The organism is Bradyrhizobium sp. CSA207, from assembly GCF_029051685.1.
In the GTDB taxonomy this organism is placed as follows: Bacteria; Pseudomonadota; Alphaproteobacteria; order Rhizobiales; family Xanthobacteraceae; genus Bradyrhizobium.
This window is the reverse complement of sequence record NZ_JAACFT010000005.1, coordinates 57,672-114,476: the sequence shown is the minus strand read 5'-3', so window position 1 is coordinate 114,476 and position 56,805 is coordinate 57,672. Positions and strand designations below refer to the sequence as shown.

The following is a 56,805-nucleotide window of genomic DNA, read 5'->3' as shown; positions in this document are numbered from 1 at the left end:
TAGCCTTCGCGCCGTAATCCTCCCCTTAGAATCGGTGCGCAATGGACGCGTGGCTACGATCCGCGGTCGACTACATCGGCTCCTGGATCGAATTCCAACTGACGACATCGCAGCAGCCGGGCGTCATCGTTGCGTTCGCCCATCGCGGCGAAGTCGTCGCCGAGCACGCGTTCGGCCTCGCCGATCTCGATACCGGCGAAAAACTCACCCCGCGCCACCGCTTCCGTATCGCCTCGCATTCAAAGAGCTTCACTTCGGCTGGCATCATGAAGCTGCGCGAACAGCGCAAGATCCGACTCGACGATCCCGTCGGCGACTATGTCGGTGGCCTGCATCCGCGCGTTGCCGAGACGACGATCGCACAGGTGCTCTCGCATAGCGCAGGGCTGACGCGGGACGGCGCCGATTCCGGCCAGTTCATCGACAGCCGCCCCTATCTGAACGAGAGCGAGCTGCGCGCAGAGCTGAAGCTGCCGACAGTCATCGAGCCGGGCACGCGCTTCAAATATTCCAATCACGGCTTTGGCCTGATCGGCCTCGTGATCGAAGCCGTGACGAGGGAGCCCTACCCGGTCTGGATCAAGCGCGAGATCATTGAGCCCGCGGGTTTACGCGAGACGGAGCCGGACGTGCCGCTTCCAAAGGGCGCATCGTTCGCGCGCGGCCACACGCGAAAAGTCCCGCTGGGAAAGCGCTGCGTGATCCCCGGCAATAATCCGACGCACGCCATGGCGTCCGCCACCGGCTTCGCCGCTACCGCCGCCGACACCGCCCGATTCTTCGCGCAGCTCGCGCCCAATGCGAAAAAGAGCCTGCTGTCGGCCGCAAGTCGGCGCGAGATGACGCGGCATCATTGGCGCATCCCGCAGAGCTTCGAGGGTTATTACGGCTTGGGTATCAGCGCCGGCCGGATCGAGGGTTGGGACTGGTTCGGTCATGGCGGCCACTTTCAGGGTTACATCTCCCGGACCTGCTGCATCCCTTCTTGCGAACTCGCGATCAGCATCTTGAGCAACTCCATCGACGGCGCAGCGCCGTTCTGGATGGACGGCGCGATGCAGATCCTGCGCGTCTTCCAGACCCGCGGCGCGCCCGACCGCCGCGTGCGCGACTGGACCGGCCGCTGGTGGACGATCTGGGGCGCGACCGATCTGGTACCCGCGGGTAACCGCGTGCTCGTCGCCAATCCGCAGTTCAACAATCCGTTCATGGATGCCGGCGAAATCGAGGTGACCGGCCGCGACATCGGCAAGTTCGCTTCGGCCGCCGGGACCTCCAGCCACGGCGAGCCGGTGCGCCGCGTCCGTGACAAGCATGGCAAGGTGAGCGAAATCTGGCTCGCAGGCGCCAACGTCAAGCCGGAGCGAATCGTGGCCCGCGAGATCGCGCGGAGATACAAACCGCGAAAACGCCGGCCTGTTTAAATTGGAGCATGATCTCCGCGCAAACGCGTTCCGCGTTTGTCGCGACGGAAAACCGCTACGCACTTTGCGCTCACGCCGCCCTTCGGGTCTGGACCATGCTCTACTCCCTGATCAGCGCCTCGACCTCACTGCGAAGCGCCTGCCGCGAGCCGTCGCGTGAATAGAACATGTGGCCCCCGGGATAGACGACGAACTTCACGCGTTGCGTCGCAAAGGCCGGCAATTGGTCGAGCACCCGCTTCGTTCCGAAATAGGGCGTGGCGAGATCAAACAGGCCATGCGCGACCAGCACGCTCAGCTTCGCATCGGTGGCGAGGATCTGGCGCAGCTCCGACACCGACTGAGGCGGGCTGATGCCGTTGCCAAAATCCCAATTGCGTTCGACGGCGCCGTTCAGAATTTCATAAGAGCCGTCCGGCCGCCAGTTGAGCTTGCGTGTCAGGACGTCGACCGCGGCACTCGTCAGCGGCGCCTGGAGCGCATCGCCTGAGGGATCGCCGAACCGGGAGTTGCCCGAATCCGGATAGGGATCGAAGCCGCGCACGGAAGCGTCGTAGCGTCCGGTCACCTTGCCGTTCTTGCGGTCCAGTTCGCGGCGGAATTCACCGACGTCGAAGCGGCCGGCGAGCCTGCGGCTTACGGTCTGGTCGATGCCGGTCAGGCTGGCGATCTTGTCGGCAAGACGGTTGGTCGCCTCCTTGTCCGCCTCGCCCTTGATGAGATCAGCCAGGAACTCGCCGCGCGCGTAAGCCTCGACGTCGGCAAGATCGGCGCGCGTGACCGGTCCCTTGGCTTGACGGGCCACCGCGGCGTAGCTGGGCAAGGTCGCGACATATTGCAGAAGGCTGGTGCCGGTGAACTCGCGGAAGTCGAGCAACGGCGACACCAGGACCAGCCCCCGGACGCCGACGCCGTGCTGGAGCTGCAACTGGCGCACGACCTTCGGTCCGCGAATGCCGCCATAGCTCTCGCCCGCGACGTATTTCGGCGAGACCAGCCGGTCATGCTTCTCGAGCCAGCGGCGGATCACGAGCGCGATCGAATTGACGTCGCCGTCGACCGAATAGAACCGTTTTCGCGCGTCGTCTCCACTTGCGGAGAAGCGGCTGTAGCCAGTGCCGACGGGATCGATGAAGACGAGATCGGTGAAGTCGAGCCAGGTTTCCGCATTTGGCTTCACCTCGGGCGACGCCGATGGCGATAGCGCTTCGCCGTCGAGCGGCAGCCGCCAAGGCCCGGCAGCACCGAGCTGGAGCCAGGCCGACGACGCACCAGGCCCGCCGTTGAACAGGAACGTGACCGGGCGCGTAGCGCGGTCGGCGCCGTCGAGCTCGTAGGAGGTGGTGGCGATGTCGGCGAGCGGCTCCCCCTTCTCGTTGAACACGCGGATCGAGCCGGCGGTTGCGACGAAGTTGAGCGTCCGCCCGGGCAGATCAAGCGTCTGCCTGGTGGTCGAATCCGCCGGGAGACGATGCGGCTCGGCGGCAGATGGCGCCACGTTCTGCGCGCCAGCGCCGCGCCCGCCCTTCTGGCCGGTTGGCGCCGTTGTCTCGGAGCGCGGCTGCGGCGGATCATCCGCGCGTGCGAAGCCTGCAAAGGCGAATGCAGATATTGCCAGCACCAGCCCCGTTCGGCACAGCGCCGACCAACGCATGACCATGACGATTCTCCCTGCCGGCCGTGCTTGCGCATCATCGCTTGCCGGCCAGCGCTGGCGAAAGTTGTAGCGGCCAATTGCGACGGTTTGGGGGATCCAAAGCGCCTGGTTGGCTTTGCGCATCGGGTCTGCCCGACCGATCTGGATCATGGCACGGCCCCCGCCCAATTCGAGCCGGTTTTTTACCCTGAATCAGCACGGGCGGCCGCCCGACCCGCCGCCGGTTTGCTTTGAGGGGCTGTTATCCTCGACAATACAGGCCGAGGTGTATAGACGAGCCCGGCGGAACCTTCTCGAGCCAGCTGCCCTGCCCGGAAGCCATGACCAAGCCCTCTCGATACGACCGGATTGCCTTCGTCGCCAGCCCGAGCAGCGAGGCGCAGGTCGCCTTCGGCCAGCTCACAAAAACCTACGGCAATTGCGAGCCGAAGGAGGCCGACGTCGTGGTGGCGCTCGGCGGCGACGGACTGATGCTGCAGACGCTGCATCAGCACATGCACACTGGAAAGCCGATCTACGGCATGCACCGCGGCACGGTCGGATTCCTGATGAACGAGTACGCGACGCACGATCTGCGCGCACGCCTCGAGGCAGCACAGGAGTCTTTGATCCATCCGCTGCTGATGCGCGCCACCGACGTCAATGATCGCGTCCACCTGCATCATGCCATCAACGAAGTCGCCCTGTTCCGACAGACCCACCAGGCGGCGCGGCTGCGGATCCTGATCGACGAGCGCGAGCGCATGACCGAGCTGATCGCCGACGGCATCATGGTGGCGACGCCGGCAGGCTCGACGGCCTACAATCTGTCCGCCCAGGGACCGATCCTGCCGATCAACGCCGCCCTGCTGGCGTTGACGCCGATCAGCGCGTTCCGCCCGCGCCGCTGGCGCGGCGCGCTGCTGCCCAACACGGCCTATGTCGTGATAGAGGTGCTGGAAGACGACAAGCGCCCCGTCGCGGCAGTCGCCGACCATGACGAGGTGCGCGACGTCCGCCGGGTCGAGGTCCTGTCCGACAAGACCATCTCGATGCGGATGCTGTTCGATCCCGGCCACAGCCTGGAAGAGCGCATTCTGCGCGAGCAGTTCGGCTCCTGAAGGATCTGCCCGGAGCTCGCCGGTCCCCGGTCGCAACGCTTCGTTAACCCTCGGCACGATATGGTTAATGAAAGTTGACCGCTTCGGCCCGGGCGCCATGTTCCGCATCGATTTCAACAAGCTGCGCTTCCTCGTCTGTGACGACAATCCGCACATGCGCCGCATCCTGCGGACGCTGTTGCATTCGTTTGGCGCGCGCGAAGTCTACGAGGCCGAGGACGGTGCGACCGCGCTGGAAATGTACAGCCACTACGTGCCCGACATCGTCATCACCGACTGGGCGATGCCCATCTTCGACGGGCTCGAGCTGGCGCAGATGATCCGGCAGCCGGACTCCAAGGGCAATCCCTACGCGCCGATCATCATGCTGACCGGTCATTCCGAGAAGCGGCGCGTCACGGTCGCGCGCGATGCCGGCGTCACCGAATTTCTGGCCAAGCCGATCTCGGCCAAGGGGCTCTACCAGCGCATCCTCAACGTGGTCGCCAGTCCCCGCCCCTTCATCAAGACCAAGACCTATTTCGGTCCGGACCGGCGCCGCAACACCAGCTCTGCCTATATGGGCCCCGAGCGCCGCGTCGGCGAAAAGCACGAGGTGCTCCAGCAACCTTCGCTGCTCGACAAGGCCCGTTCCTCCATCTAGCGCAACGTCTCACACGGCCAGGGCGGACATCATGGCGAACAACGGCGCAAGGGACATCGAGGTCAAGGCCTTCGCTACGCATCAATTGATCACGCAGCCCAACCCGCTGCGCAAGGTGCTGCGCCGGGTCGAAGACAAGGACATGGACGATCCGGTCGGCCGCGCCGAGCAGGCGCTGGCCAGCCTCTCCGGCGAGTTCAAGGACTGGATGGCGACTGAGGTCAACCGGCTTTCGGCCGCCTACGTCGCCATACGCAATGACGGCTTCACCAAGGACAGGCGCGACGAGCTGTTCCGCGCCGCGCATGACATCAAGGGCGACGCTGCGACGTTCGGCTATCCGTCGGCGGCGGCAATCGCCGAAAGCCTGTGCCGCGTCATCGAGCACGCGCCTGATTTCGAGAAGGTGCCGGCCGAGCTGTTCACGCACCACATCAACGCCATCCTGGCCATCGCGCACGAGAACACAAAGCTCGACAGCATCAGCGTCTCCGCCGAGCTCAGCCGCCGCCTGCGCAACGTCGCCGACGATTATCTCGCCCACGTCAACCGCGACCGTCCCGAGCATCTCGAAGCGATCCTCGCACCGAGCATCGTGCCGGCGGAGTAGCTCTCGTTTCGTCATTGCGAGCGCAGCGAAGCAATCCAGAGTCTTTCCGCGGAGGGATACTGGATTGCTTCGCTTCGCTCGCAATGACGGAGTTTGTGGGGCCGCGTCGCGCGCTTTGAGCTACGCCGCGATCAGATCGTCATAGGCCGGCACGATCGTCTCCTCCGCGACCAATTCGTCGCAGAACAGCCTCGCCTCTTCACGCGCCGATTCGGTGGCGAAGCGGCGCAGCAGGATCATCAGCGGCTCGGTGGCACCGCCGTCGGTCTCGCAATGGGTGAGCACGCGCTCGACCATGCGCCGGCGCAGCCGCACGGCACTCTCATCGGTATCGACGAAACCTTGCTCGTGGCAGGCATCGAGCGCGACCTGGAACGCCGCGAAAGTGGCCTCGGGAAGCCCGGCGCGGCGCAGCAGCGCGTGCAGGCCGGCGCCGCCACGATCATGCAGCAGCGCAGAGACGCGCGCCAACGGCAGATCGGCGAGCTCGGCCAGCGCCGCGTCGAACAGGTCGAGGTTGCTCGACAGCAGCGCGCGCAGGATCAGGCCCGCGGTAAGCTGGCCCGTGACACGCAGATGCCGCACCAGCCCCTGCATCTCCTCGCCGCGCGAGCGCGCCGCGATGTTCATGGTGGAGCGGTCGCGCGCCTCGATCATCATGCGGTCGGCACGGTCGGCGCTCAGCCAGTTCCGCGCCACGACGAATTGCGACAGCGTCTCCGAGAGTTTTGCCACCAGCGCGGCACGCGTGGCGGCAGGCAGGTCCTCGATCACCAGCATGGCTTCGCGGATTGCGGCAAGATGGCCGTGACGCTCGACGATGCGGTCCCAGGAGAACGGCGCGAGCTCGGCGTAGGGATTTTCGATCAGCTCCAGCGCGGCCGCGGCGCAACCGACCTCGGCGATCGCGGCGCAGACGGAGGCCGGCAGTACGATACGGCGGGCGACGGCGCACTGCACTTCGCTTGTGCCGGTCGCAACGATGTCGACCAGATCCGCATCGATCAGGAGCGGAGAATGTTCGAGCACGGGCAGTGCGACAGTCGGCTGGTCCGTCGACAGCGCCCGCACGATGGCGGCCGGCGCATCCGTGCTGCGCGAAAAGGCCTCGGCCATCGCCTGCCGCACCAGCGGCGAGGCATCGTCAAGCAGCATCAGCAGCGCCCCCTCTGCGGCGACGCGGTCGTCATGGGAAAGGTCGGAGATCAGCCAAGCCCGGGCCAATGCCCGCGTCGCCTCGGCCCGCTCGCCAGCGGACGCCGTCCTGATCCAATTGATGAACTGCCGAACGATCATGGTCCTTCCGGCCTACGCAACCCGACGAAGCGGTGACGGCTTGTCACCTGCAACGCAAAATAAACCACGACGCTTAACAAAGCGTTCACCATAACTGGCTGGTTTTATTGACGTTTTGTTAAGGGAACAAAGCCGCCTCGCTAACAGGTCCGGGACGCAGCGCAGCACGCAATGATGTGCGGCGCCTTGTCCGGGATACGCGAGTGGATGTCAGCTTGAGAAGGTGCCGCTGCGATCGCTGAAAAGATCGAGTGGCTGCGGCGGGCGTACGTCGGGCGTTGCTGACCTGATCGAAGTGAGCGAGGCATTGTTGCCCCACAATTTCTGCACTGTCGTCGAGACCGGCTGGGTGGTGTCGCCGGGCTGATAGATCGAGCGAAACGCCGGCGTGCTCGGCGCATTGTCCGCGACAATTGTTGGCGATGTCGTACTGACGGGCGTCACGGCGCGCGTATCCGGGAAGGTCTGAAGATAGGCGGCGTTGTTGATCACCGGCGCCGTCGCCTGCACGCCGTTTGCACTCGCCACCTGCGTGGTCGACGGCGTACCGCCGTACATCGCCATCGCACTGCGGGTCGATTTAGCATTCGCCGCGCTCGCATAGCGCGCGTCCAAAACCGAATAGACCTCGGAGACGCTGCGTGCGCGGCCGTCCCTGGCGTAGAAGATCGAACGGTTGGCGGCCGCCGCATTGGGAAACAGCCGCGCGCCGACGGCTTGCGGATTGTCCTCGGCATTGGCGATCAGCTTGGCGGCCCCGCCGACGCCCATGAAGTGCGCCATATACAGCTCGCTGTCCGACGGCCTGCGGCCGAGCATGCCGGTGAGCTTGAAACTGTTGGACTGCGTCAGCGCCGCGGCCATGCTGGATGCGGCCTCCGGATCGTCGCGCAGCTTCATGATCGACCGCTTCATCATGGGATCATCGACGGTGTAAGTGCCCGACGAGGTCTTCGTGATGGCATCGGAATAGCTGCCATAGCCGAGCTGGGCGCCCGCCTCCTTCACTGTCCCCAGCCAAGTCTGGTCGATGAACTGGTAGAGTCCGTGCGCGGATGATGTGGTCGCACCAGCGGCCGGGTTGAAATCCGACTCCATCTTGGCCGTTGTCAGCATGTATTCGAAGCTGACGCCGCTGATGTTCGAAGCCTGCTTGATCGCACCGGCGACGCGCGCCGGTGACGGATCGATACCGGCCGTCTGCGTGGCACTGAAATTGTCGACCGACATGATGACGTGCCCGCTCCGCGCGGCGTTGAGCGGCGCCGGCAATTCGGACGCCCCGTCGTCTCACCGTGGGACAGGCATGGTTAATGCGGGGTTAAATTGGCTCTCGCCGTCATTCCGGGGGCATCGCGCCAGCGATGAACCCCGGAATCCATTCCGTCGCACGTGATGCCTTGCGATGGATTCCGGGTTCGCGCTTCGCGCGCCCCGGAATCACGGCGGACTATTTCTGATAGACGTCGCCTGGATCGAACAGCCGCTCCGCATCGACGAAGACGAGCTTCGCAATCCCACCCTCGGGCTCGATCTTGCGATAGAAGCAGGACCGGCGGCCGGTGTGGCAGGCCGCGCCGATCTGCTCGACGCGGAGCCAGAGCGCATCCTGGTCGCAATCGGTGCGGATTTCGACCACACGCTGGGTCTGACCTGACGTCTCACCTTTTCGCCACAAGGCATTGCGCGAACGGCTGAAGTACCAGGCTTCGCCGGTCGCAATGGTCTTGCGCAGCGCTTCCTCGTTCATGTGCGCGACCATCAGCACGTCGCCGCTGGCGGCATCGGTCGCTACGCAGGTGACGAGGCCGGCCGCATCGAATTTGGGGAGGAAGGCAAGGCCTTCCTCGACGTCGTGAGAGTGAGCGGACACGGGCGTCCTCGCCAAAAGCGTTCGCGAGGTCAGCGCGTGCCTCGCACCAGGGACAGAAAGCGGGCCTGTTCCGCCGGATTGTCGCGGAACATGCCGGTGAAGCGGCTGGTGAACGTCGAGGCACCATGCTTGGCGACACCGCGCACCGACATGCAGGTATGCTCGGCTTCGATCAGCACGGCAACGCCGCGGGGTTTGAGGACCTCGTCGATCGCCGCCGCGATCTGCGCCGTCAGGTGCTCCTGGGTCTGGAGCCTGCGGGCGAAGATATCGGTGAGGCGCGCGAGCTTGGACAGACCGACGACGCGCTCCACCGGAGTATAGGCGATATGCGCCTTGCCGTAGAACGGCATCATGTGATGCTCGCACTGCGAGGTGAACTCGATGTCGCGCACCAGCACGAAGTCATCATAGCCGGCGGTCTCGCCGAACGTGCGGTCGAGCACCTCGGCCGGGCACTGATGGTAGCCCTGATAGAGCTCGTCGAAGGCCTCGACCACGCGGCGCGGCGTGTCCAAGAGCCCCTCGCGCTCGGTGTTCTCGCCGATATAGGCCAGCAGCGTCTTGACCGCACGCTCGGCCTCGGCGCGCGCGGGGCGCGGCTGGTCGGCGCGGACGGCGGCCGCGAGGAATTCGGCAGGATCGAGCTCGGCGGGGCGACCCTCGGCATGCTTGTCGGAAGGCTTGTTGGGGCGGATGGATTTGATCGTAGCGTCCATATCGACTCCGTTCGACGGCCTTGCGGCCGGAGTGTCACCGGCAGACGGGGCGGCAATCCGCCGGACGCCTGTAGAGAACAGTTTTAGCAAAAAACGTCTTGGGCTTTAACGCCGGTCTCGTGGTCCCGGACCAGCGCCGCCGGACCGCCAGACTGTTTTTCCGCAAGTTCCGCCCCTATATAGGACCGTGGACCGCGCCCGCCAAGGCCGATCCCGCCCGAAGTGCTGGACTCCATCACATGCTGAACGACATCTATAACAAGCGGATCATCGAACTGGCCGGGAATATTCCGCGCCTTGGACGCCTTTCGGATCCGGACGCCACCGCCACCGCCCACTCCAAGCTGTGCGGCTCGACCGTGAAAGTCGACCTCAAGATGGACGGCGACACCGTCACCGACTTCGCCCATGACGTGAAGGCGTGCGCACTCGGCCAGGCCTCTTCATCCATCATGGCAAGTCACGTCGTCGGCTCGACTGCGAGCGAACTCCGTGAGTTACGCGAAACCGTTCGCAAGATGCTGAAGGAGAATGGCGCTCCTCCCGAAGGCAAATGGGCCGAGATCAAGTTCCTCGAGCCGGTCCGCGACTACAAGGCGCGCCACGCCTCGACACTGCTGACCTTCGATGCCGTGGTCGATGCCATCGGCCAGATCGAGGTCAAGGCGAAGCAGCCGGCCACCGCGCAGGGCTGACGCAAATTCCTATTTCTGCGATGTCGTAGCCGGCGCCGTGCCGGTCGGCACCAGGGCTTCCGCCGTCTTCGTCGCGCTGGAGGACGCCTGCGGGTGCTCAGGTTGCTCGCTGACCCTGTCCTGCGCCTTCGGCGCCAGTTCGGCCATCGCAGGCGCCGAGACGTTCACGTCCGGCAGCACGTCGGCCACCAGGTCGGTCGTGACGAGATTGGTGAGCTTCAGTTCCGCCGCGTCCAGCTCATGCAGGTCTTCCCAAGGCGGCACGTTGAGCGCGAGCGACAGCAAATCGCCAGCGCCACCCATGTCGAACGTGTATTTGGCCAAGCGGCCGATGTCGCGCTCCACGATCATCAGATCCTGCGCGCTGTAACTCGCCGCCTTGGCATCGTCGGCGCGGTCGCCCATCCAGATCTGGTGGACGCGCACATGGGCGGCTTCCGGAACGTAGCGCTTCTTGCCGGCCAGCAGCAGGAACACGCACATCGATTCACAATAGGCTTCGGATGCGACCGCCGGGCGGGCGCCCTGCCCGCCTCGATTCTGCACGCTCATGCCGACCGTGGTCAAAAGGCCGAGGTTGCGGAACCGCCGGCCGAGCGTGATTGCGTCGTTGACGGAACCGCCGCTGGAGTCGAGCACGACGGTGGCACCGCCCAGTTGGCGACTGCGGGCGAATTCCTCGAAATTCTTTGGCGTATCAGCAGTGATGATGCCGACCGCGCTGACCCAGCCGCGGCAATTCGGTTCGCAGGCGACCCAGCTGAACTTCATCGGCAGCTTGCGCTCTTCGAGGGCAGCACCGGCTCGGGCCGACGACCCGAATGTCGCGACGGCGCCAGCCAGCACGACTCCACATACGGCGGTTCCTACCAGCAACCAGCCGCGAAGATTGAGCGACTTCAGAAGTGTCAAACTGGTCCCTTCCCCAAGCCCCATTCGCGCGATTATCCCCGCTCCGCGCTCGATGAGTCCATCATACAGACGTATGTTTCCACGAGTGTCACAAAAATGGTATCCGGGGGAATACAGATCGTCCATAGGTACTTGCTGCACTGCTCCCAAAAAGCATGCAAAATATGGCGCACAAACAACAGCTTGCTGTTCCCTGCGCCGGAACCGCGCAACACGTCGCCCACGATCGCAGCAAAGCGCCCATGAAGCATTCAGCCTGCGAGCATTGTTCCGATTCGGTCGAGGGTGCGCGCCGGCTTCCGCGCAGATTCGGTCGCGCGCTGATCTGGCTGTACCGGCACACGCTGTCGCCCCTGGTCGGCTACAATTGCCGACACCTGCCGACCTGCTCAGTCTACGCCGACGAAGCGATCGAACGGTTCGGACTCTGGGCCGGCGGCTGGATGACCCTCGCGCGCCTGTTGCGCTGCAATCCCTTCGGCACGTCGGGCATAGACAACGTGCCCCTCACCGCTCCGCAACGCGCGCGCTGGTATCTGCCCTGGCGCTACGGCCGCTGGCGCGGCGTGAATGCGTCCTAGTCTCGCAGCATAGCTGGAGGGAACCGGAACTTCCTGCTCGCGTTGATGTGATGCTCCCACGGGAGGAAACAACAATGCGCTGGAAAATCAGCCCTCATTTTCACTTCAGACTGAATCCAAATCCCAAGGTCAGTCCGAGGGGTCACGACCCCAGAACCATCGACATGCTCGCCATTATCGCCCTGCTGGCGCTCGTGCTTGGCTCTGGCTGGTATCTGGCGACGAGCCTTGCGACGCCGCCGAGCACCACGGCGTTCATCGTGCCGAGTCAAAGCGTGCATTGGTAGTGCGGCAGGTCAAAGGTCCAGGACCAGCCGATCCGCCTCTGATCCGGCGACGCAGACCATGAGATAGCGCTCGCGCTCATACGGCGACAGGATGCGGTCGCGATGCACCGGCTTTCCTTCAAGCCAGCCGACCTTGCAAGCGCCACAGATGCCGCCGCAGCAAGACGTCGATATGTCGATGCCGCCCTCCTGCAAAGCCGCAAGCATGGTCTGCCCGGCGCGAACCTGGATTTCGGTCCCCGTGCGCGCCAGTGACAGCATGAAGGGCTTTGCGTCGGGATCGATGACCGGTGGCGGTGCGACGAAACGCTCGATATGAACGTTGGCTGCGGGCCAAGTGGCGGTCACGCGCTCGAAATCATCGATCATGCTTTCCGGCCCGCAGCAGGCGACCAGCGTTTTCGATCCGCCTTCCCCGACCAGGGAGGCAAGATCCGGACGTCCGCCCCGGGACGTGTAATGCACGACGATGCGACCTGCATCGATCAGCGGCGCGAGGTAAGACGCCAGCGGCGCCTCCTGGCGCACGACCAGATGCAGCGTGAAGTCGGCGTCTCCGGTTCGTGCGAGGTGCCGCGCCATCGACAGAAACGGCGTCACGCCGATGCCGCCTGCGATGAACACGTGGCGCGCAATGCCGGCACCGGGCTCCAGTCCGCCGCGCGGCAGCGAGACTCCGATGACGTTGCCAATCCCGACCTCGTCGTGAAGCGCGCGCGAACCGCCACGCCCCTCCGCCTCGCGCTTCACCGCGATGACATAACGCGCGTTGTCCGCAGGCTCGTTGCATAGCGAATAGGTCCGCACGAGACCGCTCGGCAAATGCAGATCGATGTGTGCGCCCGGCTTGAACGGCGGCAGCTCCCAATGATCGGGGTCGGCCAACGTGAACAGCTTTATTCCTGTACCGGCCCCTTCGATGGCGGCGACGACCGTCTTGATCGTCGTGATCGGACGCACCCTCACGCCGCGCTCCGCACGGTGTCGCCGACCCTGACGATGCCGTCTCGCAAAATCCTGCAGTTGAGGCCCGAACGGTTGATCAGCGGATCGAAGATCGCCTTGCCGGTGATCTCCTCGATATGCCGGCATGGAATCGACAACCGGGTCGCTTCCAACAAGGTCTCGCCAAGCCAGAAGCGGCGTCCGACCAGGTGGTTCAGCGGCACGCCTTCAACCGTCACGTTGCGCCGATGCTCCTCGGGGCCAAGCTCGATCCCGGCGTCGCGCTTCAGCGCAATCAACGTCTCGAGTTCGAACAGGGTAACCTGCCGGCCCTCCTCGGGCTTGTGCGAGTAAAATCCTTCCTCGCGGCCGATCATGTAGCGGTCGCCTTCGATGCCTTTGCCGGCGACCAGTGTAAGCTGCTCCATCGCGCGCATCGGCAGGAAGGCCCGTGGGGCGAGATGGAGGAAGCGCACCACGCCGGTCCAGCCGAGGCGTGCAGTTCTCTGCGCCGAACCGGTGTCGATCTTATCAAGCATGACAGAATCCTTGTGAGAAGCGATGGCGCGCCGCAAGACGCGGCGCGCCGCGGGATCAGGTCAGTTCCTTGTTCGCCATTTCAGGCGCGAACGTCGTCGCGGTCGCGGTGATCGCGGCGCATGCGATCAGCAGCAGCGAGACCGGCCAAGTGGCGCCGCCGCTCCAGGCCATCAGAGAGGCCGCAATCAGCGGCGTCAACCCGCCGCTGAGCGCCGCACCGACCTGGAACCCTAGCGAAGCGCCGCTGTAGCGCAGCCGCGCGGAAAACAGCTCGGAGTACCAGGGCGCGCCGATGCCGAACATCACCATCTGTCCGAAGGTGATCGTGACCACGATGGTGCAGATGACGATGGTGGGATCGCGGGTATTGAGCAACCAGAACAGCGGGAAGGCAAACAGCGCCGAGAACAGGCAGCTAGCGTAGAACATCGTCTTGCGGCCGAGGAGATCGGACAGCCAGCCGAACAGCGGAATGGCGATCAGTGCGACCAGCGACGCCGCGAAGGCGCCGTTCAGCACCACCGCGCGTGACAGGCCGAGATTGGCCGTGGCGTAGGACATCACGAACACGCCGCCGATGCTGGCATACGCGATCTCGGAAATCTTCAATCCGACAGCGGTGAAAAAGGGCCTGCGATGATGCTTGAAGATCTCGACCACCGGCAGCTTCGCGACGTCCTTCTTCGCCTGAACCTGGCGGAAGGCAGACGTCTCCTCCATGTTGAGGCGGATGTAGAGGCCGACGCCGACCAGCAGGATCGAGACCAGGAACGGAATACGCCAGCCATAGGCCATGAACTCGCCTTCCGGCAGGCTCGCCACCAGCGCGAACATGCCGATCGCGGCGAGATTGCCGATGGGGTTGCCGACCTGCACCATGCTGCCGAGCAGGCCGCGGCGGTGTGTCGGGCAGTTCTCCACCACCATCAGCACGGCACCGCCCCATTCGCCGCCAAGGCCGATCCCCTGGAGGAAGCGCAAACCGATCAGCAGCAGCGGCGCGGCGATGCCGATCTGCTGGTAGGTCGGAAGCAGGCCGATCAGGAAGGTGCCGATGCCCATCACCATGATCGTGATCGCAAGCATCGCCTTGCGACCGACCTTGTCGCCGTAGTGACCGAAGATTGCAGCGCCGAGCGGCCGCGCCAGAAAGCCGACCGCATAGGTGCCGAAGGCCGCGATGGTGGCGAGCGTGGGATTGCCGGCGGCAAAGAAGACCTTGTTGAACACCAGCGCGGTCGCGGTGCCGTAGATGAGGAAGTCGTACCATTCGACCGCGGTGCCGATCACGCTCGACCACACGATGCGTCGCAAGTTCGCCGTCTCGTCCGGCGCTACGTTCAGGGCTACGTCGTCTGCTACGGTCATCGATCTCTCCAAAAAGTACCGGCGCCTGGGAAAAGCAGTTGTTCTGTTCGTGGAGCCCCATCGGCAGCCCGAACGGTAAAAATCGATCATGTTTACTGTTGGAAATCAACGGTGCGGAACGCGGCAGTTGCCGCCGAGAGTGGCAGAACGCGCGGATTGCCTTATTTATCGGCGAATAGTCATAGAATACCAGGGCGTCTGCTCAGAATATCCGCGGGAATGCTTGAAATTTCTGCGCATGAGTTTTCCCTTGGGATACAGCCGAGCCCCGGCCTGCGCGAGCTGTATTCAGCGCCGGGCTGGCGGTCGGGGCATATCTGTTGCAAAAGATGCTGCAGCAGTTCGGTCGTGATCTGGAGACACATGCGTGCTTGACGTCAGCAAGGCGGCAGCCGTCGGGGCCAACATCCGCCAAGCGCGGATCGCCAAGGGCCTTACGCTGGACCAACTCGCCAGGCAGAGCGATCTCACGCGCGGCTACATTTCCCTGGTCGAGCGCAACCTGAAGATCCCCTCGCTCGCAGCCCTGCTGCGGATGGCCGCCGCCCTCGAGGTAAACGTCGCGAATTTCTTCGACCCCAACGCCGAGCCCGCGCCGCGCTATACCCTGTTCCGCCGCGAAGGCGGCAACGCGCCGCTGTTCCAGGATACTTTTGGCGTGGTCCCGCTGGCAACGGGGCGCACCCGCAAGATGATGGAGCCGTTCCTGCTGAGCCCACCGCACAAATCGGCGACGCGCGCCTCGCATGCAGGCGAGGAACTGCTCTTCGTCATCAACGGCAGAATCGCGATCAAGCTCGACGGCGAAGAGCTCGTGCTTGGCAAGGGCGACTGCCTGTATTTTTCAGGCGAGACACCGCACGAGGTCAGGAGCCTCGGCCGCCAGAAAGCGGAGGTCCTGGTCGTTGTCGCGCAAACCGCGGCGGCGTGAGGGCGGACTTCAGCAAATAGCCTATCGAAACCAGAAGAAGCGTCCAGACTGCGGCGGAACAGATTCGGGCCGACGCGGCCGCTTCGGGCGAGGCGGTTTTGGCGACGGTTCGGCGGATGAGGTGGTCTCCGCTCCCGGCGCGGTCTCGCTCCCCGGCACCTTCACCGACAGCAGCAAATTCGATTCATGCATCCGCCAGCGATAACCGACGCCGAAATCGATCGGCTGGGCGCGCGTGAACAGTTCGGCGTAGCGCTCCTGGTAGCGGCCGGGGAATTCGTCGATCGGCCCGAGATAGCGGCCGAACGGGAAGAACCGCCACTGCCGTGCATTGTAGTTGGCGAGCGGAATGCCGGAATCGTCCTGGACGATGGTGGCGCTGTTGGCGAGCAGCCAGTCGCGAACGAAAGTGAAGTTGCCGGAGTGCAAAAGATAGGACGCGCTCTTGAGCAGGCTGTTGCCGGGCCCGAGCGTCTCGCAGAACTTCAGGAAGCCCGCGGCGCGTGCGCCGGCATTGGAGAGATCGGTCGAGAAATAATACAGCGTGCGCGCCTCGCCGTCGCTACCGGCGAAGGTGATGCGAACGCCGCGGGTTGCGTTCGGTCCGGGATTGTCGTTGCCAATGTGCATCCCGCCCTTGTTGTCGAGTGCGATCATCTCGACGTTGCGGATGGTCTTGTCGGAGCGCGCCAGGAAGACGTAGAGGATCGGCAAGGTGCCGTTGACCTGATTGGCGTGCAGGTCGACCTTCATCTGCTTGGTGATGAAGAAGGAAAAGCTCAGGATCGAGCCGAGCGAGCGCTCGACATTGTAGAGCGCGGCGCCGACCGAACCGCGCGGCAGCCGCGTCAGGTCGGGCACCGCTCCGACAGGCTCCAGCGCGCCGAGAACATAGGTGCTGGCCTTGGGGTAGAAGGCGTTGGCGTATAGAAAATCCGGACCGCTGAACATGTAGAACATGGTCGGCCTGGGCGCTGCCAGGTTGACGTCGGCCCAGTTGCGGATCTTCGAGAGCTGACGCTGCTCGAGCTGGGCGAAGGCGCCGTCGAAGAATTTTGCGTGGCGCTGCCAGCCCGGATCCTTCGTCAGTGGCACCAGCGGCGAGTCCGCCGAAGGCTGCATGCCGGCGAGGAAGCGCGCGGTATCGTCGATGGTCACGTCGGCTGCACGTGCGGACGAGATGGCCGCAGCCAGCAGAGCAAAAGCGACGGCCGCAATTCTCATGGATCGAAACATATCTATTCGCGATTTGATGAAGTGGCAGCGGCGGCCGGCCGTCTGCGGAAAACAGCATAAATCAACAGGCCCGAGAGCATGACGAGCATCCCCGCTAGCGACTGCACCGGCCGCTCGGTCAACAGGTAGTACATCATGAACGCGGTCACGAGCAGGAAAACGAGAGGCGTGAACGGGTATCCCCAGGCACGATAAGGGCGCGGCAGGTCGGGATCGCTGATGCGCAGCTTGATGACGCCGGCGACCGTGAAGAACGAGCAGAACAGCAGCGCGAACTGGATGAAGTCGAGCACCGCCTCGAAGCTGCGAGTGAACAGCAGCAGGTTCGCGACCGCGAGCTGGAACAGGATGGCATAGGCCGGCGCGCCGCTCACTGATCTCCGAGAGAACACACGCAGCGCCGGAATGTCCTCCCCCATCGTCATCATCACCCGCGGCCCGATCCACATCATCGCGCTGATCGAGGAGATCAGACCGACGCAGATCATCGCGCCGACGATCCTGCCGCCGAGGCTGCCGAAGATGGCGCTGCCGGCGACGCTTGCGACGTCGAGCTGGCCGGCAAGTGCGCCGACAGGCGTGGAGTAAAGGAAGACCGCATTGAGCGCGACGTAGAGAACCAGCACGATCAGCGTGCCGGCGAGCAGCGCGCGCGGCAGGTTCCGCTGCGGCATGTTCATCTCGCCGATGATGTAGGTCGCGGCGTTCCAGCCGGAGAAGGAGTACATGACGAAGACCAGCCCGATCGCAAAGGGCGCGCTGACGATATGGGCAAGATCGCCGCCTTGCGGCGCAAACGAGATCGGCTGCGGCACGCCGACGATGAAGCCGGCGACCAGGAAGGCGATGATCAGCACGACCTTCAAAATGGTCGAGATCAGCTGGAAGGTCGAGGAATGCCTGACGCCGGTCAGTTGCACCAGCGATACCAGCCACACCACGGCGATGGCGAGCGGGATCGGCGGCAGATCGGGGACGACCGACTTGGCATATTCGCCAAAGGCCATCGCGGCGAGCGCGACCGGCGCCGCAAAGCCCACCGTCGCCGAGACCCAACCGGCAAGAAAGCCGAAGGCAGGATGATAGGCGCGGCCGAGGAAATTGTACTCGCCGCTCGAGCGCGGAAACATCGCACCGAGTTCGCTGTAGGAGAATACGCCGCACAGCGCGACGATGCCGCCGATGGTCCACAGCAACAGGATCGAGAAACCCGAGGGGATGTCCTTGACCTGGAAGCCGAGGCTGGTGAAGACGCCGACTCCGATCATGTCGGCAACAACGATGGCGGTCGCGACCAGAACCGAGACCCCGGCCCCGCTCCCCGTCAGCCGGCCAGTCCAAGGCCCGGTTCCCGCATCTGATGCCGTCATCGGGGTCCTCAACCTCAGGCCTCTCGCCTCGTGGGAAGCATCGTGCAGATTGGTCCAGTCAATTCAAGCAGAGTTAACAAGGGTTAAATGAGGCGAGCCAAATAGGTATGGCGACACCTTCTGCGCGCGTCCTTGGGCAACAAAGCGACGCCAATGCTGCAAAATCCGTTCTTTGCCCCCACAATCACGACACGATTACATGGTCACTTTGAGCGTTCCGGATGTGGGGAAGTTTGTCCGGACACTTAACGTCGCCTAAACGCCAGTCGGCTCAATTACCTCAAACATTGCCGCTGGACTCGGGGTCATGGGTGGATGGTCGGGGCCGTTCCGAACGTGAGAGCTGACACTGCTGCCGATCGGACGACGTCCGCTGGCCGCAGTCGTGCGCTCCGGATCGTGCTGATCTCAGCCTTGGTGCCGGTGTCGCTGACGCTGGTTCAATGCGGCAAGGCGCCCAACCCGGCCGCGCTCGCCGCAAACTCGCAGGCCAACGTCCAGATCGTCAATCAGACCGTTGCCAAGACCAATCCGCAACTGGCGAGTGCTGATACGTTCGAGGACCGCTTCCCTGCCCCGCAGTTCAGGGAGCGCTTCCCCTCGGCGAGCGAGAGTTTCCTGCAACGGCAGATGGCTGACTTTTCGCCGAAGCGCGCGGTACAGCAGCAGCCGGAGCAGGCGCCCTACAAGGTGGCCTCGCTCGAACCGCAGGTCCCTTACAAGCGTCCATCGCGCGAAGACCTGACGACGCTTGTCACCATGAAGTCGTCCGCCTTTCCCTATTTCGGCAACAACCCCGCCTCCGAGGCCCCCTTCCTCAATATCGCCAAGGGCGACCGCCGCGGCCACCGCAGCTATTCGGGACGTGTGTTCTGGCAGGACGAGACCTACAACGACAGCCGCGTGCTGGTGCACGTGCCCGAGCATTTCGACGTGCGCAAGCCGGGCGTGATCGTGGTGTTCTTCCACGGTAACGGCGCGACGCTGGAGCGCGACGTGCGCGACCGGCAGCTGGTGCCGCAGCAGGTTACCGATTCCGGCGCCAATGCCATCCTGCTGGCGCCCCAAATGGCGGTCGATGCCGCCGATTCCAGCGCCGGCAAGTTCTGGCAACCCGGCGGCTTCAAGCGCTTCATGGAGGAATCCGCCAACCATCTCGCCCGCGTCACCGGCGATCCCAACAGCGCGCGTGCCTTCGCTAACATGCCGATCGTGATCGTCGGCTATAGCGGTGGCTTCCTGCCGACCGCCTGGAGCCTCGAGGTCGGCGGCATAAGCGACCGCGTCCGCGGTGTGGTACTGCTCGACGCGGTCTATGGCGAACTGGACAAGTTCGCCTCCTGGATCGAGAGCCACCGCTCCGGCTTCTTCGTCAGCTCCTATACCCACTACACCGCGCGTCGCGACCGCGAGCTAATGAGCATGCTGCGTCAGAAGGGCATCAGCGTCTCCGAGGACATGGACGGGCCGCTGCGTCCCGGGAGCGTGGTGTTCGTCGAAACCGGCGACGGCATCACCCATCGCGACTATGTGACCCGGGCCTGGACGAAAGACCCGCTCAAGGACGTGCTGGTGAAGATGTCGGCGACGCCGGCGCTGGCACTGACCCGCGTGGCATCCACCAATCCATCAGCATCGAGCCGCTGATCGGCGACGAACCGTCCGGCTCGAGCCGCCGCTCGTTATCCTCAGTTCTTGGGCAGCTTCGGAATGCTCTCGGCAAAGCCGTTGAAGCAGGCCAGCCGTTCGTCCTCTTCCTTGAAGAAGCGGCAATCGGCATAGCCCTTGGCCTTCGCCGGCTTCGGCTTCGGTGCCGGCGGAATCACGGCGTCGTAGCAATTGAGGCGGTCCTTGGTGCCGTCATCGAGCTCGAGACAGGCCTGGAGCCGCGCCGCGATCGATTGCGGCTTGCCCTTCGGCGCCGCAGCGGGCTTAGCAGCCGCCTCCTTAGTGCCTTTGTCTTTGGTGCCCTTGGGCTTGACCTGCACCAACGGCTTGTCCCCCACCATCGGCGGCTTGTCGGCTTGTGCGAACGCAGAGGCCGAGTAGAGCACCGCAGCAACCGCCAGAATCATCCTCATTTCAGTCAACCTCTTTGGTCCCCCGAGCCTCGCCTTCTAGCGCCCTCCCGCACAGTTTGCCAAGCGCCTTGCGCACAGGAAAACGCTGGCTTCAGGCCGGCACGGCGACAGCGGGCCGCGGCCGGGTCAGCAGGACCAGGATCAGCGCCAGGACGACGAAGCCGACCGCCACGAACCCGAGCGAATACAGTAGCTCGTGGGCAAACAGCAGCCCGCCGACGGCCGAGCCGACAGCCTGGCCGATATAGAGAACCGACGTGTTGAGCGCGACGGTCGCCGATGCCAGCGGCGGCGCGGCCGCAACCAGTCGAACCTGTTGCATCGAGTTGGTCGAGGCAAAGCCCAGTCCCCAGATCGCGACCGCCATCGCCATCAACACGAGGGTGCCGGCGCCGAGCGCCCATCCCGTGATCCCCGCAAGCAGCAGGCACGTGAACAGCAGCGAGGTCCGATAAGGCCCCCAGGTGTCGACGATGCGGGTTGCGATGACGACGCCGAGGAAGCCGCAGACGCCATAGATGCCGAACACCATCCCGATCGCATCCGGGCTCGCCCCGGTCAGCTTCTTGAGCAGCGGGCCCATGAAGGTGAACACCACGAACTGCCCGGACATTTGCATCATCGTAATCGCAAGCAGCAGCAGAATCGTCCTGCTGCGGCCGACCTCCACCCAGGTCTTCAAATCCACTGGCACACCCTTCAATCCGCCGGGCAAGCGCAACAGCAACAACAGGAAGCTGACGCAGCCGAGTGCGCCAATCTCGCCATAGGCCGCACGCCAGCCATAGCGGCTGGCAATGAAGGTGATCAGCGGAAGACCCACGGCGGCAGCGAGCGACCAGCCGAGAAAGATATAGGCGATCGTGCTGCCGCACCGCTCTGCCCGCACGATCAGCGCCGCCGTGCCGGCAGCCTGCGGCGTATAGAGTGCGCCGACTGCGAGCATCACCAGACGGATAATGAGAAGACTGGAATAGTCGGGCGCGAACGCCGAGGCGAGGTTGCCAAAGGCGAGTACTGCGAGCGTCGCCGTGAGCAAGGTCCTCCGTTCGATCCGGCTGGTCAGCCAGGCCGTCAGCGGCGATCCGATGCACAGCGTGATGGCGCCGAACGTGATCAGCAGCCCGGCCGCGTGGATACTGATCCCGAGCCCCGCCGACAATTCCGGCAACATCCCCGCTGGCGCCAGCACCGAACAGCCCGTGACGAAATTTCCGAGCATCAGGGCGGTTGGCACGAGACGGCCGGGGGCCGGGGCATTTTCCATGCGGATGCATGTAGAGCAGGCCTGCAACCAGTTAAAGGGTGGGGCCCGGAATAGTTGGTGCACTGTCACGGCTTTTGCGCGCCACTTTCTTCGAATTGCCGGATTGCGCAGGCCGAATCGCCTGATATATCGCTCGTTCCCGCTTACCTGCGCTCGTTCGCAGGAGTGAGCCTCAGGAGAAAAGCAATGACCGACCAGCCCAAATCCGAGTCCGGCTTCCAGTACAGCCTCAGCAATCTAAGGCCCGTGACCCCGCCCGAAAAGATCACCCTCACCTTCCCCGACGGCGCCCGGCGCGAATACGCCAAGAGCATCACCGGCCTTGAGATTGCCAAGGGCATCTCGCCGTCGCTGGCCAAGCGCACGGTGGCCATGGCGCTCGACGGCGAGCTCGCCGACCTCAACGATCCGATCGAGGCCGATGCGAAGCTAGAGCTGGTCAACCGCGACGATCCGCGCGCGCTGGAATTGATCCGCCACGACTGCGCGCACGTGCTTGCGGAAGCCGTGCAAACGCTGTGGCCGGGCACCCAGGTCACGATCGGTCCGGTGATCGAGAACGGCTTCTATTACGACTTCTTCCGCAACGAGCCGTTTACCCCGGAAGATTTTGCCGCGATCGAGAAGAAGATGCGCGAGCTCATCGCGCGCGACAAGCCTTTCACGAAAGAGGTTTGGGATCGCGAAAAGACAAAACAGGTGTTCCGCGACAAGGGCGAGGCGTTCAAAGTCGAGCTGGTCGACGCGATTCCCGGCAACGAGCCGATCAAGATCTATTACCAGGGCGATTGGTTCGACCTGTGTCGCGGCCCGCACATGACCTCGACCGGCAAGGTCGGAGGCGCCTTCAAGCTGATGAAGGTCGCAGGCGCTTACTGGCGCGGTGACAGCAATAACCCGATGCTGACCCGCATCTACGGCACCGCCTTCGCCAAGCAGGAGGACCTCGACGCTTATTTGAAGCAGATCGAGGAAGCCGAAAAGCGCGACCATCGCAAGCTCGGGCGCGAGCTCGACCTCTTCCACTTCCAGGAGGAAGGTCCGGGCGTGGTGTTCTGGCATCCAAAAGGCTGGACCATCTTCCAGCAGCTGATCGCCTATATGCGCCGGCGCCTGACCGGCGATTACAGCGAGGTCAACGCACCGCAGATCCTCGACAAGGCCTTGTGGGAGACCTCGGGCCATTGGGGCTGGTATCGCGAAAACATGTTCGCGGCACAGTCGGCCGGCGACGAGGCTGAGGACAAGCGCTGGTTCGCGCTCAAGCCGATGAACTGCCCGGGCCACGTCCAGATCTTCAAGCACGGCCTGAAGAGCTACCGCGACCTGCCACTGCGGCTCGCCGAGTTCGGCGTGGTGCATCGCTACGAACCCTCGGGCGCCATGCACGGCCTGATGCGCGTTCGCGGCTTCACCCAGGACGATGCGCACATCTTCTGCACCGAGGATCAGCTCGCCGAGGAATGCCTCAAGATCAACGATCTGATCCTGTCGACCTACGCGGATTTCGGCTTCACCGGCGATCTCACCGTCAAACTCTCGACCCGGCCCGACAAGCGCGTCGGCACGGACGCGATGTGGGATCACGCCGAGCGCGTGATGGCGACAGTGCTGCGCGAGATCCAGTCGCAGAACAATCACATCAAGACCGAGATCAATCCGGGCGAAGGCGCCTTTTACGGACCGAAGTTCGAATATGTGCTGCGCGACGCCATCGGACGCGACTGGCAATGCGGCACCACGCAGGTCGACTTCAACCTGCCGGAGCGGTTCGGCGCGTTCTACATCGATCATGATGGCGGCAAGAAGCCGCCGGTGATGGTGCATCGCGCGATCTGCGGCTCGATGGAGCGCTATATCGGCATCCTGATCGAGCACTATGCCGGCAACTTCCCGCTCTGGCTCTCACCGGTGCAGGCGGTGGTCACGACCATCACCTCGGAAGGCGACGAATACGCCAAGCAGGTCATGGAGCAAGCCCGGCGTGCCGGACTTCGGGTCGAGATCGACCTGCGCAACGAAAAGATCAACTACAAGGTCCGCGAGCACTCGCTGGCCAAGATTCCGGCGCTGCTCGTGGTCGGCAAGAAGGAAGCCGAGACGCATTCGGTCTCCGTCCGACGCCTCGGCAGCGACGGGCAGAAAGTGATGCCGACGGCCGAAGCAATCGCCGCGCTGGTCGAGGAGGCGACGGCGCCGGATGTCGTGCGGGCGCGGGGCGCGGCCTGATCCCTTAAATCGATCTAAATCCGCTTTCGGTTGCGGGCGTGCGTTCCTATGTGAGGACTGCACGCCCGACGACCAGCCGAGGAGGAAACCGCAATGCCCGACGCCATCGAACTCCTGAAGACCCGTCGCTCGGTCAAGCCACGCGAGATGACTGCGCCAGGTCCCTCCCCGGCCGAGCTCGAGACAATTCTGACCATCGGCGCGCGCGTGCCCGACCACGGCAAGCTGACGCCCTGGCGCTTTATCATCTTCGAGGGCGATGCCCGCCAGCGCGCCGGCGAAGTGATTGCGAAGGTGTTTGCCCGGAAGAATCCGGGCGCGCCCGCGGCCGACGTCGAGACTGAACGCAGACGCCTCACCGACGCGCCGCTGGTGATCGGCGTGGTCAGCTTCACCAAGCCGCATCCGAAGGTGCCGGCGTGGGAGCAGGAATTGTCGGCGGGCGCCAGCGTCATGAACATCGTCACGGCAGCGACCGCGCTCGGCTATGGCGCCTGCTGGCTGACCGGCTGGTTCGCGTTCGATCGCGACGTGCTGGATGGCCTCGGCCTTAAGCCGGATGAGAAGCTGGCCGGCTTCGTCCATATCGGCACGCCGACCAAGCCGAGTGAAGACCGTCCGCGACCGTTCCTTTCGGAAATCGTAACGCGATTTTAATCGATGTCTTGTTGACGCCTCGAACGTCTTTCGGCTTTGATCCCGACCAGGAAGGAAGCCAGGATGTTGCGGCGTGAATTTCTGGTCGGGGCTGCGCTGCTGGCCGGCACGATGGCGCGAGGCCGCGCCGCCGACGTCCCTGCGCCTACGGCCGAGGGGCTCGATCGCATCACGGCGTTCTTTGACAACGAGGTGACGAGCGGCCGCCTGCCGGGCGCCGTGATCCTGGTCCAGCAGCACGGCAAACCGGTCTACCTGAAGACGTTCGGCGTGCGCGACACCAGGACCGGCCTTGCCATGACGCCGGACACGATCTTCGCCATCCACTCGATGACCAAGCCGATCACGTGCCTTGGCACGATGATGCTGATCGACAAGGGCAAGCTTGCGCTCGCAGATCCCGTGTCGAAATATATCCCGCTCTTTGCCGACACCAAGGTGGGCCTCGAGGTCACCAATCCCGACGGCACGCTGACGCTCGATCTCGTGCCGCCGGTCCGTCCCGTCAACATAGAGGATCTGCTGCGGCATACGTCGGGCATCAGCTACGACTATATCGGCGGCAAATGGGTCGAGCAGGCCTACACGGCCGCCAACATCTTCGAGGGGCAATTCAACAACCGGGAGTTTGCCGACCGAATCGCGAAGCTGCCGCTGGCGCGGCAGCCTGGCTCGCTGTGGCGCTACGGCCATTCCACCGACGTGCTCGGCAGCATCATCGAGATCATCTCCGGGCAGACCCTGTACGAATTCCTCAAGCAGCGCATCTTCGATCCGCTCGGCATGAGCAGCACCAGGTTCGCGCTGGCGATGGAGGACGAGCTTGCGCGGATGGCGCGGCCGCTGCCGAACGATTTCATCCTGCTCGCCGCCGAGCGCGAGCGCCTTGACCATCCCGAGTGGCAGTCCGGCGGCGGCGGACTGCTCTCGACCATCACCGACTATCAGCGCTTCGCGCAGATGCTGCTCAACGGCGGCGAGTTCGAGGGCAAGCGCTATTTGAGCCCCGCTGCCTTCAAGGCGATGACGACCGATCACATCGGCCCCGGCTCCGGCGTAGGACGCGACTATTTCTATTTTCCAGGCGACGGCTTCGGCTATGGCTACGGCCTTGCGGTGCGCACCGATCCCGGCAATGCAAAACCGCCGCCGCCGGGCTCGCTCGGCGAGTTGAAATGGGACAGCGGCAGCGGCACCTATTTCGGCGTCGATCCCAAGCTCGACATGGTCTACGTGCTGATGCAGCAGACCCAGAGCGAGCGCGGACGGATCACGCCCGCCTTCAAGGCGCTGGTCTATGACTGCTACCCGCCCGAGCTACGCCGCCCGTGAGGCGCGCTGGCCGAAATCGGCGAGCAGTTTTGCGATCTCGGCGGCAGGCCGTGCCGCGCTGAACAGAAAGCCCTGGACTTCGTTGCAGCCCTCGGCGCGCAGCCAATCGAGCTGATCCTCGGTCTCGACGCCCTCCGCAGTCGTGGTGATGTTGAGGCTGCGACCGAGCCCCGAGATCGCGCGCACGATCGCGACGCAATCGGGCCGCTGGGCGAGATCCTTAACGAAGGAGCGATCGATCTTGATCTTGTCGAAGGGAAAGCTTCTGAGATAGCTGAGGCTGGAATAGCCGGTGCCGAAATCATCCATGGAGATGCTGACGCCGAGCTCGCGCAGCTGGTGCAGTATCGCAAGATTGGCATCAGTCTCGGCCAGGAAGATCGACTCGGTGATCTCGAGCTCGAGCCGTCTGGGTGACAGGCCGGACTGCGCCAGCGCCGAGATCACGACCTGAACAAGGTTGCGGCTGCGGAACTGTGCCGGTGACAGATTGACCGCGACCTTGACGTCGACGGGCCATTTCATCGCCTCGGCGCAGGCCTCGCGCAACACCCACTCGCCAAGCTGGGAGATCAGGCCGATGTCCTCGGCGACCGGAATGAATTCCGCCGGCGAGATCATGCCCTTGTCGGGATGGCACCAGCGCAGCAGCGATTCGAACCCGGAAATGCGGTCGGATGCGATCGACACCAGCGGCTGATAGTGCAGCTCGAACTCGCCATTGGCAAAGGCCCGGCGCAGATCGAGCTCCATGTCGCGCCGCCTCTGCGCCTGGAGGTCCATCTCCCGTTCGAAGAAATGGTGCACGCCGCCGCCGTCCGACTTCGCCCGGTACAACGCCATGTCGGCGTTGCGCATCAATTCTTCCGACGTCGTGCCGTCGCCCGGCGACAGCGCAATGCCGATGCTGGCACCGATCACCATTTCCTGGCCATCGAGGTCATAAGGCGCCTTCAGCATGTCGATCAGCAAGGTCGCACAAGCGCTGGCCTCGTTCGGCGAAACGTCGGCCGCGAGAATCACCGCGAACTCGTCGCCACCGAGACGTGCCGCGAGACTGGCGCCGCGGACGGCGGTGGTCAGGCGTTCGGCAACCTCCTTCAGCAATCGGTCGCCCGCCGGATGCCCGAAGGAATCGTTGATGTTCTTGAACAGGTCGAGGTCGATATAGAGCACTCCGACACGCTTTCCTCCGGCCTGCTCGAGCGCCTGCTTCAGGCATTCCTGGAAATATTCGCGGTTCGGCAGGTCGGTAAGCCCGTCATGATGCGCCATGTGGGCGATCCTCACCTCGGCCTTGCGCCGCTCGGTGATGTCGACCACCGCGACCAGATAGCCGTCGCGATCGTCGAAGGCGACGCGGCGGCCGAAGGTGAGCACCTCGATCTCGCTGCCATCGGCGCGCAGATGCCGCCAGTTGCGCGAGGAATGATAGGTATCGCCGATGCGTTCGAGCGCCTCAGCGTGGCTGTCCCATTCGTCCTGCGGCCAGATTTCGTGCAGCGTCATACGCAGGAAGGTGGCGCGGCTGTAGCCGTAGTGCTGGACCGCGGCGTCGTTGACGCTAAGGAATTCCTTGGTCTGTGCGTCGAACACCCACATCGGCATCGGGTTGTTGTCGAACAGCAGGCGAAACGAGGCGTCGCGGCGCTTCAGCGCGGTGACGTCCGAGATCGTCAGCGAGACCACGTCGGCGAAGGCGGTGGCGCTCAGCCGGAGATGGCGGCCGTCGCGCTCGATCTCGAGCTGTTCGCCGCGGCCGCCGGCAACGGCCTTGAGCAGGAATTTCATGATCTCGGGTGAGGCGAGCAAATTGTCCCCCTCGCCGATCCGGCGCCACAACAGCCCCGCGCCTGCGGCCTTCAGCAGCAGTGCGGCGCTCTTGTTGTGGTGCACGACTTGAAGATCGAATGCCGTGCCGTCGGCGTCGCGCAGCGTCGCCAGCGAGAGGACTGCGTCGTCAGTCGAGGAGAAGATCGCGTCGAGGAGGTTATATTGCGCGCCGCGCTCGTTGACGTAGGCGCCGATCAACGTGGCGCCCCAGCGCGAGGCGGTCGGCAGCGCCAGCAGATCGTAGGTCCTGACCATGCCGTCGCGCACGCAATGCGCACTTGCATGATGCGGCCGTCCATTCTTCAGCGCGTTCGCCACGACTTCCGACAGCGCCGTGGCGCAATCGGGCGACAGCTCAGCAACCGGAATGTCCCAGCGTTCCTCGCCGAGCCACTTCTGCACGTAACGTCCGCTGCGCGACAGTTCGAGCGCGCCGTCAACCTTGAGCAACGCGATGTGGTCGGCGAGCCGGCCAAGGCTGCCGAGCATCACGTCCTCGTAGCGCGGCAGTTGCTCGCCCGGCTTCAACGCGGCACGCCATTTGCGCTGAAGCACCGGGATATCGTCGAACATTTCGGTGGCCGGTTTTCCCGGCGCTTTCTTCGCGGCACTCATGGCAGTCCCCAACGCACTTTCCCGCCGCATCCAATGCAGGCCTGCTTAATGGCTTGTAAAAGAGGTGCGGCTGCGGGGTCCATTCGGCGATTATGACAGTTTTAAGTCGGACGATAGTTAGCGGGCGTTAGAGACTATGACGGTTTTGTTCGGCGGGCCTGTTGCGTGAAAAAGTAACTCCTAGTCTCCGTAACCACGTCCGCTGGTGGCTATGGGTCCCGGCCCCCGTGCGCGGCGCACTAGGCCGGGACGACGTTGCGGAGATAATGCGCGCGCTGCATCAACAGACTCGTCATTGCGAGCGCAGCGAAGCAATCCAGAATCCTTCCGCGGATACATTTCTGGATTGCTTCGCTGCGCTCGCAATGACGGAGTGCGGGTGACAGCGCCGCTCTTTCAATTTGCATTTCAAATCGCAGACACACCCTCGCGTCCTCGCGGCGTGTTTCGCCCGAGCTTTGCTTGGTCGCCTCACCCTCGAATGAAAGAGGGCGCAGGGAAGACCGGGCGCCGGCTGGCACCCGCGGTCCACTGTGCGAAGTTGCAGTAGGAAATCTGCACAGCGGCATACAGGTGAAGCCAAGACATCCCGGCCTTCCCTGCGCAGTGGTTTTACGGCTTATGTCGCGCTCTCCCCGGGGAGCGATGCACTATTGCCCCCGTCGCCATGCAGATGACCGATGCGCGGGCCCGGTCGGGCCGCCACATCACCGCAAGACTTGACGCACAGACCCCGGGCGCCAGGACCACACGATTTTGCCGTACGCAAGTCGCACCGGTCGTGTGCGCGACGCCGCCGCTCACGGTTTCCCGCCCTGCGAAGCCGTTCGCACCGATGTGGCCTGCGTCCACCGCCGTCCGGCCCGCGTGTCGTGACGATCGCGATACGCCCCTCTTCCTCGGGCCGGGTTGCGGCAACGCATACGCCGTTTCCGAATTTCGGTAAAGTGAAATATTTTGATATCTGCGAATTGACCCAGCTCTGGGATATTTTGCCCGACGAGGAGCGCAGGGGTCGTAGATGAGGTCATCCCGTCAGCCGCTCGATCACGAGATCGAGCAGCGCGCGGAGACGAGCGAGGCGCCGCAGATCGCGGTGATAGCCGACGAAGGTATCGCGGCCGGGCGGCGCCGCGCCGATGTCGAGCGCGACCAGGCGGCGGTCGCGGTCGCCAAGCGGGCGCGGCAGCACGGCCAATCCGCCACCGTAAGCGCAGAGCTCAGCCTGCGCCTGCCGGTTGTTGCTGCGCGAGGCAATCTCTGCGTTCGGCAGCGTACGCTTCAGCCAGAGGGCATCGGGCATCTCGGCGAATTCGGCATTCATGGTCACGACACGGATGCCACGGCCATCGCCGGCGCGCGGCGGCTTGCTGCCCTTCTTGCCATAGAGCGCGTAGGGAATATGGAGCAGCTTTCTGGAGATCACCTCGGGCTCGTCGAACGGCTTGATGCGGAACACAAGATCGGCCTCGCGGCGCGGCAGGCTGTAGAGCCGCGCATCGGTCAAAAGCTCGACGGTCACCTTGGGATGGCGCTTGCCGAACGCGGCGATCACTGGCGACAGCATCACCGTCCCGAACCAGTCCGACGACGACAGGCGGAGCAGGCCGTCGAGGTGTGTCTCGACGCCGGACGCGTGCCGCTCCAGCGCGATCGCCTCTTCCTCGATCCGCTCCGCATGCCGCAGCACGGCGGTGCCCTCGTCAGTCAGGACGAAGCCGTCCGCGGTGCGCTGGAACAGCGTCTGTCCGAGCGCGGTTTCGAGCGTGCGAAGCCGCCGGCCCATGGTCGGCTGGGTCTGACCGATTTTTCGCGCAGCAGCGCCGAGCGTGCCTTCACGCGCGATCGCCAGGAAGATGCGCAGATCGCTCCAGTCCATCGGAAAATCCAATCATACAAAATTGTATGATCACCATACATCTCCGTTTCTTCTCATACAAAAAAGTTAGGGCCATATTGGAGTGGACAACGGAGCAAGACGATCATGACGAGACAGTCGACCATGTGCGCAGCGATCCTGGAAACTCACAACGCACCGCTGCGCGTCTCAACCATCTCCACGCCCGAGATCGGCCCACGCGAGGTGCTGGTGCGCGTGCGCGCGAGCGGGGTCAATCCGCTCGACACCAAGATCCACGCCGGCGCGGCTGCGCATGCACACCACCCGCTGCCGGCGATCCTCGGGTTAGATCTCGCCGGCGTGGTCGAACAGACCGGGCGCGCGGTGACGCGATTCCGGCTCGGCGACGAGGTCTATGGCATGACCGGTGGCGTCGGCGGCGTGCAGGGATCGCTGGCCGAATTCGCCGCCGTCGACACCGACCTTTTGGCGTTGAAGCCTGCCAACCTCAGCATGCGCGAGGCGGCCGCCCTGCCCCTCATTTTCATTACGGCGTGGGAAGGTCTGATCGACCGCGCCGCGCTGAAGGCTGGCCAAAGGGTGTTGATCCATGGCGGCGCGGGCGGTGTTGGCCATGTCGCCATGCAGATCGCGCGCGCATTCGGAGCGCAGGTGTTCGCAACCGGCTCGGCATCGCAGCGCGTAGTCATCGAAGGTTTCGGCGCGACCTTCATCGACCGCAATACCGCCATCGCGACTTACGTTGCAGAGCACACGGGCGGCCGGGGTTTTGACATCGTCTACGACACCGTCGGCGGCAAGGTGCTCGATGCCTCGTTCGAAGCCGTGCGCCGCTTCGGCCATGTGGTGAGCGCGCTCGGTTGGGGCACGCATGCGCTTGCGCCACTCTCGTTCCGCGCCGCCAGCTATTCCGGTGTGTTCACGTTGCTGCCGCTGCTCTCAGTCGAAGGTCGCGCGCATCACGGGGGGATCATGACCGAGGCCACGCGCCTGATCGAGGCCGGCAAGCTCGTGCCCCTGCTCGATCCCAGGCACTTCACGTTTGAGAGCGTAGGCGATGCCTATGCGCTGATCCGCGATCACGCGGCCAAGGGCAAGTTGGTCGTCGAAATATGAGGTCGCTGCCCGATCAGGCGCCGCTAGTCCTCGCTCGAGGCGGCGGAGCGCTTGTGCAAGGGGGCCTGTGACAGCAGAAAGAACAGCGCGCGCTCGCCCTGATACTTGGCGGATGGGCGCGTGCGTTCGAACCCGTCCGCAAATACCTTGCCGGACTGGTTACACACCTGCCATCGCCAGCCAAACCGCTTGCGTCTCGTTAGGACCACTTCGAACATGCCGACGGGCTGGGCCCCCTGCTCATTGCCGGCGCAGACGTCAATGGTCTGCACTCCGGCCCCCTTGGACGGATGCCCGACATATAACGCAGCAGGAGAGAAAGAGAATAAGATTGATTATCGGATTTTCGCCGCAGCGCCGGTGTTTCCCCAAGCCTTACGGGACAGACACGGCTTGGTAGCGCTGACATGCGTATTCAGAGCAGAACACCGACGAGGACCATCCGGTAAGCGAATGCTCACCGGACGTCCGATCGGCCGTCGAGTTGGATAATGCGAGATACGATACGAGCAGATTGATCAGCATCTGGCTGTTTTTTGTTCGCTCGATAAGAAGCGCGGTACGATGGTGCGGAAATTTCAGCGGAGTTGGTGAGAACCGAACCGGCGGAGAGAGGCAAGAGTGCGTCGCCGCACCGGTCCTACCGCGCGACGACTTCGACTTCGCCGTCGACGCCGTTGACGACGTTGAAGCCGCGCTCATAGACCTTGCCCTCGTTCTTGGCGATGGCGCGGTATTCGCCTTCGGCGAGCACGACGCGCGGGAAGGCGCCGATCGATTCCTTGATGACGTCGCCGCCCGGGGTCAGCACCGACCAGGCGGTGTTGGCGAGCGCCTCGCCGCCTCTGTCGCTGACCAGCTTGAGCGTGATCACGGCGGCGCGGTGGGTCACGATAACGTCGGTAAGCTTGCCGGCCTGGACACGGATGTCCGAACGCACCACCGAGTTCGCCAGGCTAGCCGGATCGCCATAATTGGAGATGATGTAATAGGTCCCCTCCGGCAGCAGCACGACGTCGCCCGCAGCGACGTTCGGGACCAGCGAGGCACGCTCGCCGGACTCGAACTGGCTGCCCTTGTAGATCGCGAACGAGATCTGGTTCAGCGGAATGCGGCTGGTGCCGACGCGGCCCTCGATGCGTAATCCACCGGCCGGCAGAACGAAGGACTCGCGGTCGGTCTCGGCCTTCAGGCTGACGGTGCGCACCGCGCTGACGAGGCCGAAGGCGACGTGCACGACGTAATTGCCGGGCGGCAGTACGATGTTAGGCGTGGCGTTGCGGTCTTCGCGGATCAGCTTGAAGGTGCCGTTCTCGTCGGGGCGATCGGCAAACACCCGCCAGACCAGGCCGCTGGTGATCGGGGCTGAGTCCTTGCCGTATTTCGCAGTCAGCGACAGCACGCCCTGTCCCGGCACGGCCGCGTTGAGCGGCGGGGCCGACGGTACGGTCGTGACCGCGGGCAGCGGCATGCTGGGCGTAGCCGGCTGCATCAGGGTTGGCGGCAGGCTCGGGGGCGCAGCGCCCGGCCCGGAGGGCGGGGCCAGGCTGACGGCGCCACCGGGGTCGGGCACCGAATTCGGCGGCACCGGCGGCGGGCGATCGGAGAAAAGCTGCGCCTGCGCAGCACCTTGACCGAAGGTAAACTGGCCGAGGGTAAGGAGGCACGCAGCAAGGATCAGCGCAGGCAGCAGCAATGCGCCGCGCCGCCATCCGATGATGCCGTCACCCCCGAGAGTCATGTCACCTGCTTTTCACTGAAAACGCGGCAAATTCAAGCCTCAGCAATCCCAGGAAATACGGACATTTGGAACCTGATTGACGCCTGCGCGATTAGCATTCAGGCAACCGCCCATCGCCATACTCCTGCCCCGTGCCCTTTCCAAAGCGGCATAAACCATGCTTCGCCCTGGTTCTGGCGGAGTGCAAGTCCGGTTGCCTGATGATCGGGGTTGGCCCGGCGTAGGAGAGTTTCGGTGCTAGACATATTGAAGGGCCGGCGCGCAAACGGGTCCAACGGCGAGAAAGTCGGCCTTGGCAGCATCCGCCGGCCGGTCATTGGCCTCGCGCTCGGCGGCGGCGCGGCGCGCGGCTTTGCCCATATCGGGATCGTGAGGACCCTGCTCGCCAACGGCATCGTGCCCGATGTCGTGGTCGGCACCTCGATCGGCGCCGTGGTCGGCGGCGCCTATGCGGCCGGCCAGCTCGATACGCTGGAAGACTGGGGTCGCAGCCTGCAAGGCGTGCGCAACATCCTCGGCTATCTCGACATCCGCCTCAACGGCTCCGGCCTGATCGGCGGCGAGAAGCTCGCGACCCGGCTCCAGGAGTCGATCGGCCAGACCCTGATCGAGGATCTTCCGGTGAAATTCGCCGCGGTGGCGACCGAGGTCCGCACCGGCCACGAGATCTGGCTGACGCGCGGCCGCGTGGTCGACGCCATGCGCGCCTCCTATGCCCTGCCCGGCATCTTTTCCCCTATCCTGATCGGCGACCGCTGGCTCGTGGACGGCGCGCTGGTGAATCCGGTGCCGGTCTCGGCTGCGCGCGCGCTCGGCGCCGAAATCGTCATCGCTGCAAATCTTTCCAGCGACATCTTCACCTATTCCACGACGGTCTATTCGCACGGCGCGGCGCCCGGGCCGGCCGTTCCTGTGGCCGAAGAGACAACGGCCAAACGGCGCTTTCCGAGATTCTTCTCGGCGGAAAAGACCGTGAAGCGCGAGTTCTTCGGCGGCGGCGGCAGCCGTCCCGGCCTCTCCTCGGTGATGGTGGACGCCTTTAACATCATGCAGGACCGCATCACCCGTGCGCGCCTCGCCGGCGATCCGCCGGACATGCTGATCACGCCGCGGGTCGGCCAGTTCGGCTGGTTCGACTTCCATCGCGCCGATGACCTCATCGCGCTGGGCACCCGCGCCGCCGAGCGCGCGCTGGACTCAATCCAGGAAGCAATCCACGTGCTGGCGCCGCCCCCCGAGGGTGCTGCGCCGAAAGCGACCGAGTGAGGATCAGGCCGTCTTGATGTAGTCGCGCAGCGCTTCCTGCTCGGCCTCGTATTCCTGGACGCGGCGCTTGACGATGTCGCCGATCGAGATGAGGCCGACCACGTTGCCGTTGTCGGTCACCGGTAGATGGCGGAACTTGCCTGTCGTCATTATCTCCATGAGTTCGGCGACCGTGTCAGTCTCCTTGCAGGTCACGACCTTGCGGGTCATGACCTGGCTCACGGGCTCCTCCAGCGCGCCGGCGCCGCGCTCGCCGATCACGCGCACGATGTCGCGCTCCGACAGGATGCCTTCCAGCCGGCTCTGGTTCATCACCAGCACCGCGCCGATCTTCTTCTCGCCAAGCAGTTTGACCACGGCCGCAAGCTTGGTGCCGGGCTCTACGCTCACGATCTGGTGGCCCTTGGTGTCGAGAATCGAACGTACCGTCATTGTCGCCTCCCTGAATCGGACCGTCCGCTGTTCGCGGTCCGGACTTGTTCTTCGAGTCTTCAACTAACAGTTATGGCGCCGGCTTCGCGCTTCAGGCGCTTGTCGAAGCATCGCCGCTAGCGGCTTGTCGCCTCAAACATTCTTCACAGGAATGATGGATGAAATCGGGCCGCGCCGCAAGCACCGCTTCAGATACGGGTTGAAATGTCCCGTGATGACGCATCCGCAGCATCGCCTCGTACGCGCGGCACGGGATCGAACAGCGCGAACAGCAACAGCCCGGCGAAGAAGCCGCCGATATGCGCCTGCCAGGCCACGCTCGCCCCTTCGGTGTCGATCCCTAGGGCGCCGATGCCGAAGACGATGTTGACGCCGAACCACACCGCGAGGAACGCGACCACCCGGCCCTCGCGCAACGCACGCGACAATGGCAGCGCCGGAACCTTCGCGGCGGTATCGGCGTCCGCACGACTGAATGACAGGAAGCTGCCGCGCACGAAGGCGAAGCGGATCGCCGCCGCCATCGCGCCCGACACCGAGGCCGAGGCGCCGATCATCGGCGCCACAGCGTGCTCATGGGTGAGCAGATGGGCGAGCGCGCCGGCCGCGGCCGTCACCGCGAGAAAGAGGAAGAACCTGACAGTGCCGAAGCGCCGTGCCAGCGCGCTGCCGAACGGCAACAGCCACAGCACGTTGAAACCGAGATGGGTGAGATTGGCGTGCAGCAGCGAATAGGTGACGAAGGTCCAGACCTTGGCGCCGCTCCCGCCGGGGATATCAAGATTGAGCAGCGAGGAATCGTAGCGCTTCGGGATGAAGCCGAAGACGTCAATGGTCCAGTTCTCGATGTCCGGCGGCAACAGCACCCGCAGATGGATCGCCGCCAGGAGGATAATATAGGCGGTCAGCGCCGCCGGCAGCGTCAGGATCGGCTCGCGCGGAGCTTCCTCGATGACGGCCGGTCCATCCGGCGGGGAATTTGGCGGGGAATCCAACGGGCTTCGCTTTCGGGCGCGATCGGTGCGGCAAGCTTGGAGATAGTCGCCTTTACCCACCCGGTGCAAGTGCACAAAGGAAAAGACAAAAGGAAAAGGCAGGACCCTGGGAAAGCCCTGCCTATCCGTGTCGGCCTTTCCGGCACCAGAGGTAATGAGTATCCCCACCCCTCCCCGCGGCCGGTGACCAAACTGTTTGACGCCTGTGTACAGGCCTTGCCGAGAACCTGGATCAAAGCGGCAAGGCTTGCAATCACCGTCACCCTAACAGGGGTGCGGAGAGCGCAAAGCCCATAGTTAATTTAACGTTAACGACGCAAAGGCCCCGCCGGGGGCGGCCAAAACGCCTCCGCGGCATGGACGCTGCAAATCCCCTCCTGCACAACAACAGAAGGGATCGCGGTGCGCTGAAGCGGGACAGGTTTGTCCCGCAAGGTTGCACCCGAGGTAAGCGGTCAGTCATGAAACATCCGTCGAGCCGCGAGTTCTTCGCGTATTGGAACGACAAGCGCGGCACCGCGCGGGCGCCTGACAGGGCCGACATCGATCCGGCTGCGGTCCGCGGCCTGCTCGGCGACATCTTCGTGCTGTCCTGCGAACCCAAACTTGGCTTTCCGTTCCGCGTCGCCGGCACGCGCGTCTGCGCACTCGCCGGGCTCGACCTCAAGGACCAGAGCTTTGCGGCGCTGTTCACCGAGGCCAGCCGCCGGGAGATCGAGGAGATCACCACCATCGTCGCCGACGAGACGCTCGGCGTCATCGCCGGCGTGACCGCCGCGCGCGCGGACGGCAGCAAGGCGCATCTCGAGCTGTTGCTGCTCCCCTTCAACGCCCGTCCGCACACGCCCGTCAGCGTCACCGGCGTGCTGGCGCCCTTCGACGACGAATGCGGCGCGCTCGGTAGCTTCACCCTCACCTCCTGGCGCTATCTGCACCAGCCGGAGAAACTGCTGCCGCGCGCTATCCGCAAATTGCAGATCGCGCGCGGGCTGATGGTGTATGAGGGTCTGAGGTAACGAATGCTGTCGTTCCGTCGCCAGGCACTTGATGCCAGCGGCGGTCAGCTCACGAGTTCTTCGTCGCCAAGCGGGAGATGACTGGGCATCACGCGATCTCGTCGGTCCAGACCTTGAAGCTGACCAGCTCGTTCGGGCCAAACGTCTGCGTGATCGGAACGTCGCAGGCATCGCGTCCCTGCGCGATCAGGATGCGGCCCTGCCGCGGCACGTTGTTGCGCGGATCGAAGGTGTGCCAGCGGCCGCCGAGATAGGCTTCGAACCAGCCGGCGAAATCGCCCACCGCCCAGGGCTGCGGCGTGCCGACGTCGCTGAGATAGCCGGTGCAATAGCGCGCCGGAATATTCATGCAGCGGGAGAACGCAATGGCAAGGTGCGCATAGTCGCGGCAGACGCCCTTGCCTTCCTGGTACGCCTCCCACGCCGTCTTGGTGGCGCGCGCGTGCTCGTAGCCGAAGACGATGTGGCGGTGAACGAAATCGCAGATCGCCTGCACCCGTGCCCAGCCAGGCGGCGTCTTCTCGAACAACTGCCACGCGATCTCCGAAAGCCGGTCGGTCTCGCAATAGCGGCTGCCGAGCAGATAGCCCAGCGTATCGGACGGCAGCTCTTCGATCCTGTGTTGAACGGCCGAGGCAAACACCGGGTCGGGCAGCCCGCTGTCGCGAACCACGCCGTCGGCGGCAAGGCGGATGCGGCCGGCCGGCGCGACGATGCGGCTGCACCAATTGCCGAACAGGTCGCGATAGGGTGTGATCTCGACCGCAGGTGTGGTGGTCAGAAAATCCGGCACGATGACATCCGAGGCGCGCGTGAAATGCGTGCCCAGCACCATGATGATCGGCGTTGGCTGCGGGAAATCATAGAGCATTTCGAATCCGACACGGAACTTCATCGAAAATGCCCTTTCGGCAATGTCGCGTCTCGAAGTGGCTACGAAACCGTCGATTACAAGGCGCGCAGGCGGACTTCTCGCGCGACGTGTCCCGAGCCGCGTTCGAGCCCTCGCCCGGCCCGGCCGCGCGCGCCCACGCGGCGCTTGACCGCACCGCCGCCGCGCGATGGCGGTTTTTGCCGGATCTGCGTCATTCCCGACGTCGTCGCGAACGCGTAGTTTCCGCGCTCGTGAGGCAACGGATATCGACCGACCGCACATGACCTGGCGAATCCTGACATGGAGCGGCCTTGGCTGCGTCGCATTGTTTCTCGCGGCCGGAGGCATCTGGCTGTACCTGCTGCCCTCGGCGCCGGCGCACCGATCCGCGCCCGCCATTGCCAGGGACGAGGCCGAGGCGACGCTCGCCGCGCTGAAGCCGCCGAGACGGCAGCGTCCGCTGATTGCCATTGTCGGCATCAACAATATGAGTGAGACCACCGACTACCTGATGCCGTACGGCATTCTCGCGCGCGCCGATATCGCCGACGTCGTGACCCTGGCAACGCAGCCGGGTCCCGTCACGCTCTTTCCCGCGCTGAAAGTAGAGCCGCACGCGACGACCGCCGCATTCGACGCCGAGCATCCTGACGGCGCCGACTACGTCATCGTCCCCGCGATGAGCCGCGACGACGATCCCGTCGCCTTGCAGTGGATCAGGACCCAGGCCGCGAAAGGGGCGATCATTGTCGGCGTCTGCGTCGGCGCCATGGTTGTCGCCAACACGGGGCTGCTCGACGGCAGGCAGGCCACGACCCATTGGTATTCCGTGCGCGATCTTCGCAAGCATTCGGATATCCGCTATGCGGCGGACCGCAGGCTGGTGGTCGACCGCGGCGTGGCAACGACGACCGGTATCACCGCATCGATGCCGATGGCGCTCACCTTGATCGAGGCCATTGCCGGCCGCGACAAGGCTGCCGCGGTCGCCCGCGACATCGGCCTTGTGGAGTGGGACGCGCGCCACCGCAGCGACGCGTTCCAGTTCACGCGCCCGTTCGCGCTGACGGCGATCGGCAACACGCTCGCATTCTGGAGGCGCGACGAAGTCGGAATCGAGCTCACATCAGGGATCGATGAGGTGTCGCTTGCGCTCGTGGCCGATGCGTGGTCACGGACCTACCGGTCCCGCGCCCTCACTTTTGCCGCGACGGCAGACGCCCGGCCAAGCCGCAACGGCTTGCTCATCATGCCGGACAAGGTTGCAGTCGACTGGCCGGCACGCGAGAAACCACCGCCGGCGGTCGAATTGCCTCCAGCGAAAGCCCTGGACGCGACGCTGCAAGCGATTGAGGCGCGCTACGGCCACCGCACGGCGGACTTTGTCGCGATGCAGCTCGAATATCCGAGATAGCCGGACAGAAGCACCGGCCCGCACGCCGCCGGCAAATGACCTTCTGTGCGATCGGAGATCAACCGCGATGCTTCTTCTTTGCCTTCTTGCCGGGGGCGCCTCTCACCGGCCATTCGGTTGCCTGGCCGGGCTTGTCGCGATGTTTCTTTTTCTTTCCGAACGCCGGCCCATCGCCGAATTTCGAGCCGCGTTCGCCGTGAGGCTTGCCGTGTTGCTTCGGCCCTGTCGCGGCACGCGAATGATCGCTTCGACGAGCACCGCCGTCGCCCTCGCCGGCCTCGCGCCGCGGCGGGTGCGGCCGCTTCTCCGAGGGCGCTTGCCCCTGCGGCGCATCCGCCATCGGCTCGAGGCGGATATTGTCTTCCTTGTCCGGACGCTTGATCTTGGCGGCGAAGGAGTCCGCGACCCGCTCGGAAATTTCGAACTCGGTGGTGGTGTCCATGATCTTGATGGCGCCGATGTCGCCCTTGTCGATGCCGCCACGGCGGCAAATCATCGGCAACAGCCAGCGCGCTTCCGCATTCTTTTTTCGTCCGATGTTGGCCCGGAACCAGACGCTGGCCTCGCCCATGCCGTGACGCGCCGAGGATTTCCCCGGCTTCGTTCGCGGTCCGGCGGGGCGGTCATCGCCGCGCGAAGAGCGGACATCGTCGCGCGGCGCACGGACGTCGCTGCGGCCACGATCGTCACGCGGCCGACCGCGCGCCTCGCCGGGATCGAGAATGTCCTCAGGCGATGGAAGCCGCGCGCGATAAAGCCGCGCCAGCGCTGCGGCGATATCCTCAGGTGAGCGCTCGGCCAGCAATGCCTGCGCCATGACCAGATCGTCGGCGGTCGTTTCCTCGCCAAACAGCGCATCCTTCAGCATGCGCTCGTGATCGAGCTTGCGGATTTCGTCCGCCTGAGGCGCCGTGCCCCAGACCGCGTCGATGCCGGACAGATTCAGCAGCACCTCGGCACGCCGCCGCCGTATCGGCGGCACCAGCAGGACGCTGACGCCCTTTCGTCCTGCACGTCCGGTGCGGCCCGAGCGATGCTGCATGACTTCCGCGTCGTTTGGCAGGTCCGCGTGAATGACGAGGTCGAGGCTCGGCAGGTCGATGCCGCGCGCGGCCACGTCGGTCGCCACGCAGACGCGGGAACGTCCATCCCGCAACGCCTGGAGCGCTTGGGTGCGCTCGTTCTGGGTCAATTCGCCGGAGAGTGCGACCACGGAGAAACCACGCTCCAGCAGCGCCGCCTGTAAATGCCTGACGGCGTCGCGCGTGTTGCAGAACACCAGCGCGCTCGGCGCCTCGAAAAAGCGCAACACGTTGACGACCGCATGCTCGACATCGCCAGGGGCGACCCGGATCGCGCGGTACTCGATATCGGCGTGACCGCCTTCGTCGCCCGCGACCTCGATCCGGAACGCCTGCTGCTGATACTGCTTGGCCAGCGCAACGATGCCGCGCGGAAACGTCGCCGAGAACAGCAAGGTGCGGCGCGTCTCCGGCGTGGTCTCGAGGATGAATTCCATGTCCTCGCGGAAACCGAGGTTGAGCATCTCGTCGGCCTCGTCGAGGACGACAACCTTCAATTCCGAGATGTCGAGACGGCCGCGGCGCAAATGGTCGCACAACCGGCCGGGCGTGCCGACCACGATGTGGGCGCCCGCGGCCAGCTCGCGCTGCTCACGGCGCGGATCCATGCCGCCGACGCAGGAAACGACACGTCCCTCCGCATGCTGGTAGAGCCATGCGAGCTCGCGATGAACCTGCAAGGCAAGCTCGCGGGTCGGCGCGACGATCAGGGCCAGCGGTGCGGCGGCGCGCTCAAACCGCTCGGCGCTGCCCAGCAGATCCTTTGCAATGGCCAGCCCGTAAGCGACCGTCTTGCCCGAGCCGGTCTGGGCCGAAACCAGGAGGTCGCGGTCGACGGCGTCGTCGGCGAGCACGGCGAGCTGAACAGGGGTCGGTGAATCGTAGTTGCGCTCGGCCAAAGCACGGGCGAGCGGCGGACTTAAGGTCGGGAATGACACGGGTTGGAAAACCTTGGTTGGTCCAGGCGCGGAAGATCGAGCCGCGACATCTGAAGCTGCGAGCGCGGCAGATAGCCCGGTCGCACGCATGACGATTTGATTTGGACGCTCTTTACGCCAAGCGCAGGCAAATCGCCATGCCTATGACGCATGGCTTTGGCGATACCGAGACCAAGCTCGCGCGTCGGACCGACCCACTACATCCAGCTTTTTGGGGCTGATTTGCTGCATATAGAGCGTATTTGCGCCAGAGCTGAGGATTTTCGCCGCCACCTCGCCTAACCTTACGCGCATCCAGGGCGTATCCCGCCCCCTTGTTGCTCCGGAAAGTGGTCGCTTGCAGCGCAAATAGCTCCTTGTCGCCTCGCCAGCGCGATCCCAAATCGCCTGTCACAAGATCCAACACGACAGGGTAACAGATGGGCGACAAGATATCGCTGGCCGACAAACTCTCGACGTTCCAGGACCACTGGTCTCCGCGCACGATCACAACCTTCAACGATTGCGACGTGATGGTGGTGAAGGTGAAGGGAGAGTTCACCTGGCACAGCCACGAGGACACCGACGACTTTTTTCTCGTCCTGAAAGGCGTTCTCGATATCGAACTGCGCGACCGCACGGTGACGCTCGGCCCGGGTGAACTCTACGTCGTGCCGAAGGGCGTCGAACATCGCCCGGTGGCGCGCGAGGAGGTTCACCTGCTGCTGATCGAGCCGACCGGCACTGCGAACACCGGCGACAAGGCGACGGCTGCACCGCGCAAGCTTGCCTGAGGACAGACTGCTCTCTCGGCGCGCTAATCGCGAAAGGCCGCCAATTTGCTGAAGCGGCCGGCGAGCCGCGCCCTTGCCTGCGTGACAAGATCGCGTGCCGCGCTGCTCAAGGCCTGGATGACACGCCAGGCCTCGGTCGCTTGCAGCCATGCCTTGGCCTCGGTGAACTTCGTATAAGCCCACGCGAAGGCCGGAATCCTCATCAGCTTATCGCGCGTGAGATTGAACAGGCGTTCGACCAGCACGAGCTTGAGGAGTTCGCCGATGATGAAGGTCACGGCGCCGCTCACAATCTGGCCCGTTGCGGCGAGGTAGGCTGCTACCGGCTTGATCGGTTCCAGGATGATCACAGGGACGGAAAATAGCGCAAGCGAGGGATAAGGCGGCAGCGACCTGATCCAGGCCCGCAATCTCTTGAGCTCCAGATGCCGCGCAACCCAGCGCGATATCGGCGCGGCCACGGCCATAAAGAGCGCATCTACCAGAAAGTAGATGGCGGCCAGAACATAAGTGATGGGTTTTAGGATTCGCTTCACGGCTTCTCTCCCGTGAGAGTGAAAGCCGGAACTTGGACCGAAGTTTCACCTAAACGCGGATAACTCGCGGATTTCCAATGGAACCTTTTTGGGCATCGGCCCGCCTGCGCGTTTCAGATCTCCGCATATACTTCCAAGAGATTGCCGTCGGGATCGCGGAAGAACAGCGTGCGGTGGCCAAAGGACTGGTTCGTCGGCGGCGACAGCAGCGCCACGCCCTGGCGCACCAGCTCGTCAGCGCATTGGTCGACCTCGGCGGCGGACACCTTGAAGGCCAGTTGAAGTGCGGCGCTGCCGTGCGGGATCGGCGCGTCAGCGGCGGTGCGGCCCGGCGTTGCCAGCGCCAGCGTGTTGCTGCCCAGACCGTACTCGATCCAGTTTGGCGAGAGCTCGCGCAGCAGCGGAAAGGCGAGGACATTCTCGTAAAAGCTTCGCATCGCGATCATGTCGCGGACGAAAATGACGGTGTAGTCGATCGAACGGATCGCATTGAAGGGCGAGCGCGGGTCGTTTGACTGCGGCTCCATGGGTTGTTTCCCTCCTACTCCACGACGCGGTCGGCGACGAAGACGCCGTTCGGCTGGTGAAAGACGATCTGGTCAATCCGATTGTCTTCTCCGCGAAATTCCACGGCAAAACCGTCCAGCTCGACGATGCGAAACCGGCGGCCCTGCTGCGGCTCAAGACGATAGGCCGGCTGGAAGTCCGGCTTCAGAATCAGCCTGCCTTCGCTGTCCAAGGTCACGCGATGGGTGATGGCGCCGCTCCTGAACCGCCCGACACAGCGTGCGCGGAATGCGGGATCGAGGCAGTCGCCGGCGGCCCGGCGCTCGAACACGATGTCCTTCACCGTCGGCTCCAGCGGCACCGACAGATGCACGATGTTGCCCTCGCGATTGGTCTGAAAGGTGATGGGCAGATTATCCGGATGGAGCTGGTCGATGATCTCAGGCGTGACGAACGTCTCGAAATGCCAGTGCGACAGCGGCGCGCCCATGCCGCGCCAGGACCAATGCAGCGCGCCATCCCGCTCGCGGATCGAGATAACGCCATAGGCGGGATGAGCATAGTCGGCCGCATAGGCCGATAGCGCGTGCGCTGGCTTGGTGTCCTTGTGCCGCGCCTTCTCGCGCGCCTCCTTGTCGGCCGGGATATGGGCGATGAAGTCTTCGCGCATCTTGCGGAAGCGCGAGAGCCAGTCGACCGGCTCCCGGCCGCGCAGCCGGTCGATGATGTACCACGTCAGGATCGGCGGTATCTCACTTGGGCTGCGATTCGTCAGCACTGCGACGCCGATGCCGGCGTCCGGGACCAAGGTCATCAGCGAACCCCAGCCGTTCCAGCCGCCGCTGTGCGATACTATGCGCTCGCCCTGATAGCTGTTGGACTGAAGCCCCAATCCATAGTGCGCGTGGCCGAACTCGGAAAATTCCGACTTGCCAACAGGAGCCACCGGCGCGTGCAGTTGCTCCGCCAGGGTAGCCGGAAGCAGGCGCTGGCCTTCGACTTCGCCCTTGCCGAGATGCAGCCGCATCCAGTTGGCGAGATCGGCGACCGACGTATTTATGGCGCCTGCGGCCGTGGTGCGGATCGGCAGCCGCAACCCTGGCAGCCGCGTGTCGATGTCGATCTTATAGGGCCGCGCTGGCTCTGATCCAGCCTCGAGTTCATCGAGCGAGAAACTGACCGTCATGCCGAGCCGGTTTGTGAGACGCTCACGCACGAAGGCTTCAAAGGTCTGGCCGCTCAGCCGCTCGATCAGGAGACCGGCGGTGTTGTAGCAGAGATTACTGTATTGCCAGGTGGTGCGGATGTCGCGGCTCAGTTCGAGGTGCCGCATCAGCGGCAGCATCTCGGCCGGCGCGAGATCGCCGGGCAGATGAACCCAATCATGCCGCGGCAGCCCCGATTGATGGCTGAGCAGGTCACGAATGGTGACGCGTTCGGTCGCGACCGGGTCCGAGAGGCGAAACTCCGGCAGATAGTCGCGGACCGGTTTGGTCCAGTCGAGCAGCCCCTCGTTATGCAGTAATGCGACCGCGGTCGCTGTGAAGGATTTCGTGATCGAGCAGATCACGAACTGGGTGCGAGGCGTCACTGGCAGGTCGGCCTCGACGTCACGCTGGCCATACGCGCGCAGGAATGGGGCCTGGCCGTCCCGCACGATGGCGAGCGCTGCGCCCGGGACCTTCCAAACGGCCATTGCTTCCGCGGCAAGCCGGTCGATGTCGGGAATGAGAGATGCGAGCGGGGACTCTGGGGTGTCGGCAGATGATGTGTTCATGACACTCAGGAATGCTTCGGACGTGTGCAGGCTAGCCGCATCAACGTCAAATGGAAACAGGTCGCGAACGTTTTTCGCGGGGAATTGAAGCCTGAGACGCGAGAACCGGGAATTCTTATCGCAACGAACCACCACAGCAGCGCGGCAGTGCGGCCAGATCGTGGGGGATGAAAGGCACGGGTTAATCCACCAACTCCGGCCACGGGACGATCGTCGACTTCACCGTCTTCATCGCCATCGCGTCCTTGACCGCCTGCGCGACGCCGTCTTCCGTGAAGGGATAGATCGTCTGCATCTTCAGCCACGGATATCTATTGCGCGTGCGGTAAAGCATATCGACGCCGAGCGGCAGGTCATTGCCGGTAAAGCCCCAGGAGCCGAGCACGTTGAGGTCCTTGGTGCAGATGCGGTGCCAGGAGGTCTCGATCGAGCCGGCATCGGTGAACTGGCCCATCTCGACATAGGTGCCGCCGTCGCGCAGCATCTCGATGCCTTCGGGACCGGCGGTCGGGTGGCCCGAGCAATCCATCACCAGATCGGCGCCGAACCCACCGACGATCTCGCGCACACGTGCGATACGATCCTGTGGCGATTTCAGCTCGTCGATGTTCACCGTGGCCTCCGCACCGAATTCGCGCGCGAGCTTGAGCCGCGGCTCCTCCGGCGCGCCGACACAGATCACGCGCCCTGCCCCCATCTCCTGCGCGGCGGCGACCGCCAGAATACCGATTGGGCCCGAGCCCTGGATCACCACCGTGTCGCCCCAGGAAAAACCGCCGGCGCGGCTGGCGCGGTTGAAGGCGCGGATGCAGGAGGTCAGCGGCTCCGACAGCGCGCCCAGCCGCAGCGACATGTCGTCGGGCAGCTTGTAGATCTTGGTGCCCGGCAGCATGTCGAGATCGACATAGACATATTCGGCCCAGCCGCCCCACAGATGCGGCGCCTTGTCGAAGCCGAGATAGCGGCCGTAATAGACCGGCGTCAGGCATTTGTTGGCGGTCTGCGGATAATGGATGCAGTAATAGCAGCGGCCGCAAGGCATCAGCGGCGGGATCATTACTTTCGATCCGACCTTCAGCGGCTTGCTCATGAAGTCCTCGGTCAACTCGTCGCCGCACTCGACGATGACGCCGCCGAGCTCGTGGCCGAGTGTGAACGGCCAGGGCAACGGCTTTGGCCAATGTCCCTTGAGGATGTGCAGGTCGGTGCCGCAGACCCCGCAGGCGCCGATCTTGATCAGGGCGCCCTTCCGGCCGACCTTCGGCCACGGCACGGTGCGGATGACGGGCGCGCTGCCCGGCCCTGCATGGGTGCAGACGCGGATGTGCTCCATGGTGTGTCCTCGCTGCCTGCTTGTTATGATTGATTGGTGCGGGCGCAAGGGAAGCGTATGTGAGATGCGTGGTGCTGCCAAGCCGCGGTCTTGTAGCCCGCATGAAGCAACGCGGAATGCGGGACAGGCGGCCCCGGATTACGCTGCGCTCCATCCGGGCTACGGGACTTCTCCGGGCCGGGGCATCTGCGTCCGGATCCACGTCCGCATGGCCGAGATCGAAAACGAGCGCTGCAAACCTCGGAATGATAACCGATCGTGAGACATGATAAGCCTTCGGCCACCGGCATTGATCGTATTTGGCGGCCTTCCCGGCACCGGCAAAACGACGGTCTGCCGCGAATTAGCGATGCGGCTTGCGGCGACGTATCTTCGGATCGACACCATTGAACAGAGCTTGCGGAATGCAGGCTTCGCCGTCGGCACACAGGGGTATGCCATAGCCAACGTCCTTGCCGCCGAAAATCTCAAGCTCCGCCATACCGTTGTCGACTGCGTCAATCCAGTGCAGGCAAGCCGCATTGGCTGGCGACAGACCGCCTTGCAAAACTCGGCACATATCGTCGAGATTGAATTGGTCTGCAGCGACTTGACTATCCACCGGCGGCGAGCGGAAGGCCGCTCCCCCGACATCAGCGGTCATGAACTGCAAGGCTGGGACGAAATAGTGAATCGCCACTATGAACCGTGGGATCGAGAGCATCTTGTACTCGATACTGCAAGTAGCACGCTCGATCATCTTGTCGAACAGGTGGAGGCCTACGTTCACGGCAAGATCGGCTAGGTCGCTCCTGCCTAAGTAGGGATCCGGAGATCGCTTCGCTCATCTGCATCGGCGCGCGGCGAGGAAGGCGTGACGGCGCAGGCTTGCGACTGAGCCGGTTGACACCAGCGTCTTGTCACCGCACGCTCGTCGCGGCAGTCGGAGAGTTGAGGCGTTGCGCAATCGCTGGGGCATTCTTGCGATCCTGTTCATCGTTCGCCTCACCATTGCGTTCCAGTTCCAGAGCGTGGCCGCGGTCGCGCCGCTGCTGCAACAGACCTTTGGCGTCGGCCTTGCCGATATCGGCATCCTGATCGGGCTGTATTTCACGCCGGGCATCGTGCTGGCGCTGCCGGGCGGCGCGATCGGACGGACCCTCGGCGACAAGCCTACGACCATCGTGGCCCTGCTGCTGATGACGGCCGGCAGCCTGGTCATGGCCACGACGGATGTGTGGGGCTGGCAGATGGCGGGCCGACTCGCCTCCGGCGCCGGCGGCGTGCTGCTGACGGTGCAGCTCACCAAGATGGGCACCGACTGGTTTGCCGGCAAGGAAATCGCAACCGCGATGGCGATCTTCGTCAACTCCTGGCCGGCAGGCGTCGCGATCTCGCTGCTGGTGCTACCCGCAATTGGCACCGCCTATGGCGCAGGCGCCGTGTTTCTCGCGGCCGGCGCATTGACCGCGATCGGCGTTGTGCTGATCGCGTTCTACCAGCCGCCGCCGGCAACGATGGCCAGCGCCGCCGGCTCGGCGCGTCTCGATCCCCTGGCCCTGCTGGCGGTGATCGTCGCGGGCGCGATCTGGGGCCTCTATAATGTCGGCTTCGCCATGATCTTCTCGTTCGGCCCCACGCTGCTGGCCGAGCGCGGCTGGAGCATTGCCGCGGCCGGCCCGGCGATCAGCCTCGTGATGTGGCTGTCGGTGGTGTCGGTGCCAGCAGGCGGGTATCTGGCCGATCGGACCCGGCGGCGGCCGCTTGCGCTGGCGATCGCAACCGGCCTTGTGGTGGCCATGCTGCTGGCCTGGCTGCCGCGAACGGACGCGGTGATCGCGATTCTCGTCCTGATCGGCCTCATCGGCGGCCTTCCGGCCGGCCCGATCATGAGCCTTGCGGCCCGCGTGCTGGCGCCGGAGACGAGGGCGATCGGCATGGGCGTGTTCTATACGCTGTTTTATGCCGCGATGATGGTCGGTCCGGCCGTGGCGGGTCGGCTCGCCAAATCCGCCGGGAGTGCCGCGGTCGCCCTCGACCTCGGCGCGCTGACCGTGCTCGCCTGCCCGCCGCTGATGTGGCTTTTCGAGCGCATTGTGTCTGTACGTAACCAGCGCGCGAAATCATAACGCAGCATTAACCCTATGCACCTTAGGGTCGTCCCGGACTCCGCCCGGGCGGGGGGTCGGGTAGTGAAAATGGCGTTGGCGAACAAAAAATTTCTTCCGGCCGCCGAGGAACGTCGGCGCTTCCAGCGGGTGAAAGTTCACCTGCTCGGCCGCTACATGCTGCCGGACCGCCGTGAATTTCCCTGCCAGGTGATCAACATGTCGCCGGGCGGGCTGGCGCTGCTGGCGCCGGGCATCGGCAATGTCGGCGACCGCGTTGTGGCCTATCTCGACCATATCGGCCGGGTCGAGGGCAAGATCACCCGGATCATCGACAACGGTTTCGCCATGACGGTCGGGGCGACGCCCCGCAAGCGCGACAAGCTCGCGGCACAGCTGACCTGGCTCGCCAACCGCGACATCCTCAACCTGCCGGAGGACCGCCGCCACGACCGTATCGTGCCGCGCAACCCGATCGCGGTGCTGACGCTCGAAGACGGCACCAAGATGACCTGCCGCATCATCGACCTCTCGCTGTCCGGCGCGGCGATTGCCGCGGAGAACCGCCCGCCGCTGAAATCGACGGTTTTTCTCGGCCGTGTCCAGGGCCGCGTCGTCCGAAACCTCGAAGACGGCTTCGCGCTCGAGTTCACGCACTCGCAGCCGATCGAGACTCTCGAAGAGAGCGTTACCGCGCGGTAAAGCGCAGGCGCGCGAAAACCGCTGTTTTTACAGCCCTAAGGCGGCCTCCGCGACGCGGACGCCGCCTTTTTCATGCCTCGCGTGGCGCCTTAAGCGGGTTAACGCGCCGCCTGCCGACGCATAGAAACACCGGTTCCGCAGACGTTTCCGTCGTTAATCCCTACAATTTAAATCAATTGCAGTCATATCGAATTTTATTCAAATTAGATTCAAGTATAGATCGAATTCGCCGCCCGTTTTACTTGTATTCGTCTCGACTTGACTTGGCTGACTTAGCGGCAACTCAAAAGCTCCGTGCGAAATGTGGTCCCAACAAGAAACGGGGGCCACGATGTTCGATTTCAGGGGACGAGGAAAAGGGCTGGCGCTTGCCGCCATGCTCTTCGGGATCGGCGCGACAGCGCAGGCCGGCGAGAGCCGACTGCTCTACGCGAGCCTCGGTGACACCACGCGTGCGCCGATCGGCTGGGTCGAGTTTTGTTCGGACAATGCCGCTCAGTGTCAGGGCGGGTCGACGCAGCCGCGCGACATCGTGATGTCGCAGGCCGCGTGGCGCGACCTCGTCAAGGTCAATCGCTGGGTCAACGAGACCGTGAAGCCTTTGACCGACCAGGAGCACTGGGGCGTGATCGAGAAGTGGTCGCTGCCGTCAGACGGTTACGGCGACTGTGAAGACTACGTGCTGTTGAAGCGCAAGATGCTGATCGATGCCGGATGGCCGCGCGCGGCCCTGCTCATCACCGTCGTGCGCGACAAGAAGGGCGAAGGGCATGCGGTGCTTACGGTGAAGACCGACAAGGGCGAGTTCGTTCTCGACAATCAGAACGAGAGCGTCGTTGCCTGGACGGAGACCGGCTACCGCTTCGTCAAGCGCCAGTCACAGAGCGATCCCAACGTCTGGGTGTCGCTTGGCGATACCAAGCCGGCGGTCTCCACCGCCAGCGCGAGAGATCAGTAGTTAACACGGATAGAGATACGCGACCCGGTCACATCCCCACCCCTCCCCGTCCCAGACCGGTTCGCGCGCGGCCAGCCATCCCCCAATGGCTGGCCGCAACTTTTTCTAAGGACGTGAGCGCGATCACTCCTGCTGGGCTTGCCGCGACCAGGGTACGCGCGCCGCCGCGAAATCTCGCCACGCGCTTCGCAAGGACGGCTGGACCTCGACCGATGCGTGGGCCTGCCAGCCGACGATCGCCGCCGCGGCGGTGGCACTGTCCGGCGCTTCGGCAGCCAAGCCATCCAGCAGTGAAGCCGTGCTCGCCATGTCGTTGAAGGCGCCAAGCTCCTCCTGCAAACCGGCGAGCTTGCGCGAGAATTTTCTCGTGGACTTGCGATCCGGGAACAGCGGCAGCAGGAACTCGCCGAGATAGCGCAACCGCTTGGTCGCGAGCCGCACCCGGTGCAACCCTTCCGCAGTGAGCGACTTGAAGCGGCGGCCGCGTTTGAGCACCTTCGCATGTTGCTCCGAGAGAATGCGCTCCGCGAAGTTGACCGCGGGCTCGGCGAGCAGGCCGAGATCTTCGGCGGCGACGTCGTTGCGCCAGCCTCGCGTTTCGATCCAGCCGCCGAGGCCGGTCAGGAAACGCGCACAGCGGCGATCGTCGAGCGCATGATGGGCCTTGCGGTAGGCGTCCGACTGGTGCTGGGCCGCAGCGCGCTCCAATGCGTCGAAGCCGGGAACCGTGGGACAGGCCTTTGCAATTGCCGGCAAGGTCGCGAGTTGGAACACGTCCCAATCGCGCGCAGCGGACAGATCCTGCGCCAGCCATCTTGCTTCCGAGCGCAGCGCGTCGAGATTGCTGAGCGCGCCCGCCGATCGCATCAGATCGAGAACCGATCGAAGCCGGCGCAGCGCGACGCGAAGCTGATGCACGCCTTCCGGATTGCGGCCGTCTTCGGCGGCCGGCAGGGACTGCATGAGATGAAGGAAGCAGGACCGCAGGATCGTCGCGAAGGCCTCGTCGAGCGCGACCGATGGATCGAGGCGAAGCTTTCGCGGCCGGCTTACCGATGGCGGCGTGCCGGCGGCAAGGTCGAAGCCGCGCGCCGACTTGCTGCGGATCGAGGGCTTCACCGACCCATGCTCCGCAAGCCGCAGCGCGATCTCGTAGATCGTGCCGGCGCTGCCGCCCTTGAGCTCGAGCTCGATCTCGCTCACCGGCAACGATTGGTCGCCCGCCGTGAGGAGGCCCTGGTCGAAGGCGATCTCGACCGTCCCGGACGGCAAGTCGACGATACGCGCGTGGCGATGAATGTCGGCCGTGAAGACAGGTTCGAGCGGCCGCGCTTCGAGATTGACGCGAAGCTTCTCCGGAATGAAGGGCATCGCCAGGGCCAGATCCGGCGCCAACGAGGGGACGCTCGCCTCCCACTCGCCGCGGCGGAGCGGATCGTCCGCAGCGTCGGTCTTGACGGTCTGCACGAAGCGCGCGCCGCTGTGGCGAACGCGCAAGCTCAAGCCGTTGCGCCGAAGCGTCCGCTCCGGCGTATCGTAATAGACGGACTTCAGATGCCTGCGCGTGCCCTTGTTGCGCGCATTGGCCGCGATGACCGGCGCGGCATCGAAATCCGGCATGCGACCGGCTTCGACGAGCAGCTTGAGTTCGATCTCGCCCGCGGGACACGCGGCGAGGCTTGGCGGAGACGGCTCCGGCGCAGAAGTCGCGATTTGCGACGGCGTTTCATCAGCCACAGCATCCGCAATGGGCATCGATCCCGCACCGGGCTCGCCGGATTCGCGTTGCCTGAGGAAGCCGCCAGCGTGTTGCGTCCTCTTGCTGTCCTTCGGGATTGGGTTTCCGCCCCGCGCGCTCGAAGTTTTGTGGGACGGCGTTGCGTCTGACTTTAACATTTACGGTTACATGACAGTTCGATGACAAGGGACACCATATAGCCGGAGCGGTCCGCGATGAATAGTAACGTTGGGTCACAGCGAGCGATCATTCACACAAAGCATTGGAGGCGAGGAACCGGCAAAGCTCGTCACAATCCGGCCTGCAGATACGAATTAATTTGCTACCGGGCGCAGCAAGTGGTCGAATTCACGGCGAATCTCGTCCTCGATCGGCGAGATCAAAGCGTCAGCGAGCTTGACCATGCTAGCCGAAAAATTCTTTCTGGTGCTGGAAACGCTGAGAAGCCATGCCTCCGACGATCGACCCAAGATTGTGACAAGCCAGGCGAGGCATGTTGCGATCTCTCAGATCGCGGCCAGCTTGCGGCGCAGAAAGCCTGTTGCGGACGATTGGAACGAGAAACGGATTTAATTGCAGGGCACCATGCGTTAGCAGCGAGTTCGAGCACACCCCCGTCAGCGCACGAGAATATTCTTGTAGATCCTGCTGCTCTTCATGATCATAGGCGGCCCAGTTGTCATCGGCCTGGACAGCGGCACGCTCAGGCTCGGTGAAGGTGGCGGCGTCAAGCGGGGCTGCCTCGTTGTCCAGGGCCCTCGAGGTCCTGCGGGCGATCAACCAGGACCGGCTGTTCGCCAGCATGAACGTGATGATGCTTCGCGAAGCCGTCAGCCCGGAGGACGGCGTAGGCTGCTCTATTTCTTGACGCCCTCTTCTGCCCGTGTGACATCTCGTTCCGGTGGCAGCCGGCTGCCCAATGACGCAAGGAAAAGGGGGACGCCGAGGTGTGGACATCCGCGAGAATTCTGGCTGCCGCAATTGCATGCCTGACGCTGGCCGCCGCTGAAACTGCTTCGGCCGAAGCTTGGCCGACCCGGGCAATCAGGATCGTCGTCTCCACACCGCCGGGCGGCATCACCGATGCGTTCGCCCGTGCCTATGGCGATTACATCTCTCAGAAGCTCGGCCAGCCAGTCATCGTCGAGAACAAGACCGGAGCCAGCGGCGCGCTGGCGGCGCAATTGGTGAAGGACTCCCCGCCGGACGGCTACACGCTGATGTACACGATCTCGTCCACCCTGCTCGGTAACCGGCTGCTGCTGAAATCGCTGGCCTATGATCCGGACAAGGATTTCACAATCGTCGCGATGACGCCTTCGGGACATCTGCCGTTGGTGGTCCATTCCGCCACCAATGCAAAGACCCTGGAAGAGTTCGTCGCCTATGCGCGTCGCAACAAGGTCACGGCCGGCTCCTACGGGATCGGCTCGTTCGCGCACATTGCGATCGCCGAGCTCAACCGGCAATTCGGTCTCGACATTTCCATCGTGCATTACCGCGGCGAAGCGCCGATGTGGCAGGATTTTGCCGCCGGGGTGATCCAGGCGGCGGTCGGCAGCTATCAGGCCGCGCTTCCGGTGCTCGATACCGGCGTCGGCCGCCCGATTGCCGTGCCGACGCCGGTGCGCATGAAGAAGCTGCCCGAAACCGGGACGTTTGTCGAGCAAGGGGTCACCGGCAATGTCTTCCAGCTCACCAGCTTTACCGCGCTGGTGGCGCCCGCTGCGACACCGGCGGACCGGATCGACCTGTTCGCCAAGCTGATGGTCGAAGGCGGCAAGACGGAGCGCGTGCAGAAGCTGCTCGAAGCCTTCGGCGTCGACTCGCCGGCAATGGATCGCGCATCCTCGCTTGCGCTCTACGAAAAAGAAGGGCCGGTCTGGCTGGAGTCGATCAAGACTCTCGGGCTGGAGCCGCAATAGTTCCGGGGCTGCCGCTTCCGCGTGCGGACGCCTCGTTGCCCTCACGCTCCCAGCACATCCGCAAGCCGCAGCGCAGGCCGGCGTGTCTTGACGGCGATAGAGCAGGGTGATGAGCGAGGAGCGCCCGATCAGTTCCTCAGTGCGCGAGACTATTCTTGTAAATCCTGCCGCCTTTCATGATCACCACGAAGTTCTTCGCGGGGTCCTTGATGAGGGCGATGTTGTCGAGCGGACTGTCGACCAGCAACCGTGCGGCCGCGTCGCGCGCGCGTCACTCTGCGGCTTCAAGATCGGCCGGTTTTTCGGCGCCGCCGAGCGGTGACACCGCAGGGCCATTCAGTGCGGTGCCATCCGGCGCGAACTGCGAGCCGTGACACGGGCAATCCCAGCATTGCTCCAGCGAATTCCAGTGCACAACGCAACCGAGATGAGTGCAACTTGCCGAATGCAAATGCAGATTTCCGCCCCGGTCCCGGCAAGCGGCGATCTTTTTCAGGCCGCTGCGGACAAGGCGCCCCTCTCCAGGCCGCAGCCGTTCGACGGTCGCAATCTCGCTCGCTGTAAGATATTCGGCAAGATTCTTCAGCGGAGTGATGTTCTCGCTGATGAACTCACCGATGTGCTTCTGAATCTTCCGTGACGGGGCGTAGACCTCCTCCCAGGCGCTCGCGCCCGTCGTGATCAGATCCGTAATCAACATGCCGGCCACAAGCCCATTGGTGATGCCCTGCCCGGAATCACCACTAACGATGAAGAGATGCTCCTCGCCGGGGCTGCGGCCAATGAAGCCGACAAAATCGATGGGCTCCAGCACCTGACCTGACCATCGATGAGTAACCTCGCGCAAGTCCGGCAAACGATCGCGCGCCCAGCGTTCGAGCGCGGCAAGGCGCTGCGCGCCGTCGTCCGCCTCGCCAGATTTATGATCTTCTCCGCCGATGATCACGAGATTCTCGCCGGCAGAGAGCGGCTGCAGCCGGACATAGTGATAGGGATCGAGTGTGTCCCAATAGAGCGCATCCTCCAGCGCGCCGGCCGGGATCTTGGCGGCGAGCGCGTAGGTGCGGTAAGGCGCTTGCTTGGTATGGATCGCCACCTGCACGTTGACAGGCGAGTTCGTCGCGACCACCACGTCGGCCGCACGCACCTCGTGGCCTGAGGTGGTCGTCACGACCATGTCGCCATGCTGCTGGCGGATGCCTTCGACACAGGTGTCGGCGTAGAGCCGCGCTCCCCGGTCCTGAAGCGCGCCCGCGAGACCGGCGAGATATTTGGTCGGATGCAGACGGGCCTGGCGCGCAAAGCGCAACGAACGCACCTGACCTTCGGCATGGAACGGGGTCGGCTCGATGCGGACTTCGACGGGAATCTCGAGCTTGCGGCAGCAATTCAGTTCCTCGTCGAGCTCGGATGCGGGCGTCTCGGGCGCAAGTACCCAGTAACCGTCCACCCGCCGAAAATTGCAATCGATGCGCTCGGCGCGCTGAATGGCCTCGGCGCGATCAATCGCGGCTGCAACGCTCTGATAGTAGTGACGCGCACAATCAGAGCCGCGCACCCTGACCAGTTCGTCGTAGCCGTCGTCGAGCGCCGTCGCCAGATGCGCGGTGGTGCGCGCCGTCATCCCGCTGCCAATGCGGCCGCGATCCAGCACCACGACCGAACGTCCACGACTGGCGAGCTCATAGGCGACCGACAGCCCGGCAATTCCGGAGCCAATGACCGCGACGTCTGTGGCCACCGTGCTCGATAGCGCCGGAGCATCGGCGACCAAAACATCCATCCAGGGCGATCGGGTGTGCTCGTCTCGTACGTTCATGACATTGTTCCTAGAGAGAACAAACGATGCGGCAGCTTGCAGGGTTCCTATTCACCCCGCCTGTTGAGGAGATGTCATTGAGGGCCGCAGCGACCTTTAGGAACCTTCATCGTGCTCGCGCTTGAACGGATATGAAAAGTCCATCGCCCGGGATGCGCAGGGCACTGCGCCAGGCTCAGCTGTACGGTCACCTGTTGGTCCGAAATGACAGGCTGTATTACCCTGGGGGAAACCACCCGATCTGCTCCGTGCAACTTGCGCGGGAGATGGTCAGGTCCGGATGGCTGATAGCGCGAGGCGGCGAATACGAGATTACACCTGACGGACAGTTCGCTGCCGAAACCGAACTTGGCGGTTGACGCAGATCTCAGCTCCGCCGCGGAGTTTCCTGACGGCTCGCGAGCCGCGCGTGTCAGGCGCCGAGCACGTCCGCAAGCCGCGTCTCGTCGGCGGCGGGATCTTTCAGGAACAGCTCGGCCTCGATCTCGGTCAGATGCGACAGCATCTGCGCGCGTGCGGCCGCCTTGTCGCGCTTGCGGATCGCGGCGACGATCCCGGCATGATGATCGGTGCCGCAGGCCGGCGTGTCGTGACGGCGGTAGAGCAGGATGATGAGCGAGGAGCGCGCGATCAGCTCTTTCAGGAACCCGAGATAGATGCTGTGGCCGGACATCTCGGCGACGAGGCGGTGAAACTCGCCGGAGAGCCGGACCGAGGCGCGGGCGTCGCCGCGCAATTCTGCCTCGCGCTCTTCTGCGAGATGGTGGCGGAGGCGATCGAGCCAGGCCGGCGAAACCGCTTCACAGGCGCGATCGACGATCGTGGGCTCGATCAGCCGCCGCGCCTCGAACACTTCGCGCGCGTCGGCGGGTGTGGGGCGTGCCACAAAGGCACCGCGGTTCTTTTCGATGCTGACGATCCCTTCGTGCACGAGCTGCTGCAGCGCGGTACGCACCAATGTGCGGCTCGCGCCATAGATCTCGCCGATCTCGTCCTCGCCGAGCTTCGTGCCAGGCAGGAGGCGATGCTCGAGGATCGCGGCGGTCACGCCCTCCCGGATCCGGCTGACGCGATCGCTCGCGTCCGGCGTGTCGGGCTTCGGTCGAGTCTTGGCGGCCATGGACGAGAGGCTCAATCGGCAAAGGTCACCGCAAATGGTAATCGACCAGCTGTATCCAATCACAGGCGAAACTTTATACAATCTTCGCCTGTTTTGTGTGCACGCAACTGCGAAAGCGACGAGCCGCTCAATTGCGCCGAATTCGATCTAACGATCTGACTCCGCTGCACTGTTTGAGAATTTGGCCGGCCATGGGCAATTGGCATGGACCTTGCGGAGAGAGGCGACGCATCGCCCTCGCCTCGGACACGCCATGGCCACTCCCGCCACCCTCGAACTGGTCGCCGTCACCAAGCGCTACGACACGACGCTGGCGGTCGACAACGTCAACCTGAAAATCCCCGCCGGTACCTATTGCTGCCTGCTCGGTCCCTCCGGCTGCGGCAAGACCTCGACCCTGCGCATGATCGCCGGCCACGAGGCGGTCAGCGAGGGCGACATCATCCTCGGCCCACAGAACGTCACCGATCTGCCTCCGGCTGAACGCGGCACGGCGATGATGTTCCAGTCCTATGCGCTGTTCCCGCACCTCACGGTGATCGACAACGTCGCCTTCGCACTGAAGATGCGCGGCATCGATCGCAAGACGCGACA

The 56,805-nt window shown here is 64.2% G+C and carries 52 protein-coding genes (1 of these 52 cut by a window edge); 23 read left to right on the top strand and 29 right to left on the bottom strand.

Annotated features, from left to right (window positions below):
- The first annotated feature begins 41 nt into the window (after positions 1-41).
- The gene (locus GWG65_RS06835; protein ID WP_275194640.1) at positions 42-1,424 is read left to right on the top strand and encodes a serine hydrolase domain-containing protein; all 1,383 of its coding nucleotides are present in this window, start codon (positions 42-44) and stop codon (positions 1,422-1,424) included.
- Positions 1,425-1,524: 100 nt separating this feature from the next.
- Here the strand turns inward: GWG65_RS06835 and GWG65_RS06830 are convergent, their stop codons facing one another.
- Entirely contained in the window at positions 1,525-3,084 is a 1,560-nt protein-coding gene (locus tag GWG65_RS06830; protein WP_275194639.1) for a peptidase S10, read from the bottom strand.
- A gap of 317 nt (positions 3,085-3,401) precedes the next feature.
- Between GWG65_RS06830 and GWG65_RS06825 the strand changes: the two genes are divergently transcribed.
- From GWG65_RS06825 to GWG65_RS06815, 3 genes are all read left to right on the top strand, one after another.
- A complete protein-coding gene (locus GWG65_RS06825; protein ID WP_275194638.1) occupies positions 3,402-4,181 on the top strand; it encodes an NAD kinase in 780 nt (259 codons plus the stop codon).
- 97 nt (positions 4,182-4,278) lie between these two features.
- Positions 4,279-4,824 (top strand): response regulator, encoded by a 546-nt coding sequence (locus tag GWG65_RS06820; protein WP_148737958.1) that lies wholly within the window; start codon positions 4,279-4,281, stop codon positions 4,822-4,824.
- Between the two features lie 31 nt (positions 4,825-4,855).
- On the top strand, positions 4,856-5,434 hold the full coding sequence (locus GWG65_RS06815; RefSeq protein ID WP_275194637.1) for an Hpt domain-containing protein: 579 nt from the start codon (positions 4,856-4,858) through the stop codon (positions 5,432-5,434).
- A gap of 120 nt (positions 5,435-5,554) precedes the next feature.
- On the opposite strand, the gene GWG65_RS06810 is transcribed toward GWG65_RS06815, so the two are convergent.
- The 4 genes from GWG65_RS06810 to folE all read right to left on the bottom strand — a co-directional run bounded on the left by GWG65_RS06810 (position 5,555) and on the right by folE (position 9,322).
- Positions 5,555-6,730 (bottom strand): DUF2336 domain-containing protein, encoded by a 1,176-nt coding sequence (locus GWG65_RS06810; RefSeq protein WP_275194636.1) that lies wholly within the window; start codon positions 6,728-6,730, stop codon positions 5,555-5,557.
- 210 nt (positions 6,731-6,940) lie between these two features.
- On the bottom strand, positions 6,941-8,002 hold the full coding sequence (locus tag GWG65_RS06805; RefSeq protein WP_275194635.1) for a transglycosylase SLT domain-containing protein: 1,062 nt from the start codon (positions 8,000-8,002) through the stop codon (positions 6,941-6,943).
- Between the two features lie 178 nt (positions 8,003-8,180).
- A complete protein-coding gene (gene hisI / locus GWG65_RS06800) occupies positions 8,181-8,603 on the bottom strand; it encodes a phosphoribosyl-AMP cyclohydrolase (protein WP_275194634.1) in 423 nt (140 codons plus the stop codon).
- Positions 8,604-8,632: 29 nt separating this feature from the next.
- Positions 8,633-9,322 (bottom strand): GTP cyclohydrolase I FolE, encoded by a 690-nt coding sequence (gene folE, locus GWG65_RS06795; protein ID WP_275194633.1) that lies wholly within the window; start codon positions 9,320-9,322, stop codon positions 8,633-8,635.
- A gap of 239 nt (positions 9,323-9,561) precedes the next feature.
- Between folE and GWG65_RS06790 the strand changes: the two genes are divergently transcribed.
- On the top strand, positions 9,562-10,017 hold the full coding sequence (locus GWG65_RS06790; protein WP_275194632.1) for an iron-sulfur cluster assembly scaffold protein: 456 nt from the start codon (positions 9,562-9,564) through the stop codon (positions 10,015-10,017).
- 9 nt (positions 10,018-10,026) lie between these two features.
- Here the strand turns inward: GWG65_RS06790 and GWG65_RS06785 are convergent, their stop codons facing one another.
- Positions 10,027-10,953 carry a hypothetical protein gene (locus GWG65_RS06785; protein WP_275194781.1) on the bottom strand — a complete coding sequence of 309 codons (927 nt, stop codon included), beginning with the start codon at positions 10,951-10,953 and terminating at the stop codon, positions 10,027-10,029.
- Positions 10,954-11,171: 218 nt separating this feature from the next.
- Here GWG65_RS06785 and yidD point away from each other — a divergent pair, with 218 nt between their 5' ends.
- Together yidD and GWG65_RS06775 are read left to right on the top strand one after the other, a co-directional pair.
- Complete coding sequence (yidD, locus tag GWG65_RS06780) at positions 11,172-11,510, top strand: membrane protein insertion efficiency factor YidD (protein WP_275194631.1); 339 nt, start codon at positions 11,172-11,174, stop codon at positions 11,508-11,510.
- Between the two features lie 74 nt (positions 11,511-11,584).
- A complete protein-coding gene (locus GWG65_RS06775; RefSeq protein ID WP_275194630.1) occupies positions 11,585-11,797 on the top strand; it encodes a hypothetical protein in 213 nt (70 codons plus the stop codon).
- A gap of 9 nt (positions 11,798-11,806) precedes the next feature.
- Here the strand turns inward: GWG65_RS06775 and GWG65_RS06770 are convergent, their stop codons facing one another.
- The 3 genes from GWG65_RS06770 to GWG65_RS06760 are packed head-to-tail and all read right to left on the bottom strand — an operon-like array spanning position 11,807 to position 14,650.
- Positions 11,807-12,763 carry a PDR/VanB family oxidoreductase gene (locus GWG65_RS06770; RefSeq protein WP_275194629.1) on the bottom strand — a complete coding sequence of 319 codons (957 nt, stop codon included), beginning with the start codon at positions 12,761-12,763 and terminating at the stop codon, positions 11,807-11,809.
- On the bottom strand, positions 12,760-13,281 hold the full coding sequence (locus GWG65_RS06765) for an MOSC domain-containing protein (protein ID WP_275194628.1): 522 nt from the start codon (positions 13,279-13,281) through the stop codon (positions 12,760-12,762). Before GWG65_RS06765 ends, GWG65_RS06770 begins: the two co-directional genes overlap by 4 nt.
- Before the next feature lie 55 nt (positions 13,282-13,336).
- Entirely contained in the window at positions 13,337-14,650 is a 1,314-nt protein-coding gene (locus GWG65_RS06760) for an MFS transporter (RefSeq protein ID WP_275194627.1), read from the bottom strand.
- Positions 14,651-15,017: 367 nt separating this feature from the next.
- On the opposite strand from GWG65_RS06760, the gene GWG65_RS06755 reads away from it, so the two are divergent.
- Positions 15,018-15,581, top strand: a complete 564-nt coding sequence (locus tag GWG65_RS06755) for a cupin domain-containing protein (protein ID WP_275194626.1) — start codon at positions 15,018-15,020, stop codon at positions 15,579-15,581.
- Positions 15,582-15,602: 21 nt separating this feature from the next.
- Here GWG65_RS06755 and GWG65_RS06750 read toward each other — a convergent pair whose 3' ends face one another.
- Both GWG65_RS06750 and GWG65_RS06745 read right to left on the bottom strand, forming a co-directional pair.
- Positions 15,603-16,805 (bottom strand): hypothetical protein, encoded by a 1,203-nt coding sequence (locus GWG65_RS06750; RefSeq protein ID WP_275194625.1) that lies wholly within the window; start codon positions 16,803-16,805, stop codon positions 15,603-15,605.
- Between the two features lie 14 nt (positions 16,806-16,819).
- Positions 16,820-18,187, bottom strand: coding sequence for an amino acid permease (locus GWG65_RS06745; RefSeq protein ID WP_275194624.1), 1,368 nt, complete (start codon positions 18,185-18,187; stop codon positions 16,820-16,822).
- Between the two features lie 315 nt (positions 18,188-18,502).
- On the opposite strand from GWG65_RS06745, the gene GWG65_RS06740 reads away from it, so the two are divergent.
- Positions 18,503-19,834, top strand: a complete 1,332-nt coding sequence (locus tag GWG65_RS06740) for an alpha/beta hydrolase (protein ID WP_275194623.1) — start codon at positions 18,503-18,505, stop codon at positions 19,832-19,834.
- A gap of 41 nt (positions 19,835-19,875) precedes the next feature.
- On the opposite strand, the gene GWG65_RS06735 is transcribed toward GWG65_RS06740, so the two are convergent.
- Both GWG65_RS06735 and GWG65_RS06730 read right to left on the bottom strand, forming a co-directional pair.
- Positions 19,876-20,268: a hypothetical protein gene (locus GWG65_RS06735; RefSeq protein ID WP_275194622.1), complete on the bottom strand. Its 393-nt coding sequence runs from the start codon at positions 20,266-20,268 to the stop codon at positions 19,876-19,878.
- 91 nt (positions 20,269-20,359) lie between these two features.
- Positions 20,360-21,535: an MFS transporter gene (locus GWG65_RS06730; protein WP_275194621.1), complete on the bottom strand. Its 1,176-nt coding sequence runs from the start codon at positions 21,533-21,535 to the stop codon at positions 20,360-20,362.
- A gap of 186 nt (positions 21,536-21,721) precedes the next feature.
- Between GWG65_RS06730 and thrS the strand changes: the two genes are divergently transcribed.
- The 3 genes from thrS (at position 21,722) to GWG65_RS06715 (ending at position 25,753) form a co-directional block, all read left to right on the top strand.
- Positions 21,722-23,764 carry a threonine--tRNA ligase gene (gene thrS, locus GWG65_RS06725; protein WP_275194620.1) on the top strand — a complete coding sequence of 681 codons (2,043 nt, stop codon included), beginning with the start codon at positions 21,722-21,724 and terminating at the stop codon, positions 23,762-23,764.
- Between the two features lie 93 nt (positions 23,765-23,857).
- On the top strand, positions 23,858-24,421 hold the full coding sequence (locus tag GWG65_RS06720) for a nitroreductase (RefSeq protein ID WP_275194619.1): 564 nt from the start codon (positions 23,858-23,860) through the stop codon (positions 24,419-24,421).
- 63 nt (positions 24,422-24,484) lie between these two features.
- Positions 24,485-25,753, top strand: a complete 1,269-nt coding sequence (locus GWG65_RS06715) for a serine hydrolase domain-containing protein (RefSeq protein ID WP_275194618.1) — start codon at positions 24,485-24,487, stop codon at positions 25,751-25,753.
- On the opposite strand, the gene GWG65_RS06710 is transcribed toward GWG65_RS06715, so the two are convergent.
- Both GWG65_RS06710 and GWG65_RS06705 read right to left on the bottom strand, forming a co-directional pair.
- A complete protein-coding gene (locus GWG65_RS06710) occupies positions 25,739-28,201 on the bottom strand; it encodes an EAL domain-containing protein (RefSeq protein ID WP_275194617.1) in 2,463 nt (820 codons plus the stop codon). The two genes, GWG65_RS06715 and GWG65_RS06710, sit on opposite strands and share 15 nt — an antisense overlap.
- Positions 28,202-29,228: 1,027 nt before the next feature.
- Positions 29,229-30,080 (bottom strand): LysR family transcriptional regulator, encoded by an 852-nt coding sequence (locus GWG65_RS06705; protein ID WP_275194616.1) that lies wholly within the window; start codon positions 30,078-30,080, stop codon positions 29,229-29,231.
- A 105-nt stretch (positions 30,081-30,185) separates the two neighbouring features.
- Here GWG65_RS06705 and GWG65_RS06700 point away from each other — a divergent pair, with 105 nt between their 5' ends.
- Positions 30,186-31,178: a zinc-dependent alcohol dehydrogenase family protein gene (locus GWG65_RS06700; protein ID WP_275194615.1), complete on the top strand. Its 993-nt coding sequence runs from the start codon at positions 30,186-30,188 to the stop codon at positions 31,176-31,178.
- A 23-nt stretch (positions 31,179-31,201) separates the two neighbouring features.
- Here the strand turns inward: GWG65_RS06700 and GWG65_RS06695 are convergent, their stop codons facing one another.
- Positions 31,202-31,396: a hypothetical protein gene (locus GWG65_RS06695; protein WP_275194780.1), complete on the bottom strand. Its 195-nt coding sequence runs from the start codon at positions 31,394-31,396 to the stop codon at positions 31,202-31,204.
- 422 nt (positions 31,397-31,818) lie between these two features.
- On the bottom strand, positions 31,819-32,919 hold the full coding sequence (locus tag GWG65_RS06690) for a hypothetical protein (RefSeq protein WP_275194614.1): 1,101 nt from the start codon (positions 32,917-32,919) through the stop codon (positions 31,819-31,821).
- A 234-nt stretch (positions 32,920-33,153) separates the two neighbouring features.
- Between GWG65_RS06690 and GWG65_RS06685 the strand changes: the two genes are divergently transcribed.
- Positions 33,154-34,185 carry a patatin-like phospholipase family protein gene (locus GWG65_RS06685; RefSeq protein WP_275194613.1) on the top strand — a complete coding sequence of 344 codons (1,032 nt, stop codon included), beginning with the start codon at positions 33,154-33,156 and terminating at the stop codon, positions 34,183-34,185.
- Positions 34,186-34,188: 3 nt separating this feature from the next.
- On the opposite strand, the gene GWG65_RS06680 is transcribed toward GWG65_RS06685, so the two are convergent.
- Both GWG65_RS06680 and GWG65_RS06675 read right to left on the bottom strand, forming a co-directional pair.
- Positions 34,189-34,617 carry a CBS domain-containing protein gene (locus GWG65_RS06680; protein WP_275194612.1) on the bottom strand — a complete coding sequence of 143 codons (429 nt, stop codon included), beginning with the start codon at positions 34,615-34,617 and terminating at the stop codon, positions 34,189-34,191.
- Between the two features lie 188 nt (positions 34,618-34,805).
- Positions 34,806-35,612, bottom strand: a complete 807-nt coding sequence (locus GWG65_RS06675; protein WP_275194611.1) for a rhomboid family intramembrane serine protease — start codon at positions 35,610-35,612, stop codon at positions 34,806-34,808.
- Positions 35,613-36,073: 461 nt separating this feature from the next.
- Between GWG65_RS06675 and GWG65_RS06670 the strand changes: the two genes are divergently transcribed.
- Entirely contained in the window at positions 36,074-36,628 is a 555-nt protein-coding gene (locus GWG65_RS06670; RefSeq protein ID WP_275194610.1) for a PAS domain-containing protein, read from the top strand.
- Positions 36,629-36,716: 88 nt separating this feature from the next.
- On the opposite strand, the gene GWG65_RS06665 is transcribed toward GWG65_RS06670, so the two are convergent.
- A complete protein-coding gene (locus tag GWG65_RS06665) occupies positions 36,717-37,523 on the bottom strand; it encodes a transglutaminase family protein (protein WP_275194609.1) in 807 nt (268 codons plus the stop codon).
- A 259-nt stretch (positions 37,524-37,782) separates the two neighbouring features.
- Between GWG65_RS06665 and GWG65_RS06660 the strand changes: the two genes are divergently transcribed.
- Positions 37,783-38,916, top strand: a complete 1,134-nt coding sequence (locus GWG65_RS06660) for a DJ-1/PfpI family protein (RefSeq protein WP_275194608.1) — start codon at positions 37,783-37,785, stop codon at positions 38,914-38,916.
- Between the two features lie 58 nt (positions 38,917-38,974).
- Here GWG65_RS06660 and GWG65_RS06655 read toward each other — a convergent pair whose 3' ends face one another.
- On the bottom strand, positions 38,975-40,936 hold the full coding sequence (locus GWG65_RS06655; RefSeq protein ID WP_275194607.1) for a DEAD/DEAH box helicase: 1,962 nt from the start codon (positions 40,934-40,936) through the stop codon (positions 38,975-38,977).
- Between the two features lie 419 nt (positions 40,937-41,355).
- Here GWG65_RS06655 and GWG65_RS06650 point away from each other — a divergent pair, with 419 nt between their 5' ends.
- Positions 41,356-41,709: a cupin domain-containing protein gene (locus tag GWG65_RS06650; RefSeq protein ID WP_275194606.1), complete on the top strand. Its 354-nt coding sequence runs from the start codon at positions 41,356-41,358 to the stop codon at positions 41,707-41,709.
- A gap of 23 nt (positions 41,710-41,732) precedes the next feature.
- Here GWG65_RS06650 and GWG65_RS06645 read toward each other — a convergent pair whose 3' ends face one another.
- The 4 genes from GWG65_RS06645 to GWG65_RS06630 form a co-directional block, all read right to left on the bottom strand.
- A complete protein-coding gene (locus tag GWG65_RS06645) occupies positions 41,733-42,245 on the bottom strand; it encodes a hypothetical protein (RefSeq protein WP_275194605.1) in 513 nt (170 codons plus the stop codon).
- 113 nt (positions 42,246-42,358) lie between these two features.
- A complete protein-coding gene (locus GWG65_RS06640) occupies positions 42,359-42,772 on the bottom strand; it encodes a VOC family protein (protein WP_275194604.1) in 414 nt (137 codons plus the stop codon).
- Between the two features lie 14 nt (positions 42,773-42,786).
- A complete protein-coding gene (locus GWG65_RS06635; protein ID WP_275194603.1) occupies positions 42,787-44,529 on the bottom strand; it encodes a serine hydrolase in 1,743 nt (580 codons plus the stop codon).
- Positions 44,530-44,710: 181 nt separating this feature from the next.
- Positions 44,711-45,862, bottom strand: coding sequence for a zinc-binding dehydrogenase (locus GWG65_RS06630; protein ID WP_275194602.1), 1,152 nt, complete (start codon positions 45,860-45,862; stop codon positions 44,711-44,713).
- 265 nt (positions 45,863-46,127) lie between these two features.
- On the opposite strand from GWG65_RS06630, the gene GWG65_RS06625 reads away from it, so the two are divergent.
- From GWG65_RS06625 to GWG65_RS06610, 4 genes are all read left to right on the top strand, one after another.
- Complete coding sequence (locus tag GWG65_RS06625) at positions 46,128-46,646, top strand: AAA family ATPase (RefSeq protein ID WP_275194601.1); 519 nt, start codon at positions 46,128-46,130, stop codon at positions 46,644-46,646.
- Positions 46,647-46,800: 154 nt separating this feature from the next.
- Positions 46,801-47,970 carry an MFS transporter gene (locus tag GWG65_RS06620; RefSeq protein WP_275194600.1) on the top strand — a complete coding sequence of 390 codons (1,170 nt, stop codon included), beginning with the start codon at positions 46,801-46,803 and terminating at the stop codon, positions 47,968-47,970.
- Between the two features lie 69 nt (positions 47,971-48,039).
- Positions 48,040-48,651, top strand: a complete 612-nt coding sequence (locus GWG65_RS06615) for a PilZ domain-containing protein (RefSeq protein ID WP_148744132.1) — start codon at positions 48,040-48,042, stop codon at positions 48,649-48,651.
- A 331-nt stretch (positions 48,652-48,982) separates the two neighbouring features.
- A complete protein-coding gene (locus tag GWG65_RS06610; protein ID WP_275194599.1) occupies positions 48,983-49,609 on the top strand; it encodes a transglutaminase-like cysteine peptidase in 627 nt (208 codons plus the stop codon).
- A gap of 123 nt (positions 49,610-49,732) precedes the next feature.
- On the opposite strand, the gene GWG65_RS06605 is transcribed toward GWG65_RS06610, so the two are convergent.
- A complete protein-coding gene (locus GWG65_RS06605; protein WP_275194598.1) occupies positions 49,733-51,505 on the bottom strand; it encodes a CYTH and CHAD domain-containing protein in 1,773 nt (590 codons plus the stop codon).
- 247 nt (positions 51,506-51,752) lie between these two features.
- Positions 51,753-52,151: a hypothetical protein gene (locus tag GWG65_RS06600; protein WP_275194597.1), complete on the bottom strand. Its 399-nt coding sequence runs from the start codon at positions 52,149-52,151 to the stop codon at positions 51,753-51,755.
- Positions 52,152-52,294: 143 nt separating this feature from the next.
- Here GWG65_RS06600 and GWG65_RS06595 point away from each other — a divergent pair, with 143 nt between their 5' ends.
- Positions 52,295-53,272, top strand: coding sequence for a tripartite tricarboxylate transporter substrate binding protein (locus tag GWG65_RS06595; RefSeq protein WP_275194596.1), 978 nt, complete (start codon positions 52,295-52,297; stop codon positions 53,270-53,272).
- 271 nt (positions 53,273-53,543) lie between these two features.
- On the opposite strand, the gene GWG65_RS06590 is transcribed toward GWG65_RS06595, so the two are convergent.
- Both GWG65_RS06590 and GWG65_RS06585 read right to left on the bottom strand, forming a co-directional pair.
- Positions 53,544-55,091 (bottom strand): FAD-dependent oxidoreductase, encoded by a 1,548-nt coding sequence (locus tag GWG65_RS06590; protein WP_275194595.1) that lies wholly within the window; start codon positions 55,089-55,091, stop codon positions 53,544-53,546.
- Positions 55,092-55,503: 412 nt separating this feature from the next.
- Complete coding sequence (locus GWG65_RS06585) at positions 55,504-56,211, bottom strand: GntR family transcriptional regulator (RefSeq protein ID WP_275194594.1); 708 nt, start codon at positions 56,209-56,211, stop codon at positions 55,504-55,506.
- Positions 56,212-56,464: 253 nt separating this feature from the next.
- On the opposite strand from GWG65_RS06585, the gene GWG65_RS06580 reads away from it, so the two are divergent.
- Positions 56,465-56,805, top strand: the start of a protein-coding gene (locus GWG65_RS06580; RefSeq protein ID WP_275194593.1) for an ABC transporter ATP-binding protein. The gene runs 646 nt beyond the window's last position; the window shows 341 of its 987 coding nt (coding positions 1-341); its start codon is at positions 56,465-56,467; its stop codon lies off the right edge, out of view.

What these genes read in the sequence shown, in the direction of transcription:
- GWG65_RS06835 (WP_275194640.1), top strand. Translation starts at nt 42, where the DNA reads ATGGACGCGTGGCTACGATCCGCGGTCGACTACATCGGCTCCTGGATC.
- GWG65_RS06830 (WP_275194639.1), bottom strand. Translation starts at nt 3,084, where the DNA reads ATGGTCATGCGTTGGTCGGCGCTGTGCCGAACGGGGCTGGTGCTGGCA.
- GWG65_RS06825 (WP_275194638.1), top strand. Translation starts at nt 3,402, where the DNA reads ATGACCAAGCCCTCTCGATACGACCGGATTGCCTTCGTCGCCAGCCCG.
- GWG65_RS06820 (WP_148737958.1), top strand. Translation starts at nt 4,279, where the DNA reads ATGTTCCGCATCGATTTCAACAAGCTGCGCTTCCTCGTCTGTGACGAC.
- GWG65_RS06815 (WP_275194637.1), top strand. Translation starts at nt 4,856, where the DNA reads ATGGCGAACAACGGCGCAAGGGACATCGAGGTCAAGGCCTTCGCTACG.
- GWG65_RS06810 (WP_275194636.1), bottom strand. Translation starts at nt 6,730, where the DNA reads ATGATCGTTCGGCAGTTCATCAATTGGATCAGGACGGCGTCCGCTGGC.
- folE (WP_275194633.1), bottom strand. Translation starts at nt 9,322, where the DNA reads ATGGACGCTACGATCAAATCCATCCGCCCCAACAAGCCTTCCGACAAG.
- GWG65_RS06790 (WP_275194632.1), top strand. Translation starts at nt 9,562, where the DNA reads ATGCTGAACGACATCTATAACAAGCGGATCATCGAACTGGCCGGGAAT.
- GWG65_RS06785 (WP_275194781.1), bottom strand. Translation starts at nt 10,953, where the DNA reads ATGGGGCTTGGGGAAGGGACCAGTTTGACACTTCTGAAGTCGCTCAAT.
- yidD (WP_275194631.1), top strand. Translation starts at nt 11,172, where the DNA reads ATGAAGCATTCAGCCTGCGAGCATTGTTCCGATTCGGTCGAGGGTGCG.
- GWG65_RS06775 (WP_275194630.1), top strand. Translation starts at nt 11,585, where the DNA reads ATGCGCTGGAAAATCAGCCCTCATTTTCACTTCAGACTGAATCCAAAT.
- GWG65_RS06765 (WP_275194628.1), bottom strand. Translation starts at nt 13,281, where the DNA reads ATGCTTGATAAGATCGACACCGGTTCGGCGCAGAGAACTGCACGCCTC.
- GWG65_RS06760 (WP_275194627.1), bottom strand. Translation starts at nt 14,650, where the DNA reads ATGACCGTAGCAGACGACGTAGCCCTGAACGTAGCGCCGGACGAGACG.
- GWG65_RS06750 (WP_275194625.1), bottom strand. Translation starts at nt 16,805, where the DNA reads ATGAGAATTGCGGCCGTCGCTTTTGCTCTGCTGGCTGCGGCCATCTCG.
- GWG65_RS06745 (WP_275194624.1), bottom strand. Translation starts at nt 18,187, where the DNA reads ATGACGGCATCAGATGCGGGAACCGGGCCTTGGACTGGCCGGCTGACG.
- GWG65_RS06740 (WP_275194623.1), top strand. Translation starts at nt 18,503, where the DNA reads ATGGTCGGGGCCGTTCCGAACGTGAGAGCTGACACTGCTGCCGATCGG.
- GWG65_RS06735 (WP_275194622.1), bottom strand. Translation starts at nt 20,268, where the DNA reads ATGAGGATGATTCTGGCGGTTGCTGCGGTGCTCTACTCGGCCTCTGCG.
- GWG65_RS06730 (WP_275194621.1), bottom strand. Translation starts at nt 21,535, where the DNA reads ATGGAAAATGCCCCGGCCCCCGGCCGTCTCGTGCCAACCGCCCTGATG.
- thrS (WP_275194620.1), top strand. Translation starts at nt 21,722, where the DNA reads ATGACCGACCAGCCCAAATCCGAGTCCGGCTTCCAGTACAGCCTCAGC.
- GWG65_RS06720 (WP_275194619.1), top strand. Translation starts at nt 23,858, where the DNA reads ATGCCCGACGCCATCGAACTCCTGAAGACCCGTCGCTCGGTCAAGCCA.
- GWG65_RS06715 (WP_275194618.1), top strand. Translation starts at nt 24,485, where the DNA reads ATGTTGCGGCGTGAATTTCTGGTCGGGGCTGCGCTGCTGGCCGGCACG.
- GWG65_RS06710 (WP_275194617.1), bottom strand. Translation starts at nt 28,201, where the DNA reads ATGAGTGCCGCGAAGAAAGCGCCGGGAAAACCGGCCACCGAAATGTTC.
- GWG65_RS06705 (WP_275194616.1), bottom strand. Translation starts at nt 30,080, where the DNA reads ATGGACTGGAGCGATCTGCGCATCTTCCTGGCGATCGCGCGTGAAGGC.
- GWG65_RS06700 (WP_275194615.1), top strand. Translation starts at nt 30,186, where the DNA reads ATGACGAGACAGTCGACCATGTGCGCAGCGATCCTGGAAACTCACAAC.
- GWG65_RS06695 (WP_275194780.1), bottom strand. Translation starts at nt 31,396, where the DNA reads ATGTTCGAAGTGGTCCTAACGAGACGCAAGCGGTTTGGCTGGCGATGG.
- GWG65_RS06690 (WP_275194614.1), bottom strand. Translation starts at nt 32,919, where the DNA reads ATGACTCTCGGGGGTGACGGCATCATCGGATGGCGGCGCGGCGCATTG.
- GWG65_RS06680 (WP_275194612.1), bottom strand. Translation starts at nt 34,617, where the DNA reads ATGACGGTACGTTCGATTCTCGACACCAAGGGCCACCAGATCGTGAGC.
- GWG65_RS06670 (WP_275194610.1), top strand. Translation starts at nt 36,074, where the DNA reads ATGAAACATCCGTCGAGCCGCGAGTTCTTCGCGTATTGGAACGACAAG.
- GWG65_RS06665 (WP_275194609.1), bottom strand. Translation starts at nt 37,523, where the DNA reads ATGAAGTTCCGTGTCGGATTCGAAATGCTCTATGATTTCCCGCAGCCA.
- GWG65_RS06660 (WP_275194608.1), top strand. Translation starts at nt 37,783, where the DNA reads ATGACCTGGCGAATCCTGACATGGAGCGGCCTTGGCTGCGTCGCATTG.
- GWG65_RS06650 (WP_275194606.1), top strand. Translation starts at nt 41,356, where the DNA reads ATGGGCGACAAGATATCGCTGGCCGACAAACTCTCGACGTTCCAGGAC.
- GWG65_RS06640 (WP_275194604.1), bottom strand. Translation starts at nt 42,772, where the DNA reads ATGGAGCCGCAGTCAAACGACCCGCGCTCGCCCTTCAATGCGATCCGT.
- GWG65_RS06635 (WP_275194603.1), bottom strand. Translation starts at nt 44,529, where the DNA reads ATGAACACATCATCTGCCGACACCCCAGAGTCCCCGCTCGCATCTCTC.
- GWG65_RS06630 (WP_275194602.1), bottom strand. Translation starts at nt 45,862, where the DNA reads ATGGAGCACATCCGCGTCTGCACCCATGCAGGGCCGGGCAGCGCGCCC.
- GWG65_RS06625 (WP_275194601.1), top strand. Translation starts at nt 46,128, where the DNA reads ATGATAAGCCTTCGGCCACCGGCATTGATCGTATTTGGCGGCCTTCCC.
- GWG65_RS06615 (WP_148744132.1), top strand. Translation starts at nt 48,040, where the DNA reads ATGGCGTTGGCGAACAAAAAATTTCTTCCGGCCGCCGAGGAACGTCGG.
- GWG65_RS06610 (WP_275194599.1), top strand. Translation starts at nt 48,983, where the DNA reads ATGTTCGATTTCAGGGGACGAGGAAAAGGGCTGGCGCTTGCCGCCATG.
- GWG65_RS06605 (WP_275194598.1), bottom strand. Translation starts at nt 51,505, where the DNA reads ATGTTAAAGTCAGACGCAACGCCGTCCCACAAAACTTCGAGCGCGCGG.
- GWG65_RS06600 (WP_275194597.1), bottom strand. Translation starts at nt 52,151, where the DNA reads ATGCTGGCGAACAGCCGGTCCTGGTTGATCGCCCGCAGGACCTCGAGG.
- GWG65_RS06590 (WP_275194595.1), bottom strand. Translation starts at nt 55,091, where the DNA reads ATGAACGTACGAGACGAGCACACCCGATCGCCCTGGATGGATGTTTTG.
- GWG65_RS06585 (WP_275194594.1), bottom strand. Translation starts at nt 56,211, where the DNA reads ATGGCCGCCAAGACTCGACCGAAGCCCGACACGCCGGACGCGAGCGAT.